51 protein-coding genes and 2 pseudogenes (1 of these 53 only partly in view) are annotated in these 56808 nt (G+C 66.7%); 34 read left to right on the plus strand and 19 right to left on the minus strand.

The genetic code is table 11. The features are described 5' to 3' along the window. Positions 1 to 1725: 1725 nt before the first annotated feature. From ACFVJ3_RS14060 to ACFVJ3_RS14075, 4 genes are all read right to left on the minus strand, one after another. The gene (locus ACFVJ3_RS14060; RefSeq protein ID WP_378452602.1) at positions 1726 to 2256 is read right to left on the minus strand and encodes an ABC transporter ATP-binding protein; all 531 of its coding nucleotides are present in this window, start codon (positions 2254 to 2256) and stop codon (positions 1726 to 1728) included. A gap of 452 nt (positions 2257 to 2708) precedes the next feature. Continuing rightward, positions 2709 to 3467 (minus strand): SDR family oxidoreductase, encoded by a 759-nt coding sequence (locus tag ACFVJ3_RS14065; RefSeq protein ID WP_378452603.1) that lies wholly within the window; start codon positions 3465 to 3467, stop codon positions 2709 to 2711. 172 nt (positions 3468 to 3639) lie between these two features. Further along, a complete protein-coding gene (locus tag ACFVJ3_RS14070) occupies positions 3640 to 4476 on the minus strand; it encodes a mycofactocin-coupled SDR family oxidoreductase (RefSeq protein WP_378452752.1) in 837 nt (278 codons plus the stop codon). Positions 4477 to 4483: 7 nt separating this feature from the next. Further along, positions 4484 to 5065, minus strand: a complete 582-nt coding sequence (locus ACFVJ3_RS14075; protein ID WP_378452604.1) for a hypothetical protein — start codon at positions 5063 to 5065, stop codon at positions 4484 to 4486. 505 nt (positions 5066 to 5570) lie between these two features. Between ACFVJ3_RS14075 and ACFVJ3_RS14080 the strand changes: the two genes are divergently transcribed. Beyond that, complete coding sequence (locus tag ACFVJ3_RS14080; protein WP_378452605.1) at positions 5571 to 6506, plus strand: LysR family transcriptional regulator; 936 nt, start codon at positions 5571 to 5573, stop codon at positions 6504 to 6506. Positions 6507 to 6681: 175 nt separating this feature from the next. Here the strand turns inward: ACFVJ3_RS14080 and ACFVJ3_RS14085 are convergent, their stop codons facing one another. Further along, a complete protein-coding gene (locus ACFVJ3_RS14085; RefSeq protein ID WP_378452606.1) occupies positions 6682 to 7053 on the minus strand; it encodes a YybH family protein in 372 nt (123 codons plus the stop codon). A gap of 18 nt (positions 7054 to 7071) precedes the next feature. Then, complete coding sequence (locus ACFVJ3_RS14090) at positions 7072 to 7785, minus strand: SDR family NAD(P)-dependent oxidoreductase (protein WP_378452607.1); 714 nt, start codon at positions 7783 to 7785, stop codon at positions 7072 to 7074. Between the two features lie 107 nt (positions 7786 to 7892). Between ACFVJ3_RS14090 and ACFVJ3_RS14095 the strand changes: the two genes are divergently transcribed. Both ACFVJ3_RS14095 and ACFVJ3_RS14100 read left to right on the plus strand, forming a co-directional pair. Continuing rightward, entirely contained in the window at positions 7893 to 8297 is a 405-nt protein-coding gene (locus tag ACFVJ3_RS14095; RefSeq protein ID WP_378452753.1) for a nitronate monooxygenase, read from the plus strand. 22 nt (positions 8298 to 8319) lie between these two features. Beyond that, on the plus strand, positions 8320 to 8637 hold the full coding sequence (locus ACFVJ3_RS14100) for a helix-turn-helix domain-containing protein (protein WP_378452608.1): 318 nt from the start codon (positions 8320 to 8322) through the stop codon (positions 8635 to 8637). Positions 8638 to 8666: 29 nt separating this feature from the next. Here ACFVJ3_RS14100 and ACFVJ3_RS14105 read toward each other — a convergent pair whose 3' ends face one another. Next, the gene (locus tag ACFVJ3_RS14105; RefSeq protein WP_378452609.1) at positions 8667 to 9323 is read right to left on the minus strand and encodes a TetR/AcrR family transcriptional regulator; all 657 of its coding nucleotides are present in this window, start codon (positions 9321 to 9323) and stop codon (positions 8667 to 8669) included. Between the two features lie 214 nt (positions 9324 to 9537). Here ACFVJ3_RS14105 and ACFVJ3_RS14110 point away from each other — a divergent pair, with 214 nt between their 5' ends. The 5 genes from ACFVJ3_RS14110 to ACFVJ3_RS14130 all read left to right on the plus strand — a co-directional run bounded on the left by ACFVJ3_RS14110 (position 9538) and on the right by ACFVJ3_RS14130 (position 14598). Next, on the plus strand, positions 9538 to 9831 hold the full coding sequence (locus ACFVJ3_RS14110; protein ID WP_378452610.1) for a hypothetical protein: 294 nt from the start codon (positions 9538 to 9540) through the stop codon (positions 9829 to 9831). Positions 9832 to 10138: 307 nt separating this feature from the next. After that, positions 10139 to 10882 (plus strand): SDR family NAD(P)-dependent oxidoreductase, encoded by a 744-nt coding sequence (locus ACFVJ3_RS14115; RefSeq protein WP_378452611.1) that lies wholly within the window; start codon positions 10139 to 10141, stop codon positions 10880 to 10882. A gap of 51 nt (positions 10883 to 10933) precedes the next feature. Beyond that, on the plus strand, positions 10934 to 11809 hold the full coding sequence (locus ACFVJ3_RS14120; RefSeq protein ID WP_378452612.1) for an ABC transporter substrate-binding protein: 876 nt from the start codon (positions 10934 to 10936) through the stop codon (positions 11807 to 11809). Positions 11810 to 12290: 481 nt separating this feature from the next. Next, complete coding sequence (locus ACFVJ3_RS14125; protein ID WP_378452613.1) at positions 12291 to 13178, plus strand: diiron oxygenase; 888 nt, start codon at positions 12291 to 12293, stop codon at positions 13176 to 13178. A gap of 16 nt (positions 13179 to 13194) precedes the next feature. Then, positions 13195 to 14598, plus strand: coding sequence for an FAD-dependent oxidoreductase (locus ACFVJ3_RS14130; RefSeq protein WP_378452614.1), 1404 nt, complete (start codon positions 13195 to 13197; stop codon positions 14596 to 14598). A gap of 867 nt (positions 14599 to 15465) precedes the next feature. Here ACFVJ3_RS14130 and ACFVJ3_RS14135 read toward each other — a convergent pair. Then, a complete protein-coding gene (locus tag ACFVJ3_RS14135; RefSeq protein WP_378452615.1) occupies positions 15466 to 15792 on the minus strand; it encodes a hypothetical protein in 327 nt (108 codons plus the stop codon). Between the two features lie 72 nt (positions 15793 to 15864). Next, positions 15865 to 16191: a hypothetical protein gene (locus tag ACFVJ3_RS14140; protein ID WP_378452616.1), complete on the minus strand. Its 327-nt coding sequence runs from the start codon at positions 16189 to 16191 to the stop codon at positions 15865 to 15867. Between the two features lie 685 nt (positions 16192 to 16876). Here ACFVJ3_RS14140 and ACFVJ3_RS14145 point away from each other — a divergent pair. From ACFVJ3_RS14145 to ACFVJ3_RS14155, 3 genes and pseudogenes are all read left to right on the plus strand, one after another. Further along, on the plus strand, positions 16877 to 17563 hold the full coding sequence (locus ACFVJ3_RS14145) for a pentapeptide repeat-containing protein (protein WP_378452754.1): 687 nt from the start codon (positions 16877 to 16879) through the stop codon (positions 17561 to 17563). A 343-nt stretch (positions 17564 to 17906) separates the two neighbouring features. Next, positions 17907 to 18885: pseudogene (locus tag ACFVJ3_RS14150) on the plus strand (ERCC4 domain-containing protein). Positions 18886 to 19108: 223 nt separating this feature from the next. Beyond that, a pseudogene (locus ACFVJ3_RS14155) lies at positions 19109 to 19408 on the plus strand (hypothetical protein); the annotation flags it as partial. Positions 19409 to 19447: 39 nt separating this feature from the next. Here the strand turns inward: ACFVJ3_RS14155 and ACFVJ3_RS14160 are convergent. Then, entirely contained in the window at positions 19448 to 20233 is a 786-nt protein-coding gene (locus ACFVJ3_RS14160) for a hypothetical protein (protein WP_378452617.1), read from the minus strand. A gap of 256 nt (positions 20234 to 20489) precedes the next feature. On the opposite strand from ACFVJ3_RS14160, the gene ACFVJ3_RS14165 reads away from it, so the two are divergent. From ACFVJ3_RS14165 to frdD, 5 genes are read left to right on the plus strand one after another with little or no spacing between them, the layout of a single operon-like run. Then, on the plus strand, positions 20490 to 20723 hold the full coding sequence (locus tag ACFVJ3_RS14165; RefSeq protein ID WP_378452618.1) for a hypothetical protein: 234 nt from the start codon (positions 20490 to 20492) through the stop codon (positions 20721 to 20723). A gap of 2 nt (positions 20724 to 20725) precedes the next feature. Beyond that, complete coding sequence (gene frdA, locus ACFVJ3_RS14170) at positions 20726 to 22483, plus strand: fumarate reductase (quinol) flavoprotein subunit (protein ID WP_378452619.1); 1758 nt, start codon at positions 20726 to 20728, stop codon at positions 22481 to 22483. Then, positions 22480 to 23247 (plus strand): succinate dehydrogenase/fumarate reductase iron-sulfur subunit, encoded by a 768-nt coding sequence (locus ACFVJ3_RS14175; RefSeq protein WP_378452620.1) that lies wholly within the window; start codon positions 22480 to 22482, stop codon positions 23245 to 23247. Before frdA ends, ACFVJ3_RS14175 begins: the two co-directional genes overlap by 4 nt. 26 nt (positions 23248 to 23273) lie before the next feature. Then, on the plus strand, positions 23274 to 23693 hold the full coding sequence (locus ACFVJ3_RS14180; protein ID WP_378452755.1) for a fumarate reductase subunit C: 420 nt from the start codon (positions 23274 to 23276) through the stop codon (positions 23691 to 23693). Next, positions 23690 to 24076: a fumarate reductase subunit FrdD gene (gene frdD, locus ACFVJ3_RS14185; protein ID WP_378452621.1), complete on the plus strand. Its 387-nt coding sequence runs from the start codon at positions 23690 to 23692 to the stop codon at positions 24074 to 24076. Before ACFVJ3_RS14180 ends, frdD begins: the two co-directional genes overlap by 4 nt. Positions 24077 to 24831: 755 nt before the next feature. Here the strand turns inward: frdD and ACFVJ3_RS14190 are convergent. Further along, positions 24832 to 26025, minus strand: coding sequence for a hypothetical protein (locus ACFVJ3_RS14190; RefSeq protein WP_378452622.1), 1194 nt, complete (start codon positions 26023 to 26025; stop codon positions 24832 to 24834). Between the two features lie 983 nt (positions 26026 to 27008). Between ACFVJ3_RS14190 and ACFVJ3_RS14195 the strand changes: the two genes are divergently transcribed. Continuing rightward, the gene (locus tag ACFVJ3_RS14195) at positions 27009 to 28406 is read left to right on the plus strand and encodes an NAD-dependent malic enzyme (protein ID WP_378452623.1); all 1398 of its coding nucleotides are present in this window, start codon (positions 27009 to 27011) and stop codon (positions 28404 to 28406) included. A 200-nt stretch (positions 28407 to 28606) separates the two neighbouring features. Here ACFVJ3_RS14195 and ACFVJ3_RS14200 read toward each other — a convergent pair whose 3' ends face one another. Beyond that, on the minus strand, positions 28607 to 30853 hold the full coding sequence (locus ACFVJ3_RS14200) for an EAL domain-containing protein (protein WP_378452624.1): 2247 nt from the start codon (positions 30851 to 30853) through the stop codon (positions 28607 to 28609). A 356-nt stretch (positions 30854 to 31209) separates the two neighbouring features. Between ACFVJ3_RS14200 and ACFVJ3_RS14205 the strand changes: the two genes are divergently transcribed. Then, positions 31210 to 31467 carry a hypothetical protein gene (locus ACFVJ3_RS14205; RefSeq protein WP_378452625.1) on the plus strand — a complete coding sequence of 86 codons (258 nt, stop codon included), beginning with the start codon at positions 31210 to 31212 and terminating at the stop codon, positions 31465 to 31467. A 284-nt stretch (positions 31468 to 31751) separates the two neighbouring features. On the opposite strand, the gene ACFVJ3_RS14210 is transcribed toward ACFVJ3_RS14205, so the two are convergent. Together ACFVJ3_RS14210 and ACFVJ3_RS14215 are read right to left on the minus strand one after the other, a co-directional pair. Continuing rightward, positions 31752 to 32246, minus strand: coding sequence for an SRPBCC family protein (locus ACFVJ3_RS14210; protein WP_378452626.1), 495 nt, complete (start codon positions 32244 to 32246; stop codon positions 31752 to 31754). Between the two features lie 982 nt (positions 32247 to 33228). Then, positions 33229 to 33627 carry a RidA family protein gene (locus tag ACFVJ3_RS14215; protein ID WP_378452627.1) on the minus strand — a complete coding sequence of 133 codons (399 nt, stop codon included), beginning with the start codon at positions 33625 to 33627 and terminating at the stop codon, positions 33229 to 33231. 108 nt (positions 33628 to 33735) lie between these two features. Here ACFVJ3_RS14215 and ACFVJ3_RS14220 point away from each other — a divergent pair, with 108 nt between their 5' ends. After that, positions 33736 to 34779, plus strand: coding sequence for an Rv2578c family radical SAM protein (locus ACFVJ3_RS14220; RefSeq protein ID WP_378452628.1), 1044 nt, complete (start codon positions 33736 to 33738; stop codon positions 34777 to 34779). On the opposite strand, the gene ACFVJ3_RS14225 is transcribed toward ACFVJ3_RS14220, so the two are convergent. After that, positions 34766 to 35188 (minus strand): PPOX class F420-dependent oxidoreductase, encoded by a 423-nt coding sequence (locus ACFVJ3_RS14225; RefSeq protein ID WP_378452629.1) that lies wholly within the window; start codon positions 35186 to 35188, stop codon positions 34766 to 34768. The genes ACFVJ3_RS14220 and ACFVJ3_RS14225 overlap by 14 nt on opposite strands. On the opposite strand from ACFVJ3_RS14225, the gene ACFVJ3_RS14230 reads away from it, so the two are divergent. Then, positions 35187 to 35357, plus strand: a complete 171-nt coding sequence (locus ACFVJ3_RS14230) for a hypothetical protein (protein WP_378452630.1) — start codon at positions 35187 to 35189, stop codon at positions 35355 to 35357. The two genes, ACFVJ3_RS14225 and ACFVJ3_RS14230, sit on opposite strands and share 2 nt — an antisense overlap. A 17-nt stretch (positions 35358 to 35374) precedes the next feature. Here the strand turns inward: ACFVJ3_RS14230 and ACFVJ3_RS14235 are convergent, their stop codons facing one another. The 3 genes from ACFVJ3_RS14235 to ACFVJ3_RS14245 form a co-directional block, all read right to left on the minus strand. After that, positions 35375 to 36091, minus strand: coding sequence for an SRPBCC domain-containing protein (locus ACFVJ3_RS14235; RefSeq protein WP_378452631.1), 717 nt, complete (start codon positions 36089 to 36091; stop codon positions 35375 to 35377). 2 nt (positions 36092 to 36093) lie between these two features. After that, on the minus strand, positions 36094 to 36720 hold the full coding sequence (locus ACFVJ3_RS14240) for an ArsR/SmtB family transcription factor (RefSeq protein WP_378452632.1): 627 nt from the start codon (positions 36718 to 36720) through the stop codon (positions 36094 to 36096). Positions 36721 to 36785: 65 nt separating this feature from the next. Next, positions 36786 to 37712, minus strand: a complete 927-nt coding sequence (locus ACFVJ3_RS14245) for a neutral zinc metallopeptidase (protein ID WP_378452633.1) — start codon at positions 37710 to 37712, stop codon at positions 36786 to 36788. Between the two features lie 143 nt (positions 37713 to 37855). On the opposite strand from ACFVJ3_RS14245, the gene aspS reads away from it, so the two are divergent. From aspS to aroB, 14 genes are all read left to right on the plus strand, one after another. After that, positions 37856 to 39664 (plus strand): aspartate--tRNA ligase, encoded by a 1809-nt coding sequence (gene aspS, locus ACFVJ3_RS14250; RefSeq protein ID WP_378452634.1) that lies wholly within the window; start codon positions 37856 to 37858, stop codon positions 39662 to 39664. Positions 39665 to 39733: 69 nt separating this feature from the next. Next, positions 39734 to 40705, plus strand: coding sequence for a DUF389 domain-containing protein (locus ACFVJ3_RS14255; RefSeq protein WP_378452635.1), 972 nt, complete (start codon positions 39734 to 39736; stop codon positions 40703 to 40705). Beyond that, positions 40705 to 43284 (plus strand): circularly permuted type 2 ATP-grasp protein, encoded by a 2580-nt coding sequence (locus ACFVJ3_RS14260; RefSeq protein ID WP_378452636.1) that lies wholly within the window; start codon positions 40705 to 40707, stop codon positions 43282 to 43284. The genes ACFVJ3_RS14255 and ACFVJ3_RS14260 overlap by 1 nt, the downstream gene beginning before the upstream one ends. Then, on the plus strand, positions 43281 to 44231 hold the full coding sequence (locus ACFVJ3_RS14265; protein ID WP_378452637.1) for a transglutaminase N-terminal domain-containing protein: 951 nt from the start codon (positions 43281 to 43283) through the stop codon (positions 44229 to 44231). The genes ACFVJ3_RS14260 and ACFVJ3_RS14265 overlap by 4 nt, the downstream gene beginning before the upstream one ends. Before the next feature lie 65 nt (positions 44232 to 44296). Then, a complete protein-coding gene (locus ACFVJ3_RS14270) occupies positions 44297 to 45472 on the plus strand; it encodes a phosphotransferase family protein (protein WP_378452638.1) in 1176 nt (391 codons plus the stop codon). A 54-nt stretch (positions 45473 to 45526) separates the two neighbouring features. Then, positions 45527 to 46960 (plus strand): replication-associated recombination protein A, encoded by a 1434-nt coding sequence (locus tag ACFVJ3_RS14275; RefSeq protein WP_378452639.1) that lies wholly within the window; start codon positions 45527 to 45529, stop codon positions 46958 to 46960. A gap of 123 nt (positions 46961 to 47083) precedes the next feature. Beyond that, positions 47084 to 49756, plus strand: coding sequence for an alanine--tRNA ligase (gene alaS, locus ACFVJ3_RS14280; RefSeq protein WP_378452640.1), 2673 nt, complete (start codon positions 47084 to 47086; stop codon positions 49754 to 49756). Between the two features lie 2 nt (positions 49757 to 49758). Beyond that, positions 49759 to 50295 carry a Holliday junction resolvase RuvX gene (gene ruvX, locus ACFVJ3_RS14285; RefSeq protein WP_378452641.1) on the plus strand — a complete coding sequence of 179 codons (537 nt, stop codon included), beginning with the start codon at positions 49759 to 49761 and terminating at the stop codon, positions 50293 to 50295. Next, entirely contained in the window at positions 50292 to 52016 is a 1725-nt protein-coding gene (locus ACFVJ3_RS14290) for an endolytic transglycosylase MltG (protein WP_378452642.1), read from the plus strand. The genes ruvX and ACFVJ3_RS14290 overlap by 4 nt, the downstream gene beginning before the upstream one ends. After that, positions 52006 to 52833 (plus strand): shikimate dehydrogenase, encoded by an 828-nt coding sequence (locus ACFVJ3_RS14295; RefSeq protein ID WP_378452643.1) that lies wholly within the window; start codon positions 52006 to 52008, stop codon positions 52831 to 52833. The genes ACFVJ3_RS14290 and ACFVJ3_RS14295 overlap by 11 nt, the downstream gene beginning before the upstream one ends. 34 nt (positions 52834 to 52867) lie before the next feature. After that, entirely contained in the window at positions 52868 to 53527 is a 660-nt protein-coding gene (locus ACFVJ3_RS14300) for a prepilin peptidase (RefSeq protein ID WP_378452644.1), read from the plus strand. Positions 53528 to 53603: 76 nt separating this feature from the next. Beyond that, the gene (gene aroC, locus ACFVJ3_RS14305) at positions 53604 to 54791 is read left to right on the plus strand and encodes a chorismate synthase (protein WP_378452645.1); all 1188 of its coding nucleotides are present in this window, start codon (positions 53604 to 53606) and stop codon (positions 54789 to 54791) included. Between the two features lie 38 nt (positions 54792 to 54829). Next, positions 54830 to 55336, plus strand: coding sequence for a shikimate kinase (locus tag ACFVJ3_RS14310; RefSeq protein ID WP_378452756.1), 507 nt, complete (start codon positions 54830 to 54832; stop codon positions 55334 to 55336). A gap of 65 nt (positions 55337 to 55401) precedes the next feature. After that, positions 55402 to 56514, plus strand: a complete 1113-nt coding sequence (gene aroB / locus ACFVJ3_RS14315; protein ID WP_378452757.1) for a 3-dehydroquinate synthase — start codon at positions 55402 to 55404, stop codon at positions 56512 to 56514. A 99-nt stretch (positions 56515 to 56613) separates the two neighbouring features. On the opposite strand, the gene ACFVJ3_RS14320 is transcribed toward aroB, so the two are convergent. After that, positions 56614 to 56808, minus strand: partial view of a B-4DMT family transporter gene (locus tag ACFVJ3_RS14320; protein ID WP_378452646.1) — the final stretch only. Its footprint extends 552 nt past the window's final position; only the last 195 of its 747 coding nucleotides appear in the window; its start codon lies beyond the right edge, outside the window — the gene reads right to left on this strand; it ends in the stop codon at positions 56614 to 56616.

The raw sequence follows: 56808 nt of genomic DNA on the forward strand, positions 1-56808 counted from the left end.
GCTGCCCATCGGAAATCTCCAAAGCGGGTACCGGGTTCCTCATGTACGGATTCTATCGAATCGATCAAGAATTATTTGCGAGACACACCACTAGCATGACCATCATCGACTGGGGCAGTTTCTCGAGTAGGTCACTCGTCGAGGTCAGCGTGAACGCGCAGTAGTCACGTTCTGCGGCGCAGTAAGGCGTGGACTGGCGAACGCGATCGGCAAGGTCGTGCGCCTCCTGCTTGAGTTGTTCGTCGGTATAGCGAAGTCGATCCTGGACTGGGCTCACACTGTTCTCGGACACGGTATCGTGCCGGGCGGACAGATACGCGAGTGCCGCGTCTTCGTCGAAGGTGATGCGGTGCTCCGCGAGGGCCGCGATAAGATTCGTACCTGCGACGTGTCGGGACCGGGGCGGTGCTGGCTGGTGAAGGCAACCGCGGTGACACCGATTTGAAAGATGTCACCCGATTGGAGCCGTCTCCGTCCGGCCAGTCGTTCGCCGCAGGCGGGTGACCGTACGGTCCGATGTCAGCGCTACGTCGGATCGGTGAGCGCCCTACGGTTAGCCGCCGGACGTCGGCAGGCAACGTCAGCTGATGGTTACGCCCCTGCCCGTCGGCGGGCGTCCTCAATGCCGCTCATCAGTGTCCCACTCGATGAGTCCGGCCGGTTCATTCGCCTACGCCTGTTCGCTCCGTGCAGTTGATTCCGTGGTCGACGTGTCGCTGCCTCATGCGCTGAAAGTGCTTGTAGCAGGCGAGTTCACGGGCACGAGCGGCACTCCCGTCACGGAGCGCGGGTGTGGTGAGGAGTCGTAGTGTCGCCTGGGTCGTCCCGTACACGTCCCCGCGCCGGTAGACCAGTCCCACACTTGTGGGTATGAGCAGTCCTACGGTGTTGGCCCTACTGGTTGCAGTCCTGTCGATTGGTCGTGATCCATGGAATGGACTCCGCCCATTCAGTTTCCGCGAACGGTCTCAGCTGGACCACTCGACCTCGATTCAACTCGGGTAACAGTCATACTCGAGTCAAGTGCAAAGAACCCGACGGTGCAAGTGGTGATCGCCAGGACATGTTCCGGACGGGTCGGGGGCAAAGTCGCGACGTGGTTCATCTCGTCTACGGTCGGTCGAGCACGGCGGGTTCACCGTGGAGATGGTCGACTTGGGCGAGCTGAACCCCCCGATGATGGACGAACCAAATCATCCACGGCTGCGTCCATGCCCCCACCTGCACACGATGCACTGGAGTGCGACTATCGACCGTGCCGATCCGTTCGTGTTCGTCACTCCCGCTCCTGTCGGATTCGCTAGCTCCCGCGACCCCTGATCAAAAGGTCCCCTAGGACAGCGACACCATCATTCCCTTGCCCTCGAGCCCATCTGGCCTATGACCTGTACCGCAAGCCCATGGCAGATCCACCCGGAGTTCTGCCGTGTCTGCCCGCCGGAAACGGCGATGGGCCTGCAGCACACCGGCATGTGGCTGGGCGGTCCGTTGGAGTTGCGCGACAATGCGGAAACCACGAGCCTCGACGGCCGCAGCAGCGGGGATCGCCGCCCACTGTATGGGCTACTTCGGATGGGAAGCACGGTCTGGCGACCAAGTGCGCGGGCCGGGTTCAATACGGATCATCGACCGCGCCTCAATAGTGTTCGTTTTGTCCGTTGTTCACCGCTGTGAACAACGGACAAAACGAATATTCTTACGTTCGAGCTGCCTACTGCCGCGGGGTTACGAGTTTCGGATCAGATGCATGACACGGTGACGTATTTCGATGAATTGCGGTAGCTCACGCGAGGTGATCTGGTCCCGGTTCTGTCCGAGGTCCACATCGATGATCTCGCGAACTCGGCAGGGGTTCTTGCTGAGGACCACGACTCGTTCGGCGAGGTAAACGGCTTCGTCGATGTCGTGGGTGACGAGGAGTACCGTCATCCCGTACTTGTGTTGCAGAGCCAGCGTCAGATCTTCTAGTTCGAATCGAGTCCGGGCATCAACCGACGCAAAAGGCTCGTCCATGACGAGGATTTCGGGTCGGGTGGCGATCGCCCGGGCAATGGCTACCCGTTGTTGCATTCCACCTGAGAGCTGCCATGGATACTTCCCTCCCGCGTCGGCGAGACCGACCGATTTGAGTGCCTCGACCGTACGAGATCGAATCTCGCTGCGGTCGAGTTTGCGCGCTCGCAGCGCAGGAGAAACCGGAACCGGCCGGCTGTGTCCTTGAGCAGCTCGAACTTTGCAGTAGTCGCCCCTCCTCATGGAGTCCACGGTGGCCGCGGACGACGCTCACGGTAAGCCGACCGATCACCCTCGGCGGCCGAACACACGATTCCCGCGCTCGGCTCGATCCGCCGCACTCGCTCGCTGCAGAGCGTGCACCCCACTCCTGAACCGGCATCGTCAGAAACTCTGTGCACGCGGTCGCACGCGCCAGTTAGCGGTGCAGTCGCCTTCTGAATCTGACATTCGCCGTGGAGCGCCGTTCTCCGGTGTGCCGGTTTAGCGGGCTAAACGAACCCGAGAACCGCAGAACGGAGCTCAGCCCGTTTCGCCTGCATCGCCCCCGGCAGCACCCGACTCGAACTCAACGCCTGCAGCCTCTCCGGACTCCATCACCTTGCGCCCATCGGAGCCAACCGCGCACCACACCCCACCATCAAGTGGCCGGCGCAGCGATAACCCGGAAGATCGGGCTCACCTCCGCCGTAACGTCAAGCGGACGGACTCAACTCGGGGTTGTACGACTCGGCGTTTGCCGTGGCGCCACCATCGATCGACAAGACTGTGCCCAAGACGAACGAGCTCTTGTCAGAGGAAAGCCAAACCACAGCGTCTGCCACTTCATCCGGAGTTCCGAGCCGATGCAACGGTTGCGGGGCCAGGATCATCTCCTTCGCGGCCGCAGGTAGCTGGGCAACCATGGGTGTGCCGATGGCGCCGGGAGCGACTGCGTTGATCCTGATTCCCATGTTGGCGTATTCGCCGGCAGCTGTCTTCGTCAGTCCGACGACTCCGTGTTTGGCGGCTACATATGCGCCGGCCCACAAAGTTCCGACGAGCCCGGCCTCGGAGGCTGTGTTGACGATGGTGCCGCCTCCGTTGCTCTTCATGTATTGGATCTCGTACTTCATCGCGAGCCATACGCCTTTCAGGTCGACTGCGATGATGCGGTCAAAGTCGTCCTCGTCGATCTCAGCCATGAACCCTGTTCCCGAGATCCCGGCATTGTTGTGCGCGAAGTCGAGTCGCCCGAAGTGCGCTACTGTCTCGTCGACCATGTCCCGGACTGATGTCGAATCGGCGACGTCGACCGGGATGAAGATCGCCTTTCCCCCGGCCTCTTCGACGAGGGCGACTGTTTCGAGTGCTTGGTCGCGAACGTGTTCCAGGTCGGCAACCACGACACCGGCGCCCTGGCGGCCGAACGCCACTGCCGTAGCGCGGCCTATGCCTCCGGCCGCACCGCTCACCAAGCCAGCTTTTCCTTCAAAATCGCGCATTTGCTATACCTCAATAGTCTCTCTGTTGTATGTCAGCGCCACCGCGCGTGAAGACCGTTTGCAAAGGTGGAGGCCATATTTCGCGCTCTGAATCTCTCCAGGTCGACCGCATCGAGCAGCCTTCGCCGGACCGTCACGACGGCTACCGGACAAGCCATCCGGCATCGACAGGGAGCGCAACCCCGGTGACGAAGCGACCCGTAGCGGACACCAGATACTCGACAGCGGCACTGATGTCCTCTGGATCCACCCATGGTTCTGGAAGAGCGTGGAGCGCGGGGAGCACGGCGGCGACATCATCACGGGTAGGGGCTTGGTGATCGGGAAGAAACAGCTGGTAGAGAGCGCTGTTGTGCACCATTGCCGTGTCCGTAGTTGTCGGAAGAACTGCGTTGACACGAATTCGGTCAGGACCCAACTCGATCGCCAGCGCCTTCATCAGACCGAGTACTCCATGCTTTGCAGCTGTGTAGTGCGCGAGATTGGCGTTGCCCTTGACGCTGGCCGTCGAGCCGGTCAGAACGATCGCACCGCCGCGGCCGCCGGCGCGAAAATGTGGGATCGACGCGCGGACCGTATTGAAGACCCCCGTCAGATTGACGTCGATCATGTCGTCCCAGATGTCGTCCGACATCGAATCGGCGGGACAGAAGCTGGCGAATCCGGCGTTGGCAACGACGATGTCGAGGCCTCCCAGCTCCCCGACAGCGGCATCAAGCTGGTCGCGCACTCCACCGCGATCACGAACATCGATCTGAGCGGTGACAATACGGCGGCCGAGAGCTGTGACTTGCGTAGCTGTCGTAGCGAGATCCATATCGGAGGCCATCGCATACGGAGCCGTGGTCACCGACCCACAGATGTCGAAGGCAATGACGTCTGCCCCGTTGCGGGCAAGACGCACCGCGTGGCTTCGTCCTTGTCCGCGTGTCGCCCCAGTGATGAAGGCGACCTTGCCGAGAAGCGGTAGTGATCCCATTGGTTTGTCAGATTTGGTACTCGTCGATGAGTGGTTGCAGCAACTGTGCTGCAATGTCAGGGGTGACAAAATCGGCGGGATCGACCTCTCGAATGGTTCGGCTAGCCGGGTTCTCGTAAACTCTCTCGCCGATGAGAAGGCAATCCTCACTGTACGGCCAGAAGGTGCTCAACCAATGCTCGAGTTGGTAATAACCTTTCGAATTCTCAACTGTGAGTCCCATAGCCTCGATCTGATAGCCCCGCAGGTGGTGCGCGAAGTGCGACTCGATCGCCAGCCCCCAGTCGGCAACGGCCATCTTTTCGCTCAGTGGTCCGAATACCGTTCCCCCGGAGCCATCGAGCGCGGAGTAGAACGTTGCTACTTCATCACGTCCATTCAGGGTCAGGGCCTGATCCATGTAGAACATGAAATAGTGAGGATTCTCTACAATCATGTTGTCCTGCAAGATTTCTTTCCAGCGCCCTGAAACCTCCAGCATTGCATGCAGCCTGTAGTTCTTGATCATCGCAATATGACGAGGATCGGACGTCTTCTCGAGCAGTTCATTGGGGCTGACGCATACATTGCGTGGATCGAAGTTGGGCATGGAAGTCTCCTGTTTACGGGCTGTGCGGGGCTGATGATGCGACGGTTAAAAGGACCGCCACTAATGTGATGCATGGCAAACCTACGTCGATGGTGCGATCTACGCCATCCCGATTCTTTCGATCGTCTTCGGGAAAACCGGATGAGAATCTCGGTAGCCCTTGAGCCCGGCTGGAACGTCCGGGGTCTGCCCGCGCCCGGCTCCCCCTCCGCGTGTATCCGCACCCCCAGGGCAGGCGCCGGCAAACCCTCTCGGGCCCGCCGGCGGTCACCGCAGGGCGCCTGCAGACCCGGCAATCCACCGCAACCCTCCTCTGGTTCGACGCTAGGTAGATCCCCAGTGTTGCCCAGGCCGCTCTGTGAGATCATGAAGTGATCCCCGCTGCATGGAGGAATCTGCGATCGCCCAATCTGGTGTCGCGGATCTGACCCTCCTAGTGCGCGCGACGACAGTCGGTCTTGCGCGACCGGAGGTGGCGACTGATGACAGAGGGTGAGTCGAGCGGATGAGTCGAGCGGAGAACGGCGATGGCGGAAGCCGGCTGAATCTGAGTCTGCGGCGGTTGATGCTCTTTCAAGCCGTTGCAAAGCACCGGCATTTTGGTCGTGCTGCACAAGAACTCTTCGTCTCACCGACATCCCTTAGTGAGCAGATCAGAAAACTGGAAGACGAAATTGGTATCCAGCTGTTCGATCGCACTCCTCGTGGCGCTCAACTGACACAGGAGGGGCAGGTTCTATTAGAATCCGCTGGCCGGATTATTAGAGAAGCCGATCGTTTTGATGCACTGGTTGGGTCGATTCTCCGGGGTAGTAGAGATAAGATAAGGTTAGGTTTCGTTCCCCTTGCGGCGGGGCCGCTAACGGCAGTTTTCGTTCGTCGGTTCGAGGATGATTTTAAGCAATTCGAACTTGAGCTCATCTCCGTCGACTTTTCTGAGCAGAATTCATCTGTACAGTCATCGGAGATAGACGCATGCATCGCGAGAGGGCCACTCGATCTTACTGGACTACGTTTTGTTAAGCTCGTTTCCGAGCCTCGAATGGTCATGATCTCGGTCAGTAATCGGATGGCAAAGGCAAGCTATCTCACTATCGAAGATTTGCAGTCCGAACCCAGGGTGACCCGAACCAACGTGCCAAACGATTGGCACAATTGGTGGTCACTCGATCCTTCTCCCAATGGCACGAGCCCGCCTTACGGGCCATCGGTTCTATCCTTCGAAGAGCAGATAGAATTGGCGGCAATCGATAGAGCAATTAGTATCGTTCCAGCGTCGGCAACGTTTTACTATCACAGGCCAGACATCGCATTCATACCTATCCGTGACGCACCACCGAGTGAAGTCTTTCTGTGTGCGCGCGCTGATCGCGACCACCCTGGCGTCGATGCGCTCTTCGACGTTGCGCGGAGTACCTATTCGGCCACCTCTGAGGGGTAGCCAAGCCATACGGATAGGCAACTTGTTCATCCTGGGCGGCCGCATCGGTGGCCGGCAACCCGAAGATTACCGCGAACAAGATCCGCCAGGCTCACAAGATGCGTCGGAATGCCGCTCGTCGACATCGCGGAGATCCTCGGAGTGGGTGAGTGCCGATCGGGCTACGCTGGCTGGTTCAGTTGAGCCTGGACACCTGATAGTGGCTGATCAGATAGCCGTCGGGCGTGGGCTTGACCAGCACGCTCAGGTACACGGTCAGCGTCGGCCTGTCTGTGAAGGAGAAATCGACGCTCAGGTAACCGAGCACCACGTCGTCTGCGAGTCGACGGGTTTCGAGGATCCGGTACGCGGCGGTCATACCCGGCGGCTGGGAGTCGTAGTAGTCGGCGACACCCTGCCGTCCGACTGTATACGGGTGCAGGCCTTGGAAAATTGCGTCCGCGGTGAACTCAGCGGCGACGTGCTGGGGTTCGTGCGCGTCGACGGCGGCGTTCCACCGGTCGAGCACCCTGCGCAAGATCTCTTCGTTTTCAGCCGTGCTGTTCATGAGATGTCCGCCTCGCTCTCAGTGCCCGGCGCTCTGGCCGCCGTCGACGTGCAGGATTTCGCCGGTGACGAACCCGGCGTGCTCGAGGTAGAGGATCGCGTCGACGACGTCGCCGATCTCGCCCAGCCGGCCGACCGGGTGCAGGGCGGCGAGCGCCTCATACGTGTCGACCGGGTGCATAGGGGTGCGGATGACGCCGAGCGCGACCGCGTTGACCCGGATTCCGCGGGTCGCATACTCGACCGCCAGCGACTTGGTGACCGCGTTCAGCCCGCCTTTGGTCAGCGATGCGAGTGCCGAGGGCACCTGCGAGTTGGCATGGTCGACCAGGGTGGTCGTGACGTTCACCAGATGGCCGCCGCGGCCCTGGGCGAGCATCGCGGCGACGGCGCCGCGGGAGATGTCGAAGAAGCCGCGCAGGTTCACGCCGGTCACGGCGTCGTAGTCCTCGTCGGTGTAGTCGGTGAACGACTTGGCCACGAAGATTCCCGCGTTGTTCACCAGTGTGTCGATCCGGCCGAACCGCGCCAGCGTCTGTTCGACGATGTCGGCGCCGGTTCCCGGCTGGGACAGGTCGCCGGGCACGGTCAGCACCTCGGGATCGTCGGATGCGCCGATGGAGCGGGAGGTCGCGGCGACGGCGTAGCCGAGCTTGCGGTAACCGGTGACCAGGGCCGCGCCGATGCCCTGGGATGCGCCGGTGACGATGGCAACTTTCTGGGTGGTGCTCATGAGTCGAATACTCGCTTTCGGGATCGTGGTGGGTGCGCAAAGGCAAAAATTCCCGAAATCCCGGTACTACGATTCGGACCACGGGGTGTTTCGCTCACGAATCGATGATGCGCGCGCGGCGGGTACACGCGCCAGTGTCAGACAACGCAACCCCCCGCTCCTGCACCGCATGGGAGGGGGCAGACTGTTTCCTCTCGCAGCAAGGGAGGCATTGGCATGAGCACGCCCGCAACCGATCTCGACTTGACCCTTCCCATCATCGCGGCCCGATAGCCGGCGGCGCATCCACACCGGCTCTCGTCATCGCCGCCGCTCGCGCCGGCGGTCTCGGGTTCCTCGCCGCCGGGTACAAGGCACCGCAAACGCTCGCCGATCAGGTCGCGACCGTGCGCGCAGCGGGCGGCCACTCCGGGACCCTCACTCCGCTCGAGGTCCCGCCGTGTCAAGGTCGACGCAGTGGTGATTACTGCCTTGCTGGCGCCCCCTGTCGCGGCGGTCGGGTCGGGTGGTGATGTCAGAGCGGTGAAAGGAGCCTTGCCCAAAGTTCCGGCAGTACCCCGCTATCTCGGAAGCCGACGCGGGCTGCGGCACAGCGTGAGCGACACGGATGCCCAACGCCCGGTCGCGGCCGCCAAGCGGCCGAACTCGGAGTTGCTGCGCAGCTTCCGCGGGAAGCTCTCGCTCGGTCAAGTTGGGCTGACACCCACGCCGACGGTCCGCCGGGTGCCGGGATTGCGGCGTGAGGAGTTGGCCCAGTTCGCTGGAGTCAGCGTCGACTACTACACACGGCTCGAGCGCGGCCGCAACGTCGACGTCTCCGTCCTCGACGCAATCGCCCTCGTATCACCGTGAATTCAGCGCCGACGACCAAGGGCCGGCGCTTAGCGGGCAGGGACCTCAGCGCCCGACGGCCCGTAATGGCGTGACGACTCTGCCTGAACCGCCTGCGTTCGGGCGAGTGCGGCGCGAGTCGCGGCCTCGACGGTCATCACGATGAAATCGCGTCGGCGAGAGTCCCGATCGCGACCGTCTGGAGACGGTGTCGAGAACAGCTGGTCTGCGGTCTGGAGAGCTACCCAACCGTCGACGAGGGTGATGATGGTGATGAGCAGTTCCTGGGCGTCGGTCTCGGACAGCTCGGGTACCGCTTTCCGTGCGTCGGCGACCTTTGCCCGAGCGTGCTTCCGCCTCGATTCCGCCGCGACGGGTGCCTCGCGCTCGAGTCCCTCCCAGAACTTCAGGCGCGTGAAAGTAGGGTGCGCACGTTGGTAATCGAAGCGGCGGCCGGCGTAGTCCGCGATGGCGGAGACCCCGTGACCTGACAGTTCGACAGCGGCCAGCGAGGTCGCCAACTCATGTTCGAGAACAGCGCTGAAGAACGCCTCTTTCTTGCCGAAGTACTGGTAGATGCGCTCTTTGTTCACGCCCGCTTTCTCGGCGATCCGATCGACACGGGCGCCGGCCAGCCCGAACGCGCTGAACTCCGTAACGCCCGCCTCGAGCAGAAGCCTTTTGGTTCGTTCGGTGTCCCATGCCATTGGGTCATCCTACGGCAACCCCCAACTATTTGGTTGCAAATGAGTGAGGCATGCCCTACTCTGCGGAGTGCAACTGAATAGTTGGAATTTCGGGAAGGGCTGCCTCAGGATGGAATCTCTTGTTCTTGTAGCTGCAGTGGTGGAGCATCTCGCTCCGGCGACCACCAAGCGCCGCCATCCACGGACGGACTGGCATGCTCGGGATCTTGTGCCGGTGCCGCACCCCTCAATCCACGTAAGGGCGGCGGTCACCTGGGTGTCCATCTTCCCGCTCGTCACGTTGGGCATGACGGTCATGGCCTTGTCGGGGCCGATCACGGCCAGCTGGCCGATGTGGCTGCGGGCAATGGTGTTGACCGGTGTCGTCGTTCCCACCTCGGTGTATCTCATCGTGCCGCGCATGCTCGCATCCGTTCGGTGGATGAGCCGGCGCTGTCGTCGCGTTGCCGCCGCGCAGTCCGACGATCGCCATCAGTCGGCAGGACAGCACCGGAATGGAGGTCAATGACGTCGTATCGCTCGAGCGGCTGCGCCAGAAGGTCGCCGACGCCCCGCGACTACCTCCGCAACCCATATTGACTCAGGTTCGCGGCTGCGAGAAGAGTGGGAATCGAGACGAGTGCGCGAATGCAGCGCATTCGACTCACAGAGGAGGACGGCAAAGACGCGAGTCGCACGTGTCAGAACCAATCTGCACACGCTTCGCAGCGGTAACGGTTTGCTCGGTCCTGTGATCTCGTGAGAGGGCTGATGTAGATGGCTGATTCGCGGAACGGGGATTTCGAAGTCGCATGGTCCGAGCGAAGGAATAGCTGATGCGTCGTGTCGCGCTGATCACCGGAGCCAGCCGGGGAATCGGTGCGGCGACCGCCCTCGTCCTCGCCGAGCGGGGGTTTCGGGTTGTCGTCAACTACCGGTCGAGTGCCGAGGAGGCAGACGAGGTCGTCCAGGCCGCGACCGCGGCCGGCGGTGAGGCCGTGGCGATTCAAGCCGACGTCACCGTACCCGACAATGTGACCGAAATGATCGACGAAGTTAACCACAAGTGGGGCGCAGTCGACGTGCTCGTGCAGAACGCATTGATCCCCTTCGATGTCACGTCGTTTGCCGATTTGAGCTGGGAACAGCTCGGCGGCAAGCTGGACCGCGAGCTTCGCGCCGCATTCCTTGTCACCAAATCTGTAGTGCCGGGAATGATTTCCCGCGACTACGGTCGGCTGGTGTACCTCAGCACGGGGTTGTCCCGCCAGCCCCGCGGGGGGATGATCACACTGGGCACCGCCAAGGCGGCGCTGGACCAATTCGTCCGGTACATCGCGCTCGAGTTGGCGCCGCACGGGATCACTGCGAACCTCGTCGCGCCCGCCACGGTCGACGAAACGAAGGTGACCGAGCAGTTGACGACCGAGCAGATAGGTCACCTCGGCGCAACCAACCCTATGGGGCGCCTCGTCCGTCTCGACGAAGTGGCCAAGACGGTGGCCTTCTTGGCAAGTGAGGAATCCGGCTTCACCACTGGGCACTACCTCCCTGTCAACGGCGGCCTTTCCATGGAGTGAAACCAGTCCCGCCGCTGCGGACGTCATCAGATTCGGGGAAGGGTTTCGGCCATGCACACGATCGACCTGGCCTATGCCGGGCATGGTATCCACGAGGAACTGGTCGCCTATGTAGCCGACCAGGAAGGGTATTACGAGGCCGAAGGCGTCCACGTCGCCATCCGCGACGGGGTCCACTGGCAAACGGAGCGTTTGCGCCGCGGCGCAACGATCGGTCTAGGCCGCGTCATGTTGTCGCGGCTGACCGACGGCATCGGCTGGAAAGTGCTCAGCGTCAACACCCATCGTCCGCTGTTCTGGTTTCTCGGCAGCGCCGATGTGACATCCATGGAGGAGCTCCGCGGCCGCCGCTTGGCGGTCCACGCTGCTCACACGGCCCCCGGTTGTTTTGCCCGGATCGTCCTGCGCAGGAACGGTCTGGACCCCAACCACGACCTTGAGTGCGTGGTGCGCGATCCGGGTGACTACCAGATGGACCTGCGACGCCTTCGGGATGGCTCCATCGACGCTGCCTACGTCGGCAGCACGCTCTCACCCGAACAGGTTGCCGAGGAGGAAGGGTTCCACCTGCTTGCCTGGGTGGGCGATCACTTCCAGATCCCCACCGTGGGCGTCGCCGTGGACCCTGTTCATATTCCGCTGGACAGCCCCGCGCTGCAGGCCCTGGTGCGGGCCAACCGACGGGCCCTCCGGACGATCGCCGAACAGCCCCACCTGGCCGTCGACTACATCGCCTCGTTCCTCAACCGACTCACTCGTGATGAAGCGCATCGGCACTACGACCGCTACATCGGCCCGTACTTCACCCCCGACGGCCAGGTGGACCTTGACGTAGCCCGGCAAGCGATGAACTCCGTCGCGGCCGAACTGGGCGTCGCGCAGGTAGCCGTCGACGAGATCTATTCGCCCGCCCAAGATTTCTTGTGAACAGCCTGTTTGATGCGTTCTCGGGAACCCGGAGGTCGACATGAGCGTAAATCTGTTCAGGGGCTTGCCGAGCAGGCCGGCGAATACGACGCCGACATTCGTTGGGGTTACGCCCTGACCGGTTTCGCCCAGCACGAGGACAGTGTGACGGTGCGCCCTGACCGGCGACGTCTCTGGGCGTCGGGGCGCATAGAGACCGCCCCTGCTCGATCCGCGGTTTCCCAGAACAACTGCGTGTTACTTGAATTCTCATGAAAACGCCGAGGCGATCAAGATCAATTCAGTGGATGCCGCAACCTGATCGTCGACTCGGTGGCGAGGTACGCTGCAAGTTCTGCGATTGCTGCCGTAACCGACTCGAATGCCGGGCGGAACACAGTTGAGACAGAGCGCAAGGGTGAGTTTTTGCACCTGAGATAATCAAATTAGCTCTCTAATCGATTCGAGATTCGATTGGAACAGGACATAGGAGTAAGGAAGGATGACGACTTCCGGAAGGGATGCGATATTCGAGACTCTCTTGGAATCGGCCAAGCGCCTCTCATTCGATCCGCGGGACCCCCTGGTTTGCCAATTCGATCCAGATGACGCCGAATTTCACGGGATGACACCCGAGTGGTCGCCTCTCTTCGGCACCGCTACGTGGGAGGCCATGGAGGAGTCGGAACGCGTCCGCCTCACCAGAAGCGAGGTCGCGCAGTTCCTGGGCGTCGGAATCTGGTTAGAGGTGGGATTGCAGGTGGCGTTGCTCCGGGCCAGCCACAGTGCGGACCCAGCCCGCCCGGACATCAAGTTTCTGTTCAACGAATGCGCCGACGAGAACCTGCACTCGTTGATGTTCGTCAACGTCATCGACAGCATCGGATCGCACTTCTATAGACGCGACCGCTCACTGGACTTTTTCGGATGGCTGTTCAGGACCATCGCATGGGACGAGGTGGCGTACGGAATCGTACTGGCCGGAGAAGAGATCTTCGACGTCATGCAACGTGATTGGATGGCGAGCGAAGACGTCGCCGCGCCCATCCGCAGGGCTTGCTATATCCATGTTATCGAGGAATCCCGGCACATGGCGTACGCGCGTCAGAAGATCCGCACTCGGTTGATCAAGATTTCGCGCGTCCGACGGTTTGTCAGCACTCTGGTCATCGCGATGGGAACGCATCTCGTCGCGAAGAGCCTGGTCAATCGTCGAATGTACGAGGACCTCGGCCTGGACTGGAAGGTCGTGGGGCCGGAAATCGCCGCAAACGAACACCACCGGATAATGTTCCGCAGGGCCGCAGAACCGTTTATCGAATTCCTGAGCAGAGAAGGGCTGCTGAATTTCGGCGCGCGATGGATCTACCGAAAATCGAATCTTCTCTGAGCAAGCAGGAGTCGTTGTGACCCATGTTGTCCTAGGACATTGCTGTAAGGACGCCTCGTGCGTGCGGGTGTGCCCGCAGAACTGCATTCATCCCGCCCCCGGCGAAGCGGGTTTCGAGGCGGCCGAGACGTTATTCATCGACCCGCGCTCGTGTATCGATTGCACCGCCTGCGTCGAGGCCTGCCCGGCGTCTGCCATCAAACCCGAGTGGATGTTGACCGTCACCGAACGGCCCTACGCGGCCCGCAACGCAGAGTTCTTCGAGCAGGCTCCCGCCAAGTCCCGCCCCCGGTCGCGACGGATCCGCTTCGAGCAACCGCTGGGCAGGCCGAGCGACAGGCCGAGGATCGCCGTCGTTGGATCCGGGCCGGCGGCGATGTATACCATTCGCGAACTCCTTCGGCGATCGACCTCGGTACGCATCACCGTCTTCGAACAACACGGCGAAATCGGAGGCCTACTGCGCCGGGGCGTCTCCAGGGACCACGTCGGCGTTCGCGACGTGATCCGACTCTTCGACGTGCCCTTCAACGACGATCGCGTCACGATCATCCACAACACGGAAGTCGGCGTGGATGTCTCGGTCGAAGACCTTCGGACCAGATTCGACGCCATAGTGCTCGCGTGTGGCGCTTCACAGCCGCGGAGACTCGGACCCATGACTGCGGATCGGGGCGAGGGTGTCTATGAGGCCATCGACATTCTGGTGGCCGAGAACTGTGGGGCCTCCGGCTTTCGCCCGCGCGGGCCGCTGGGACCGAGATCCCTCGTGATCGGGGCGGGAAACGTCGCCTTCGATGTCATCCGATGGATGGCCAATACACGCGACCGAGGTGCCGCGGCCGAAGCGGTGACGGAGGTGGTGGTGTTGTCGCGCTCGGCCCCGGAACGCGCCTCCTTCACGCCGTCGGCGTTCTACGAGCTTCTAGACCTCGAGAACGTCGAGGTGCTGATCGACCGCTCCGGCCGTCCGCCGGGTGCGGGTGCAGACGCCCCGCTGCTACGTGACATTTACGCCCTGCCCGCTGCCGATATCTGCGCGGCAGACGGCCCGACCGCCACCGACGCGGGCAGGCTGCGCGTTGTTTTGTCCTTCGGACAGGAGGTGACCGATCTCGGGAAGACAGTGGCCGGCGGCGTCGCCGTCACCACGACGAGCGGTCGGACCTTCCTCGCGGACTCCGCGATATGCGCCACCGGATTCACGACGAAGCAGATCGACGGCATCCCCGTGGACGAGCGGGGGGTCGTGCCCAACCGCCGAGGACGAGTGATCTCGCTCGAGACGGGCGAGCGGCTCGACGGACTGTATGTAGTCGGCTGGGCGAAACGAGGCGCCTCCGGCGGCGTCGGCGACAACCGTAGCTGCGCCACGGGAACTGTGGCGCAACTCGCCGCAGACCTGCACTCGCGGGTGTGACGCCCGGTCTTCTCTACACCCCATTTCTGCGCATCCCGCCGTTCGGGGTGTTCGGACAGCGTCTACATCGGGGTCATACTTCCTGCCACTGACGTGGCTGGCGTGGGAGATGTATGTACTTCACGGCTACCCGTAACACCTTGCGGTGTTGCGGGTTGTACGGTGTCCCACACCGACGCTTGTGGCGCAGGAGCAATCTTTGTCTGGTTCACCCCCACCGGTGGTGTCGCGGCGGGAGCACTACGACGGACACGGCGATGCCGCGGCCGGCGCGGAGTGGGACTCTTCTTGTCGCGGCATCGGCGCACCGGCGCATGCTCGGTCACCCGGTCTGCGGATTCTCCCCGCGCTTGCGGACGGCGTGTCCGCGTCCCAGCAATGCTCGTTTGTCAGGTTGACGCCCGCCACGTGGTCACGATTTCCGCCGACTTTGTACTGCCCCGCCGATGCCGCACCCCAGGATCCCACCCACGCCGTCGGCGCCGATGCTGCCGGAGGCGCCGTTGACGAGGCCCTTCTGCCCGGTTCGGACCGCATCGAAGCCTCCATCGGAGAGCAGGACGCTTTTTCCTCCGGGAATTCGTTCGATGGCGCCGAGATTGAGTCACTGGGAGTACCCGGGGGCAACGTCCCAGGGCTGTTCGACAAACATCGGCCCATGGCATTCCACTTTGCTCGGGCATGACGCCTATGTCGGTGCGCATTCCCGACTGCTGGTCGAGAATCGGGGACCGGGCAGATGATGTGGATCGGTTCACCGCGGATGGTCTGGTGGGAGAGGTCGGCGCGGGTGTGGCCGACTCCCGCAGGATTGAATCGGCCGCCGGGCTGACGTTTCCTGCCAGCCGCAAAGGGCGTGGGTGGGGCTTATTCGGAGAGGATGAAGAGTTTGCAGCCGCGTTGGTTGGCGCGGTTCGCGGTTTCGACGCTGGTGGCGTCTCTGCCGTCTGCGCTTTCGGCGTTGGCTGAATCCGCCATCGATTCGCACCATCCGTCGAGCGCTTCGTTGCCGGTATCGAAGGTGCCGTAGACCCGGGCGGTTTGGGTGGGGCTGCGGTCGGCCGGTGTTGTTTGGCCGGTGCCTGGTTGGGGTGAGACGGGCTTGGCGGCGGCGTTGCCGGCGGTACCGGTGAGCGAAATCGCTAGGGCAGCAAGCCCGATGAGGGCTGCGTGGGTGGCGGTGTTGCGGAGCATGCAGTGTCCTGTGCTGTGGATTGAAGTTACGGGTGTCGTACGTCAGGGAGTGGGTGTTCCGTTGGGTGGGGCTTATTCGGAGAGGATGAAGAGTTTGCATCCGCGTTGGTTGGCGCGGTTTGCGGTCTCGACGCTGCTGCCGTCTCTGCCGTCAGCGCTCTGGCTGTTGGCGATGTCCGCCTGTCCCTCGCACCACTGATCTTGTAACTCGTTGCCGGTATCGAAAGTGCCGTAGACCCGGGCGGTTTGGCCGGGGCTGCGGTCGGCCGGTGCTGTTTGACCGGTGCCTGGTTGGGGTGAGACGGGCTTGGCGGCGGCGGTGCCGGCGGTGCCGGTGAGCGAGATCGCGAGGGCAGCAAGCCCGATGAGGGCTGCGTGGGTGGCGGTGTTGCGGGGCATGCAGTGTCCTTCTTGCGTGTGGATCGTTGGCTGTCTCCAGCCTGCGTCACCAGGAGACCGGCGGGTAGGCACCTGAGGGGTGGGGTCCGCACCCCCAGGATCGAGAGCGTCCCCCCGGGCGCGTAGTCACCGCCACGGTTCGGCATCCGGCATCCGGCGCCGAGTGGTGAGTGGGGTGTGCGTATGAAGTCTCGGCAGCCGACGACTCGCGATGGGTTCGGATGCTGCCGCGGTTGTGGGGCGCTGACCTGTACGAGAAGGTGACCGTCACCAGATCATCTGCGGTATCCGATCCTCCTCGCCCGCCCGGGTGCTCGTGGGGACCAGGAAATCGAAATGCGCTCCGACGCAGCAGTTTCAGGGCAGGTTCGGGCCGTCGTAGGTGCAGATTTCGCCGTTGGTGGGCGTGCGGACCGCGAGTCGGAGGCACTGAGCGCGACCGCCGGCGGACCTGGAACCGCACTCTGGGCATTGCGAGGGATGGGCCGGACGACGGCGAGAAGCGGATTGTCCCCAGGGGTCGTGGTTGTAACGTTCTGCGAAGACATCGTGAATTGCTCAACTGTCTGCGTGGAGTCCACTTTGCTGGCCCGCTCTTGGGGTGGATGGGCTACCGGGGTGGCCGTGGGCGGATCGGTGACGGCGGTCCCGGTCGCGGCGGCGGGCATCGTCATCGGTTCGTGCAATCGTTGACAGTCCCACCCCCGCCACTCACGCGGCCTGCCCCGGTGCGAACCTGAGCGGCGCGAACCTGACCGAGGCGGACCTGACCGGCGCAATGCTCGGCCAGGACTTGGGGATCACCGACCTGAGCGGCGCGAACCTGACTGGCGCAGACTTCATCGGGACGCTGCTGAGCCCCGGAGATCAGACCGCACAGGCGGACCAGGGCGGCACCGCGACGGTCTGTTGGGTCGATCCCGCGATGGCATTCGGCTATCCAGTCACGTTCGGACCCTGTACCCCTGCGTCGGGAAGCGTGTTCTCGGTGGGAACGACGCCGGTCACCTGCAGCGTGAGCACGAACGTGGGTGATCCGGGCACCCTCACCTTCGACGTCGACGTGTCTCCGTTCGGCGTTGCTCCCACCATCTCGGGTACGCCCCCGGCGGGCACCGTCGGCACTTCGTACAGCTTCGCGTTCACGGTGGCCGGCACCCCGGTCCCGACGGTGACGACGGCGGACCCACTGCCTGCCGGACTCACTCTGTCCGCTGCGGGCGTGTTGTCGGGGACGCCCACCGCGGCGGGGTTGTCCCCGATCACCGTCACCGCGAGCAACGGCGTGTCGCCGGATGCCACCACCGGCGTGAGCATCGAAATCTCACCCGCTTCGACGGACGGTTCGCTTCAGGACTTGTTCGGCAGTTAGCGGCTGGTCGCCGACCGACGCGAGATACCCCCGCCAGCTTCGGTCCCGATGCAGCGCCGGACGAATCGGCGTGGCGTGACTCGCTGAAGAGGTGGAGCCGGTGAAGGGTTGGGCCAGTGCTGGCACGGGTCAGAGCCTCGGTATCGCAACACCGTCGGGCGGGCTGAATCGCAGTGCTGTCCCGTCGAGCGTCGTACGTGTACTGGTAGTGATCGGCGCGAACGCCTCGCTCGTCATCAGTGGTGCTGATCGATGACTAGGTGCCACCCAGATGCTGGATCAGTTCGCGCGAGGTCCAGGCGAGTCGGTCGAAGTTCTGCGGCTGGGCCTTTACCCTGGCATCATGCCCGACGACCTGCTGATCGCGCGGAATCCGGAAGCGGATTCGACGCTTCCCTATCTGGTCCGGGTCCCGCTGGGACCGGGCGGCATCGTGGTCAAGGCCAAGCGGCCCTGGCCCCGCGAATCCAAGGTGTACTGCTACCGGGCCAAGGGGTGGCCGGCCGACGCCGAGATCCTCGAGCGGCTCGAGGTGCGTTCGTGCACCCGGCGAGGCCCCGCGATCGACCTGGTGCTCACTCGCGCCCGAGAGAGCCGCTCCCACTGGTGGTGACCCGAGCGCGGGGGCGGGAGGTGATCTTCCGGCAGTCGCCGCGCACCGCTCAACAGGCGAGGCCCGCGGTGACGGTGCCGACGGCGCGGGCCCACGGCCGCGTGCTCGACATCGTCGTCGACACCGCCGAAAAGTATCCGTACAACTTCGCGAAGCAGCAAGCGAGCACGGTGCGGCGACGGCTGCCGGTGGGGGACTACGCGGTTGAGGTCGGTGACGAGATCGTTGCAGCGGTGGAACGCAAGACGCTCGAGGATCTTGCGGCGAGCCTGCTTTCCGGGCGGATGACATACGCGGCGGCGGAGTTGACTGCGTTGCCTCGGGCCGCCGTGGTGGTCGAGGACCGGTACAGCCGGCTGTTCAAGCTCGAACACGTCAGCGGCGCCAAGGTCGCGGAGGGTTGGCCGAATTGCAGGCTCGGTTCCCGGCGCTGCCGGTGACCTTCTGCGAGAGCCGGCAATTGGCACAGGAGTGGACCTACCGCTGGCTGGGCGCATGTCTGCACGAGTGGGAATCGGCTCGGGCGACTGCTGATCTCGAAACCACGTTCGCGACCGCCGGTCCTGTCCTGACTGCGGAATTGGCCCTGCCGCGTCCCGGGGTCGTCCGCGCCTGGGCCCGGGCTCAGGGCATCGCGGTGTCGGAGAAGGGGCGGATCCCGGCGGTGGTGATGCGAGCGTTCGCGGCAGCTCACGCGGGATCCCCGTAATCGTCCACCGACGTACACGGGGGTGCAGCGGATAGCTCCCGTGCCCCTCGTTCTGGGGCAGTGCTCCGACACGGCCGAAGGATGCGGTCGCCGGCTTCAGCCCCCGTTGCGGCTCGAGCGCATCCCATCTGCTGATGTCGCAGTGGCTTCCCGCGGATGTTCGCCGCGGACAGCTCATCGAGTTGGCGCCGGCGATCGCTGCGCAGGTCTTCGTGAACTCCTTGGTGCCGGCAACGATTCTGCCGGGGCGATCGCGGCCCAGCAGTACCGCACCATGGGCACCGAAGCCATCGCATTCCTCGACCTGTGCACACACCGGGCCGGGATCATCTGGGGTACGCCCGTCGACAAAATCGCACGCTTCGCTCTGGCTGCGCTCGACGGACTGGTGTTGCGCTGGCTGGCCAGCCTCGGCGCCGCGGTCACCGTGACGTCCCCGGGCTTAGGGCGTGGATCACCGAACGGCCCAGTGCAGTGTTGGTGCGGGTGTAACCGCGGGAGGGCAGAGCACGCCTTCAATTGAGGCGCTCAGGTCGACAGTCGATCCGCGGCTGCGTCCATATCAGGTCGTTGTGCTCGAGGTCGACGGCGGGAGCCCCGTGCCGAGGTGGCGGGTCAGATCGAAGGCGAGCACCCGGTCGAGGTGGACAAAGGTTTCGAATTTGGCGCCCGGGGCGATCGCGGCGTCGGACTCGACGTGGTGCATCAGGTCGAGAACCGCCGGCATGTCGAGGTTTCGGTCGAATGCACGATACGCGGCTTCGACGATGTCTGCGGGCATCGGAACGGAGGTGTGCGTGCTCCAGTCGGCGACGAGCTGCCGCCATCGATGCAACAGCCGCGCGGCGCCGGCGATCCGCTCTATTGTCAAGGGCGCTTGCTGCCGGTACGGCGTCGAGAGCAGCACACAACGCAGCGTCAACTGATCATGACCGGCGTGGATCAGATCGTCGAGCGGCTCGGACCCGGCCGCGGCACCGACTGTCAGAGCAGACTCTGCAGTTGCGTCTTCGGCCGCGGTGACCATGAGCCCGACCGAGGTGCCGACTCCGGCCGCCGCGGCATCGACGGAATCGAAGACTCCCGCCGGTGGGCGGATCATCCACACGTCGAGATCGCCTGGCGCCAAGGGCGAACCGGGTCGGGAGGCGAGAAAGGTGAGTGCGACCTGCGAGCGGTGCACATCCTCGAGTACCCGTCGGGTCAGGTCGGCCACCAGGAGTGTGCGGATCGCCCCGGCCGTCAAGGAACGGTCCGAGACGGGAACGCGTACACACAGGTGGACGACGCTGCCCGGTATACCGAGTGTGGCAGTGGGTGTGGCGTTGGCGCCCGAGAGGATCAGCATCTTCTCAGTCTGGTCTAGGCCGGCTCACCCGCGACAGCCCCGCTCGCATTTGGGACGGGCCGCTGTTTGTGACCGTGGATCACAGGCTGCCCTGAGGTTCAGCGCTGGCCACCGGCATCCGCTCTGAACCGTGAGCGAAGAGGCGTATCGTCCAGTGTGAACTAGATCACACTGCGTCGTCTGGCGTCCGGCCCACAATCCGGCCGAGGAGACCGATCAGCGGTTTGGCCGTCCGCCAGGGGTAGGGAGGTGGCCGATGATCCGCACGAGTTCACCCTTCGCCGCGGAGCGAGCACCCTGCGGGCGTGTGGTGGACGGTCGACGGCACCAGGAGAACGACGACGAAGGCCTGCGCATCGACGACCGGACCTACGCCTGCGGTTGCCGCATAATTCGCCACGAATTCCACGACGGCTCCGTCCGTATCAAGACCATCCGCCACGACGGCAAGGTCCTGAAGGACGAGCACAGCGGCAATCACGAGGCCTGAAAATGACCGCATTCCACGACGTCGTCATCGTCGGCGGCGGTGGCGCGGGCCTGCGTGCGGCCATCGCCATCGCGGAAGCCGACCCGAAGCTGAGCGTCGCGATCGTGTCGAAGGTCTATCCGATGCGCAGCCACACAGTCTCAGCAGAGGGTGGAGCCGCTGCCGTCATCGCCGATGACGACACCCTCGACGAACACGCCTACGACACCGTGTCCGGCAGCGACTGGTTGTCCGACCAGGATGCCGTCGAGGCATTCATCGAGGAAGCCCCGACCGAGCTGCTTCGCCTCGAACACTGGGGCTGTCCCTGGAGCAGACAGTCGAACGGGCACATTGCCGTGCGCGCTTTCGGCGGAATGCGAAAGAAGCGCACGTGGTTCGCCGCCGACAAGACCGGCTTTCATTTACTGCACACACTGTTCCAGACGGCACTGTCCTATTCGGACATCGTGCGTTACGACGAGTGGTTCGTCACGACAATTCTGGTCGACGAAGGCCGGGTGCGCGGCGTGGTGGCGATCGAGTTGGCCACCGGCCGGATCGAGACGATCTTGGCCGGCGCCGTCATCATGTGCACCGGAGGCTGCGGTCGGGTCTTCCCCTTCACTACCAACGCCAACATCAAGACCGGCGATGGCATGGCTCTGGCCTACCGGGCGGGCGCCGGCCTGAAAGACATGGAGTTCGTCCAGTACCACCCGACCGGCCTACCCTTCACCGGCATCCTGATCACCGAGGCCGCCCGTGCGGAAGGCGGATGGTTGCTGAACAAGGACGGCTACCGCTACCTGCAGGACTACGACCTCGGCACACCCACTCCCGAACCTCAGCTGCGGAGCATGGAGCTGGGGCCGCGCGACCGGCTCTCTCAGGCATTCGTGCACGAGCAGGAGAAAGGCCGGACCATCGATACCCCCAGCGGGCCGATCGTCCATCTAGACCTTCGCCACCTCGGCGCGAACGTCATCGACGCCAAACTGCCATTCGTGCGCGAACTGTGCGCCAGCTACCAGAACATCGACCCGGTCCACGAACTCATCCCGGTGCGCCCGGTCGTGCACTACATGATGGGTGGGATCCACACCGACATCCACGGCGCAACCGACTTGGCCGGCCTGTATGCCGCGGGCGAAGTCGCGTGCGTGAGCATCAACGGCGCCAACCGGCTGGGCTCGAACTCCCTACCGGAACTGCTGGTCTTCGGAGCCCGCGCAGGACAGGCCGCGGCGGACTACGTGGGGCAACTACGCACCAGGTCATCCAGCGCGGCGGTCGAAGCGCAGGGACGCGACGAGCAGCACCGGCTCGAAACCGAGCTTGCCCGGCACCAGGGCGAGGGCGGCTCGGGTCGTGAACGCATCGCCGACATTCGTACCGAGATGCAGGATGCGATGGAGGCCGGGGCCGGCATCTTTCGGGACGAGGAAACACTGAGCAAGGCGGTCGACACACTCAGGGCGCTGCGGGAGCGTTACGCCGGCGCGGCCATCGATGACCACAGCCGTACCTTCAATACCGAACTGGTCGCCACCCTCGAGCTGTCGTGCATGTTGGACGTCGCCGAGTGCATCGTGGGCAGCGCCCTGCGACGGGAGGAGTCTCGCGGCGCCCACCAGCGCACCGACTTCCCCGCGCGTGACGACGAGCGGTATCTGGCCCATTCACTGATTCATCGGGAGCCCGACGGGGAGTCCCGCTTCTCGTACCTCCCGGTCACGATCACCCGCTGGCCGCCGGGCGAGCGGGTATACGGGAGATGAGAGCCGTGGCGGACACAACCACTGCCGACACCATCACGATGGAGGTCTCGCGCTACCGCCCCGAGCAGGAGTCCGAGCCGGCATTGCAGAGCTACAAGGTTCCGCTGCGCAAGCAGTGGGCGATCCTCGACGGCCTCAACTACATCAAGGACCACCTCGACGGCACGCTGTCCTACCGCTGGTCGTGCCGGATGGGCATCTGCGGCAGCTGCGGCATGACCGTCAACGGCGAGCCCAAGCTGACCTGCTCGACATTCCTGACCGACTACGCGCCGGGGCCCGTCCGGGTCGAGCCGATGCGAAACTTCCCGGTGATCCGCGACCTGGTCGTCGATATCAGTGATTTCATGGAGAAGCTGCCCACGGTCAAGCCATGGCTGATCCGCTCGGACGACACCGAGCCCGCGGACGGCGAGTATTTGCAGACACCGGAGCAGATGGACGAATACAAGAAGTACAGCATGTGCATCAACTGCATGCTCTGCTACGCCGCCTGCCCGGTGTACGCCCTCGACCCCCTGTTCGTCGGCCCGGCGGCGATTGCGTTGGGGCAACGGTACAACCTGGACTCGCGGGACGAGGGCGCCGAGGACCGGCGTGATGTACTCGCCTCCGCGGAGGGCGCGTGGGCCTGCACCTACGTGGGCGAGTGCAGCGTCGCATGCCCCAAGGGCGTCGACCCCGCCGGCGCGATCCAACGCTACAAGCTGACCGCGGCGACGAAGTCGCTCAAGGAGTTCCTGTTGCCCCGAGGTGCGCGGTGACCGCCGGACCCGTCGGCGCTGGAGGCATGGACACCGCTCCCACCGGCGCCGGAGGCGCATACCCGGCTCGCCCGTACCGGCCACCGGTGTCGCGGTTGTGGTGGCTTCGGCGACGCTCGTACTTCCTGTTCATGATGCGCGAGCTGTCGAGTGTGTTCGTCGCGTGGTTTGTGGTGTTCCTGCTGATGCTGGTCGACGCGGTCAGCTCCGGTCCCGTGGCCTACCAGGAGTTCCTCGACTGGAGCGCCCGCCCGGGGGTGGTCGCGCTCGACGTGATCGCCTCGGCTTTCGTGCTGCTGCACGCCGTGACGTGGTTCAACCTGGCGCCCAAGGCGATGGTGGTCCGGCTGCGCGGGCGGCCAGTTCCGCCACGTGTGGTGCTCACAGCGCATTACGGCCTGTGGGCGACGTGTTCGGCGGTTGTGGCGTGGGTGATCTTGCGATGACGACAAAGAGGACACCGGCACGGAATCGGAGCACACCGAGATCGCTGGAACCTGCAGCGTGGCTGCTGTTCAGCGCTGGTGGCATGACCGCGGCCTTGCTGATTCCCGTACTGCTGGTTTTGTTCGGCGTCGCGATCCCGCTCGGCTGGTTGGCCGCGCCCGACCACTCCCACCTGCTGTCGGTGCTGCACCATCCGGTCACACTGCTGGTGCTCTTCGGGCTCTGTGTTCTGGCATTGTTCCACTGGGCGCATAGATTTCGCTTCGTCCTGTATCACGGCTTGCGTCTCGAGCGGGCCGGTGGGGTGATCGTGGTGCTGTGTTACGGCGGCGCGGTGGTGGGGTCCGTTGTGGCCGCGTATCTGCTCATCAGCGCATGGTGACGCCCGATGCAGTCATCGCGGGACCCGCACACGCCGCGCGGATACCGTTCGGGCAGTGAATGCGTGTGCCGCGACCTGAAAGGGCGTTGAATTGTCCTGCCGGCGTGGACATTGTGCCGGCGATGACCTGCGCGCAACGGTGGCCTCCGTGAGCTCCGGTACAGGGCGGTGTGGGCCCAACACGCCGGAAAATCAGTTCGTAGCAGCGACTTCCGTCACGAGTCTTGCGCCTACGAGATCAACCGCACCAGTTGGTAGGTGGACTCGGTACACGAGCGCTAGATCGACCCGGCAGTCCTCACAAACGTCCCGGAAGCCTCAACCGCGGTGCGGGAGGCGGCCTTCGGCCCCACCGCAGTAGTCAACACTATTGAAATTGTTCGCGATCGAACGATCCGCGCGTGACATGAAGATCGCCGCCTGGGTGTTTCGGCGACGGCACGCGCGACGACAGCATGTCGACGCCATTCCCAATTCCGACGCCGGTCCAGCATCCGCCAGGCTTCTCGCGAGCGGAACCCTGAAGACCTACAAGGACTTGTCGCACGACCTGCCCACCAAACGAACGCGACGCAAGACCGTAGGGCGTGGAGTGCGAATGCACCGGTCCGCGCGCTGTCGCCATAGATCGATCCGCTTCCGGAACCGGCTTCTGTAAAGCTTGTCGCCTCAAAGATCTGCCGTGTTGCGGTAGCTCCCGGGCCTGGGCACTTCGGTGGCCGATGGACCCGCAGCTCCGATGATCAAGACTGGCCTCACGCCGCCGTCCCGTGCTCCAGGCTTCCGTGGACGAATGTCGGGTGGGTGCCCGGCGCGAAGGGGCTGGCGGTCAGTTCGCTGGTGGGGAAGAACTGCACGAAGCGGCTGTCCTGCTGTGATCGGTCGACGAGGGTCTTTTCGACGACGCAGAAGGTGTATTGCTGTGCGGTGGACTCGATGGTGTTGGCGTTGATGATGAGTTCTTGGCCCCACCGCGAAGCCCACCCGGAAATGCCTGGCAACTTGCTGTGCTCGGGGGTCAGCAGCTCGGCGGCGAGCACGTTCTCCGACATTCCCCACACGCCGGTGTCGGTGTTGAGTAACAAGGTTTGGTTACCGGTGGCGTGGCCGGGAGTGCGGATGATGGCGACGCCGGGCCCGAGCAGTCGGTCACCATCGATGGGCAAGATGCGGTGGGGGTCGAGATCGGTGAAGGTCTCGGGCTGGTACCAAGGCCGCTGCAACGGATGCAGGTCCTTCATCGCTTCCAGCTCGTCGCGCTGGACCACCAGCGTGGCGTTGGGGAACCAACCCTGTACCGGGGTGTCGGGGGATATGTCGGACTGGGGCTTGGTGGTGCCGAGCAATCTGCGCACGTCTTGGGTGTGCAGGTGGTCGAAGGCCAGGTAGTCCACCTCGGCCGGATCGATGCCCAGTCTGGCGAGGTTCGCGGGAACGGTGCCGTGCTCGGTCAGCATTCTGGCGAGCACCGGCGCCGGTGTCTGGTCGCGGAGTGCGGCAAAATACGGTGTGTTGGCGTCCAACTCGAAATCGCTGGGCTCCCACACGAGTGTCTTCTGGGTCCCGTCGCTGTCGTTCCAGCGAACGATCATCATCCGGTTGGTTATGAACAGGAACGGTGCCGGTGAAGACGGCGCGCGCCACAACCCGAACTTCGTCGGATATGGCAACGTAATCAGGTCGTGTGTGGAGACGTGTGAGGGCGTACCGGTCGCGGCGAACTCACGCTTGAAATCGGCGGCGGCTTGCCGCGCGATTCGCAATGCCGCTCCCGGTCCGCCCTGGGTGGCGTGGATGCGCTCGAGGGTGGCGATCGGTGCGCCGAGATCCACAGGGTCGGGTACCGGAATCGTCAGGGGGGCGCCGCTGGTCGCCGCCATGTGTCGCGGCTCTGCGGTGGGGATCATGCGTTTGAGCGCTTCGAGCGGGGCGGTGATCACGGTGGACATGTGCACGACGTTAACCCTGATCAGGGCATGAGTGCTGAGCATTCGAGGACCAAGTTGGTTCGCTCTTTTTGGGCGTCGAGGGAGTGGGCGTGATGCACCTCCGCAACGAACAACGCCGCAGTCAAATGCGCATCTGCCCCTCGGCCATGGACTCGACCGGAAAAGAGCCCGTTGGGTCGCGCAGTCCGGGTCGTCCAGTCCGCCGATCCGCTAGCGGCGCTACGACGCCGTAGCCCCTGGTCGGAAAGCCCTCGATATCCGGTGTTGCGAGGTTTTCCCGTAAGGACACCTGTTCGCCCGACCGGGGTCGGGCAGCTTTGGCGCGTGTGCGAACGTGAGGATGCTCGGTGTGATCGGTTAGCCGTCGGAGTCGAATACCCATCCGTGGATGGTCATGTGGGAGCAGCGCTTGTGGTCAGCCTTAGCCCGTACGGACACCTGCGCCGTTATCGCCGCCATCGCGAGGGTGCGTCATGAGCGGGGGAGCCGTTGATCCTCGACGAGGCGGAGAGCGTATCTGCGATTTCACCGGGATCTGCCCCGTGATGATGTCGGTACGCGCAGGTGCGCCGTTGTACGTGCGCACCCGCTCACATACTCGGCGGGCAGTGTCGAGGACGTTGCCGCGGCGTCGGTGTTCGCGGTGTGTTCGCCCCTGCCTCCTGGTCGGCGTGTGTATGTCTTGCATCGTGCTCCGCGTCCCGGAGACGCGGCGCATCGCGTCCTCCCGGATCCATGAGCCGAACTCGCGAGGTTGGTGGATGCAGATCGGTGCTTGTGCGGTGGTCATATGCCGGTGCGTGCGCGCCGAGGAACGATCGCCGCCGAGCGGGGCCGGATGGTTGTCCTCTTGTCCGGATCGGCGCCGGCCGCGCAGACTGAAGGTGTTGCAGGCGGAGGCACCCGGTGCGTGCGTACCGATCGGGCACCCGATGACCCGCCCGGAACCCCGCCGGTCATCATCCAGTATCCAGGAGCTTCAAATGTCCAGTCCCAGCCCCGGCTATTCGATCACCGTCCGCGTCCATGCACCGGTCGGCGCCGGCACCACATCGACGTTGGCGGCCGCGATCGCATCGGTGAAGGGTGCCATGACGGCGCTCGATGTGGTCGAGAGCCATCCCGACCATATGGTCATCGACCTGACCTGCGACGCCTCGGACGTCGCGCACGCCGACCAGATCTCTACCGCGATCGCTGAGGTTCCGGGGGTGATCGTTGGCAAGGTCAGCGATCGCACCTTCCTGCTGCATCTGGGCGGCAAGCTCGAGGTGGTTCCCACGGTTCCGCTCAAACACCGCGACGACCTCTCCCGCGCCTACACCCCCGGCGTCGCCCGGGTGTGTACCGCGATCGCCGAACACCCCGAGGACGTGCGCCGCCTCACGATCAAACGCAACACCGTCGCCGTGGTCACCGACGGGTCCGCGGTGCTGGGCTTGGGCAACATCGGTGCGGCGGCGTCGATCCCGGTGATGGAGGGCAAGGCGGCACTGTTCAAACGGTTCGCCGGCGTCGACGCATGGCCCGTCTGCCTTGACACCCAGGACCCGGATGCCATCGTCGAGATCGTTCGTGCCCTGGCGCCGGTGTACGGCGGCATCAATCTCGAAGACATTTCCGCCCCAAGGTGTTTCGAGATCGAGGCCCGGCTGCGCGGTATCCTCGACATTCCGGTGTTCCACGACGACCAGCACGGCACCGCGATCGTGGTCTTGGCCGCTCTGACCAACGCGCTGCGTGTGGTCGGCAAGTCACTCGACCGGGCTCGGATCGTGGTCTCGGGTGTCGGCGCGGCGGGGCACGCCATCATCCGGTTGCTCGTCGCCCAGGGCGGCACGAACATCATCGGCTGCGGGCGGCGGGGGATCTTGTCCCCCGACGACACGGCCGACGAGTTTCGTACCTGGATCGCCGAGAATACCAATCCGGAGGCTCGGACGGGCTCGCTGCGGGACGCGCTGGTGGGGGCGGACGTGTTCATCGGTGTCTCGGCGCCGAACATTCTCACGGGCGATGACATCGCGGCGATGGCCGACGAGTCGATCGTGTTCGCGCTCGCCAATCCGGTCCCGGAGGTCGACCCGGTCGCCGCCGGAGAACATGCCACCGTGGTGGCCACCGGCCGGTCGGACTTTCCCAACCAGATCAACAACGTCCTCGCTTTCCCCGGGGTGTTTCGAGGTCTGCTCGACGCGCACGCGGTCGACATCACCGACGAGATGCTGATCGCCGCGGCCCGCGCGATCGCCGACAGGGTGTCGCCGTCCGAGCTCAATGCCACCTACATCGTGCCGAGCGTGTTCGACGCCGCCGTTGCACCGGCGGTTGCGGCGGCGGTCCGTGAGGTGGCCGAGCGGGGGCCACAGCCCGAGAAGTGAGCCACTCAATCTTCGTCGTGCGTGCGGCCGGGCGATCACCGCAGCGGGCGAGGTGTCCCGAGGCCCCTCCTCTGGCCTTGCACCAGCCGTCGCTGGCCGTCGCCGTCGGGGTCGCCTGCTTGCGCTGCACGCCCGGGCGCCGGACTCCGACTGGCTGTCACTGAGGTTGCGTCGACGCGGGCAGCGTTGACCGCATCGGCTCAATCGACTTGTGGGCGAGCCGACCCCGGTCCCAGGGTGCCCGGAGGGTGCTGCCGCAGCAGCCCGGCGACGGTGCCGGCGGGGGCGGGTGGGGCGAGGTAGGAGCCCTGCGCCTGGTCGCAGCCGCGGGCACGGAGGGTGTCGAGTTGGGACTGGTTGTCCACGCCGTCGCCGATGACGGTGGCGCCGTAGGCGCGGGCGATGGTGAGGAGGGCGGTGACCACGGCCTCGGGCCGCGGGCCGGGGAGGGCGGCGATGTGCGCGCGGGCGATCTTGAAGCCGTCGAACATCGGGTACCGGGTCAGGTACCCGAGTGGGCCGTGTCCGGTGCCGAGGTGATCGAGCAGCAGCACCACCCCCATCTCGTGCAGCGCGGTCAGGGTGCGGACGGCGCGGACGGTGACCGCCGCGGACGCGGTTTCGCTGATCTCGAGGCCGAGTCGGCGCGCGGGCAGCCCGGTGTCGGCGAGGATGTCGGCGATCTGCTCGGCGAACCGGGGATCGCGCAGTTGCACGGTGCTGACATTGACGTGGACGTGGACGTCGATCCCAGTGGGCGCCTGCCAGGCGGCAGCCCGCCGGCAGGCGGTGCGCAGCGCCCAGGAGCCGAGGGCGCCGATCAGGCCGGTGCGTTCGGCGACGGCGACGAACTCGGTGGCGCTGATGTCCCCGAGGGCCGGGTGCGCCCACCGGGGCAGGGCCTCGGCGGCGACGGCGGCGCCGCTCCTCAGGTCGAAGATCGGCTGGTAGAGCAGGGTGAGCTGGTCGCGGTCGAGTGCGGTGCGCAGGTCGGTGGACAACCGCAGCACCCGGTCGGCGTCGTAGCTGTCGCCGTCGCCCGGGTGGTAGAGCGCGTGGCTGCCGGACCCGGCGCTCTTGGCTCGGTACATCGCCAGGTCGGCCCGCCGGATCAGCTCGTCGGCGGTGGGGGTGGCGGTGTGGTCGGAGACGGCGATGCCGATGCTGGCGCGCAGCGGCATCGGGGGGCCCGCGGTCGGGTCCGGGGTGCGCAGCAAAGCGGTGATCCGGGCGGCCAGCGAGGTCGCCGCGTCCTCGGTTCCGATGTCCTCGCAGACGATGACGAATTCGTCGCCGCCGAGGCGGGCGACGGTGTCGGCCGGGCGGACCGCCCCGGCCAGCCGCCCCGCCAGCCGGATCAGGGCCGCGTCGCCGTGGGCGTGCCCGAGGCTGTCGTTGACGATCTTGAAGTCGTCGAGATCGACCAGCAGCAGCGCGAGGAGGGTGTGGTCCTGGTGGGCGGTGTCGAGGGCGGCGGTGATCCGCCGGTATGCAGCGGTGCGGTTCGGCAATCCGGTGAGCGGGTCGTGCAGGCTCTGCTGCCGCACCCGGGTTTCGGCGTCGATCCGGCCGATCGCGGCGGACAGCACGGCGGCGACCGCCCGCAGAAACGCGACATCGCGGTCGGTGTAGTCGCGGGGGCGGGCGCTGTGTACGGTGAGCACCCCCCAGAGGGTTCCGTCGCCGATCGGCACACTGATGCCGCTGCGCAGCCCGCGCCCGGCCATCGTGGTGGTGGCGAACCGGGTTTCCTGCTCCCGGTTCGGGCAGACGACCACCTCGCCGGTGGCCAGGGCGTACCCCGGCTGCGATGCCGCCCCGGCGGCGAAGGACCGCGGTTGGGGGGGTTGCCCGCGGTAGGCGAGGACTTCGAGCGCGTCGGTGTCGGTGATCCGGGAGATCGAGGCGCACTGCACCCCGATCAGGGTGGCGGCCGCCCCTACGGCGGCGGGCAGCAGGGTGTCGAGGTCGGCGTCGACGGCGAGCTGGCCGAGCTCGGCCAGGGCGTGTTGTTCGCGGGCCCGGTGCGCGGTCGACTCGAGTGCCTTCCGGAATCGGCGATCCTGTGTGCGGCGGCTGCGGCGGTCGCGCATAATCGCGGCGATCACAGCCGGGCGGGCCTCCCCGTGACGCACCGCGAATGCAGAGACGGATACCGGGATCGGCTCACCGGTGCCGAAGTGCCGCAGCTCGCTGATCCCCTGCCAGTGCCCCTGGTGGGTCAGGGCCGCCTCCACTGCGGGTGTCTGGGCCAGTCCGGCGTCGGTGAGGAATTCGGCGGTGGTCCGGGCCTGGGCGTCCGCGTCGTCGCGCAAGCCCACCAGCCGGATTCCCGCCGGGTTGAGATACAGGATGCGGCCGGTGACGAAATCGGATAGGAACACCAGGTCGGGGGCCTGGTTGAGCACCGACCGCCACAGGTCGGGGTCCGCCGCCTCGTACGTCACCGTGCACCCTCCCGCGCTCTGGTGCCTACCGGATCGTACTCCCGGCCCGATGGATACTCCCTCGACGACACCCCGGCATCGAGCGGGTCAGCGGGGCCTACAACCGATAATCACCGGGTACCGACAGCGCCGACGCGCGACCACGCCGAGCACCTCACCCCGTCCGGAGAGCGCCCGTTCCCCGGACGCTCGACGCCACCCGGGGACGAGGTCCGGGATCGGGGCCATACCGCTACCGTTGCGGACCTCGGTTTCACGCCGGTGGCGGCCGATACCGTCGTTCCCGGAACCGGGCCCGGTGCCGTTCCAGCACCACCTCGGCGTCGGTTCGGGTGTGGCGGCGAGGGTCGGCGATCGTGTCCCGGACCGCCGGGGTTGCGGTAGTCGTCGACGCCCGCGTGGACGGCGATGTAATCATCGAGCGGGGATGCGGCAGCGTGGTCGCAGCCGGCCAGGAGCGTCTGGTACCCGCGGCGCACCGGTGCTGCGTCGTCGAACACGACCGGCAGTCCCGGGATTGCCGGAGTGCGCGGTGTCAGCCCGTGGTGGCCCGGGACGGTGGCGGGTCGTCGGCGAACATGGCCGCGATCCGGGTCTTGATTCCTCGGTGCTGATCGACCCGGCGGGCGAGGTGGTGGCGTGTGTCGGTGTGGTGCGGGGTGCGTGGGTGACCACTGTGGCCGGTGTGCTCATGGGTGGATGTTCTTTCTTCGACGGATTGCCGGTGGAGCTGGGGCTAGATCATCACGCTCGCCGCGGCGACGGCGGCGAGGGTGGCCAGCGCGGTCAGGGCTGCGCCGGCGCGTCGTGTGGCAATGTCTGGGCGGGTTGTCCACGATGGGGCCGCAGTTGATCAAGGTCGCGGGGTTGGTGCGCTCTGAATTGGGTCGGCGGTGGTTCATCCGGCCGCGGCGTTTCCCGGGTCCCAGGGGTGGGTCGTGCGGATGTCGGCATTGAAGTCCTCGATCCGGCGCCGCAGGTTCGATTCGGTGTGGCCGATGGCTTGGGCGGCGAAGGGTTCGAGGAGTCGGCCGAGAGCTTTTCCGGTCAGTCCGCTGGGGAGTTCGTAGCTGAAGTCCACGCTCAGTTGGGTCTCGCGGATGCCGGTCGCGGTGAAGCACCAGATCGATGTGTTCTTGAAGCCGTCGATCGAGTCGAGGGCGATCAGTCGGTTTCTTTCCCAGGCGGTGATCGTGAGGATTGAGTGGAGGGTTTTGAAGCCGACCTGCATGGCGGCGTCGAAGGTGGCGCCGAGGCCGTGGTCGAGGGTGCCCGTGGGATCGAATCGCGAGATGCCGAACACCCAGGTGGGGACGTTGCGGTAGTCGCCGATGAAGTCGAACGCGACGTCGATCGGCACGGTGGCGACCGCGCTGTGGTGAGTGTGCATCATTTGTTCGCCTTTCGGTGTTGTTGCACCGAAACCGGGATCGCGACACGACCCGCGGATCGACTGTTCGATCATTCGGCCATCTCCTGAAACGCCTCGTCCCGGCGCAGCACCATAGGGAGTGTGGCCAACCGGATCGGCACATCCAACGTCAGCGACAGTTCGCCACATAGTGTGGGCCCGCCCGCTTCCCCGTCGTTGGGGGCGCTCCGGGCGGCACCGTTCCCGTGTTCGCGCATCATCGGCCGACCCATGGTCCGAGCCGGCCCGACCCCGCTCCGCACCGTGAGGCAAACTTGTCAACATCAAACATACCCAAGGTATGTTATAGGCGCAATAAAGGACTCGCAGTTTTCTAATTCGTCAGAGTCGCCCCGGTCGACGGGTGCAGCTCGCGGCGACCAAAATGGGAACCGGACCTGATGCTGCCGGCCGCCAACGTCCGCACAACCGGGTGTCGGGTGCGCTAATACCGACGCGTACTTCCGTCCTTCAGCAGCGCACTGTCGGCCCGGGCAGCGAGGATGGATCCGATCCACTTGCTGGGGAAGCGAATGCAGCGCTTTGTTCACCTCGGCATGAAAGTCGCGGTGCAGTGTGACCTGCCCCAAAGGTCGGCACGTCTTAGACCGGCGGGGCGGGAAGCAGCACCGGCGCCTCGCACTCGTCGAAGACCTCGAGCGGGCGGGCGGGGGTGCTGCCGTGGATCCGTCTCCCCGCCACCTGGCGGCACCATGATTCGCACGGCGTTGTGCTTCGGCCAGACCCACGCCTCATCGACGTCGGCACCACCCTGATCGGGCACCACTATCGCTCGGCGGCCCCACAGCTCCCGACCTTGGCGCGGCGTTCCGCGGCCGGCCGCTCTGATGACGCTTGCATGCGTCGTGAATCCGGCAGGAGAGACGCACTTTTCGGCGTGGCGCCGGTATGCGGGGAGGCGGACTGTGCTCTCGAGAGTGAGGTGCCCGCCTCCCCGATTCGATCAGTCGGCGATGACGGCGTCGGCCTCGATCTCGATGAGCAGGCCGGGGGCGATCAACGCGCTGACCTCGAGGATCGTGGTGGCGGGACGGATTTCACCGAAGACCTCGCCGTGCGCGATGCCGGCCTCTTCCCACCGGCTCATGTCGGTGAGGTACATGCGGGTGCGGATGACGTCGGTCGTGCTCGCGCCGGCCTCCGTGAGTGCCGCCTCGATTCGCCGCAGTGCCTCCCGGGTCTGTTCTCCGAGATTGTTTCCACCGACGGGGCCGTCGGGACCCGCCGCTGTGGTGCCCGACACGGACACGAGCTGACCGATGCGCACGGCCCGGGAATAGCCGATCTTGGCTTCCCACTCGGAACCGGACGAGACGTTGTTTCTGTTCGACATGAGCGACATTGTCGCAAGCCTCGATCGGGCGTTCACCAGCGCGGTAGTCCTCGACGGTCGCGTGTCCTCGCGGGTCGAAGTCTTGACACCGGTTAGAACAAATGTTCGCATGTACTCATGAGGTGGGATGGGCAAGCGGTCGACGCCGACGACGGTGCACTGCCGGGGCTGGAACGCGCCGGGCTCGTGCGCAGCGTGCAGACACCCGAGTTCGACGGCATCACCTTCCACGAGGTGCTCTGCAAGAGCGCGCTGAACAAGATGCCCGAGGAATCTCAACTGCCTTTCCGGTTCACCGTCAATGCTTTTCGCGGATGCTCGCACTCGTGTCGCTACTGTTTCGCACGGCCCACCCACGAATACCTCGACCTCGACGCGGGCCGCGATTTCGACAGTCAGATCGTCGTGAAGACCAATGTCGCGGCGGTGCTGCGCAGGGAGTTGGGGCGGAAGTCGTGGAAGCGTGAGCACGTGGCGCTCGGTACCAACACCGACCCGTATCAGCGGGCGGAGGGCCGGTACCGTCTCATGCCCGGAATCATCCGCGCGCTGGCCGAATCCGTCACCCCGTTCTCGATTCTGACCAAGGGGACGTTGCTGCGGCGCGACCTCCCACTGCTGACGCTCGCCGCCCAACAGGTGCCGGTGAGCATCGGAGTGTCGCTGGCGATCCACGATCCCGACCTGCAGAAGTCGATCGAGCCGGGCACACCCACGCCGAAGGCGCGCCTCGATCTGATCCGGGCGATCACCGACGCCGGCCTGCCCTGCAATGTGATGGTGGCCCCCGTCATCCCGTTCCTGACCGATTCGGTGCGGCATCTCGACGGCCTGCTCGAGGCGATCGCCGACGCCGGCGCCTCGGGTGTGACCGTCTTCCCGATGCACCTGCGCGGCAGCACCAAGGGCTGGTTCATGAACTGGCTGTCGACGGAGCATCCGGCGCTCGTCCGTCAGTACCGGCAGTTGTACGGGCGGGCGGCCTACGTTCCGCCCGAATACAAGTCGTGGCTGAAGCAGCGAGTCGACCCTCTCGTCGACCGGTACGGTCTGGGCGGCGGGGCGAACCATCGGGAGGCCGGGCACGCCGAGACCGTCGAGTCCGATCGCGGTGAACTGGTCGGAGTCGGTCGTCCCGGACCGGCGCTCACCCTGTTCTGACGTGAACGGTCCGCCTCGGCTCGTACCATTCGGCGCCGGCGGGTTCTCCCGCCATGTTCCAGCTCCATGAAATGGTCGGTGCGATGCGCACATAGAGGCCGGGGCCGACCATTCCGTCCCGTTCCACCGGCTGATCGGCCGTGCCGTAGATCCGGATGGATCGCGCGACGAACGGTTCGAACGACACCAGGTCGTCGACGACCAGCGATACCTTGTCGTTGCCGGCCCGGATGTTCCGGAACTTGCGGGTACCGGCGACGGACGGTCCGGAACCTCCCACCCAGAAGTCCGTTCCGTCGAACTCGAACGCGAGCGGAACCACGTCGGGTTGCCCATCTGCGCCCACGGTGGCGACGCGAGCGATCGGCTGTGACCGCAGGTAGGCGATCTCTTCGTCCGTGAACGACATGGAAATCTCCTCTTCGATGTCGAGCGAGAGCACTGCGTCGACTGTCCGTTCGCGTGCCGCTGCGGCACTCTTCGGTGCCCCGGCCGCGGCCGGGGCGGATACGGCGACGCTGACCCCCACCGACACGATCGGGCACGGTCTGAACCCCGGCGAGTCCGCGGCGTCCTGAGCGGCGGTTCGGCGGGTTCAGGCGAAGACGTTGTCCAGCCAGGACTTCCACGCGTCCTGCGACTTCTCCTGGTCGGCGCCGGCGGCGAACAGGTGGTGCGCCGCGTCGACCGTTCCGCCGAACGCGTTGCGGCCGTAAAACCGGTACAGCGCGTCGGCGGTCCGGATGCCGATGAAGTGCGGCGTCAGGTAGTCGACGACACCGTCGACGGTGCCGAAACCGGGGATGTCGACGGACACGGTGTCGCCGGCGGCGGAGGCGTCGGTCAGGCCGAGCGCGCCGCGGAGCGTGGCCATCGCGTCGGGACCGGCGGAGGCCTCCGGGCCGCCCGTCGTGATGTAGGTGGCCACGCCGCCGGGGAAGTACTGGACGTACTGGCCGAGGCTGTGGAGGTAGAACGTGGTGTGCTTGTCGGCGCCGTCGTACTGCGCGTCCCAGTCGTCGGTGAAGATGCCGCTGTGGACGTAGCGCAGCGCCGCGGTGCCGCCGTCGCGGGCCTCGATGAGGTATTCGAGGGCGTTGAACCAGCCGTCGGGACCTTCCTGGCGCACGGCGAACTTCTGCGGCGGCTCCCACGCGACGACGGCGGGGTCGTCCGGTCCCTCGCTGCCGACGCCGGGATCGAGTTCGGAGGGGAACATCCACCCGCCGGTGCCGCTGGTGACGGCGGCGAACACGTCTTCCGGGGTGGCGTTCAGGACGACCTCGCGGCGAATCTCGAAGTTCTTGGACATGGCTAGCTCTCCTCGTGACGGTTGTCGGGTGACTTCGCTTGCTCGGACGGTGTTTTCAGGCTGGGGTGCAGTGCGACGACGAGGCGGTGCCTGCGCCCGTTCGGGGTGTTCTCGTCGTGGTATCGGGCCACCAGGTTCTTCACGGACTCGCCGAGTTCGTCGGCGAACGCGGACCGGTCGGCCGCGGACGCGAACCGGATCTCGCTGTCGATCGCGTAGGTGGCCAGCGGCTGACGCGCTGTGGTGGCGCCGGCGATCAGTTCGCCGACCTCACGCACCAGTCGCGCGGCGAGTGCCACCAGCCAGCGGGCCGACAGTTGGTCCGGTGACCGGTCGGGATCGGGTGCGAGGGCGGCGAACGCGGCGGGGGAGATGACGTACGACGCCGCGGTGGCCTGGAAGACCCGCTCGGTGACGTTGCCCTTCCTGCGTTCCTCGACGAGCTCGACGAGGCCATGCTCCTCGAGTGCCCGCAGGTGGTAGTTGGCCTTCTGTCGCGTCAATCCGACCGTCGCGGCGATCGAACTCGCCGAGCCGGGTTCGGCCAGCGCCGCCAGCAACCGCGCCCGGATGGGGTCCAGGGAGATCTCGGCGGCGGCCGCTTGATCGATCACTGCTACGTCCAACATGCGTCAACCCTCGCACCGACAGAAACTTCTGTCAAGACAAAAAATATTGTCGGTGGGTCGAGTGGTCAGCGCAGCGCGGGCGGGTTGTTCAGATCGCGCGCCGAATAGGTGTCGCAGGCCCGGACCTGACCCGTCCGGTAACCGGTGGCGAACCACTTCTGGCGCTGCTCCGAAGAGCCGTGCGTCCAGCCCTCCGGATTCACCCGAGCGCCCGCGGACTGCTGGATCCGGTCGTCGCCGACCGACGAGGCAGCGGAGAGGGCGTCGTCGATATCGGTGTCGGTGAGGGTGTTCAGGAACGGCGGCCCGCCGTCGGGGCCTGGAAGGGTGTCGGCGTAGTGGGCCCACACGCCCGCGTAGCAGTCGGCCTGCAACTCGGTTCGCACGGCAGCCGAGTCGGCGCCCCGCGGGTCGGCCTGCGCCCGCCCGATGTCGCCGAGCTGGTTCTGGATGTGGTGGCCGAACTCGTGCGCCACGACGTACTCCTGTGCCAGCGGTCCGCCGCTGGACCCGAAGCGGTCGACGAGGAGCTGGAAGAAGCTGGTGTCGAAGTACGCCGTCGAATCCGCCGGACAGTAGAACGGTCCGACCTCGCTGGTGGCGTTTCCGCAACCGGTGTTGACGGAACCGGAGAACAGCACCACCTCCGGCGGCACGTACGCGGTGCCGGTCTGTTTCGCGAGCTCCTGTTCCCACACGGAGTCGAGACTGCCTGCGGTGAACACCACCCGGCAGTTCACGTCGCGGTTGGCATCCGCGCCGGTTTCGCATCCCGCGAGGCCGGCGCCGGAATTCTGGCCGGCGGAATCGGTGGTGCCGCTGAGGCCGCCGAGCAGCGAGCCGGGATCGCCGCCGAGGAGCAGTGCGAGAACCAGCACGATCAGACCGCCGGCGCCGCCGCCCATCGCGAACTTGCCGCCGAGACCACCGCCGCCCCCGCCCCCGACCGACACCCGGCCGGAGTCCATTCGGGCGCCCTCGTTGAAGGTCATGTGTCATCGCTTTCTCTTCACTTTTCCGGTGCGTGCCGATCGAGCCTCGCACGGGAAGCGGGTATGCGTTTCCGCTCACGCACGGTGTCTCCGTAGGATCTCAGCCAACGAAGTAGCTTGCCCCATGTTTCGAAAGGAATCCCGTGCTGCGCACACATCTCGCCGGTTCATTGCGAGCCGAGCAGGCCCAGCAGACCGTAACCCTCACCGGTTGGGTTGCCAGGCGTCGTGATCACGGCGGGGTGATCTTCATCGATCTACGTGACGCGTCGGGTGTGTCCCAGGTGGTGTTCCGGGAGGGCGCCGCCGCCGAGCAGGCTCACCGTCTGCGCGCGGAGTACTGCGTCAAGGTGACCGGTGTGGTCGAGGTGCGTCCCGAGGGCAACCAGAACTTCGAGATCCCCACCGGGGCCATCGAGGTCAACGTCACCGGCCTCGAGGTCCTCAACGAGAGCGCGCCGCTGCCGTTCCAGCTGGACGACCAGGCCGGTGAGGAAGCGCGCCTGAAGTACCGCTACCTGGACCTGCGCCGTGAGGGCCCCGGTCATGCCATCCGGCTGCGGTCCAAGGTCAACGCCGCGGCCCGCGCCGTGCTCGCGCACCACGAGTTCGTCGAGGTCGAGACGCCCACGTTGACGCGATCGACGCCGGAGGGCGCCCGCGACTTCCTGGTTCCCGCGCGACTACAGCCGGGCAGCTTCTACGCGTTGCCGCAGAGCCCGCAGCTGTTCAAGCAGCTGCTCATGGTCGGTGGTATCGAACGCTATTACCAGATCGCGCGCTGCTACCGCGACGAGGACTTCCGCGCGGACCGTCAGCCCGAGTTCACTCAGCTCGACATCGAGATGAGCTTCGTCAACCAGGACGACGTCATCCTCCTCGCCGAGGAGGTGCTGTCGTCGCTGTGGAAGCTGGTCGGGCACGAGATCAAGACGCCGATCGCGCGGATGACGTATGCGGAGGCGATGCGTCGCTACGGTTCCGACAAGCCGGACCTGCGTTTCGGTGTCGAACTGGTCGAGTGCGCCGAGTTCTTCAAGGACACCACGTTCCGGGTCTTCCAGCAGGAATACGTCGGCGCGGTGGTCATGCCCGGCGGTGCGAGCCAGCCGCGTAAGCAGCTCGACGCCTGGCAGGAATGGGCCAAGCAGCGCGGGGCGAAGGGCCTGGCCTACGTGCTCGTCGGCGAGGACGGCACGCTCGGCGGACCGGTGGCGAAGAATCTCACCGACGCCGAGCGTCAGGGCCTCGCCGCGCACGTTGGTGCGAAGCCTGGCGACTGCATCTTCTTCGCGGCAGGCACCACCAAGTCGTCCCGTGCGCTGCTCGGTGCCGCGCGTGGCGAGATTGCCCGCAAGCAGAACCTCATCGACCCGGACGCGTGGGCGTTCGTGTGGGTCGTCGACGCACCGCTGTTCGAGCCGACGGCGGACGCCACCGCGAGCGGCGACGTCGCGCTCGGCTACAGCGCCTGGACGGCGGTGCACCACGCGTTCACCTCGCCCAAGCCGGAGTCGATCGACACGTTCGACACCGATCCGGGTTCCGCGCTCGCGTACGCCTACGACATCGTCTGCAACGGCAACGAGATCGGTGGCGGCAGTATCCGCATCCACCGCAAGGACATTCAGGAGCGAGTGTTCAAGGTGATGGGCATCTCCCACGAGGAGGCCGAGGAGAAGTTCGGCTTTCTGCTCGACGCGTTCGCGTTCGGCGCCCCGCCGCACGGCGGCATCGCGTTCGGCTGGGACCGCATCACCGCCCTGCTGGCCGGTGTCGATTCGATCCGTGAGGTCATCGCGTTCCCGAAGTCGGGCGGCGGCGTCGATCCGCTGACGAGTGCTCCGGCTCCGATCACCGCGCAGCAGCGCAAGGAGTCCGGGGTGGACGCCAAGCCGGAGCCGAAGGGCGACGCCGCGGCGGCCGAGCCCGACGCACCCACAGGCAAGTAGGCGGGTCTCCCGGCGCGATCTGCCGGCGGGACTCGATGACCGGACGACGCGGAACAGCCGGGGGACACGATGTTGCACCTGCGAGTGATCTGTCCGGCCGAGCGCACCGAGGACGTCCTCGGTGTGCTCGCCGCGGAACCCGGCGCCACCCACGTGGTGGTGTTGCGCGACGCCGCGATCGACCCCGCCGGTGACGCGATCCAGACCGACGTGGCCCGTGAGTCCGCGAACGACGTGATCGACGCGCTCGAGGCCCTGGGAATCGATCGCACCGGCGCGATCACGGTGGAGCCCGTCGAAACGGTGCTGTCGAAGTCCGCGCACGAGGCGGAGAAGGCGGCTCCGGGTGATCCCGCCGACAGCGTCGTGTGGGAGGAACTGGTCAGCCGGACGCGTGAGGAGTCGACACTCAACGGCACCTTCCTCGCGTTCCTCACCATCGCCTGCCTGCTGGCCGCGGTGGGTGTGGTGACCGACTCGCCGATCACCGTCGTCGGGGCGATGGTGGTGGGGCCCGAGTTCGGTCCGCTCGCCGCGCTGGCCGTCGCGCTGATGCGGCGCAAGCTGGGTCTGGCCCGGCGGTCGCTGATCGCCCTGCTCTTCGGTTTCCCGTTCGCGATGGCGGCGACGCTCGTCGCGACGCTGCTGATGGAGCGGGTCGGCTGGATGGAGTTCGAGAGCATCGAGTCCCTCGACCAGGTCGATTTCATCTACCGGGTCGGACCGCTCTCACTGATCGTCGCGCTCCTCGCCGGTGCGGCCGGCATGCTCGCGCTCGTGTCCGCGAAGTCGGCGGCACTCGTCGGCGTCTTCATCTCGGTCACCACCGTTCCCGCGGCGGGATTCGCCGTCGTCGCGGTGACCGTGGGCGAATGGCGCGTCGCGGCGCTGGCGGCGCTGCAACTCGGTGTCAACATGGTGGGCATCGTCGTCGCAGGCGTTCTGGTTCTGGCACTGCGTTTGCGCAGCGGCGGTGATCCCCGCCGGCTGCTCGAACAGGCGCGGAAAGAGCGCTCCGTGGCACAGAGGCGGAGGGCCTGATGAGTGTCTCGCCGCGCGAAGGCGCTGGCTACGACGAACTCTTCGACGACGGCGGCGACATCCGGGAACCGTGGGCGGAGTTGGCCCAGGACTTCACCGGCAGCGGGCCGGACTCCGTCCGCCGCCTGCAGTCCCGCATCCGGCTTCTCGTCGACAATCACGGGATCACCTACAACCCCCTCGACGGATCGGACGCCCCGACCGCGCCGCCGCGGTGGGAGATCGACGCCGTCCCGCTGATCGTCGCGGCCGAGGAGTGGGAGCAACTTGCGGCGGGCTTCGTGCAGCGCTCCCGCCTCCTCGACGCAGTACTCGCCGATCTGTACGGACCGATGGCGCTCGTCCGGAGCGGCGCCGTGCCGGCCCGCACGGTGTTCGGGCACCCGGGTTACGTCCGTGCGGCGCACGGCATCACGGTGCCGGGCCGCCATCAACTGTTTCTGCACGGACTCGACGTCGGCCGCGGGGCGGACGGCACGTTCCACGCGCTGCGCGACCACACGCAGTCCCCGGCAGGCGCCGGCTACGCGATGGCGGACCGCCGCGTCGTCGCCCGGGCGATGCCCGGCATCTACGAGGCCGTGGGCCCGCGCCCGCTGTCCTCGTTCGCCCAGTCGATGCGGCTCGCGGCGATCGACGCTGCGCCCGCGGGCACCGAGGACCCCCTGGTCGTCGTCCTCAGCCCCCGTACGCGGTCCGAGGCGGCATTCGATCAGGCGTATCTCGCGACAGTCCTCGGCTTCCCACTCGTGGAAAGCGCCGACCTGGTGGTCCGCGACGGCCACGTGTGGATGCGCTCCCTCGGCAATCTGGAACGCGTCGACGTCATCGTCCGGCGGGTGGACGCCGGCCTCGCCGACCCCCTCGACCTGCGCCCCGACTCGCGGTCCGGCGTGGTCGGGCTCGTCGAGGTGCTGCGCCGGGGAGCGGTGACCGTCGTCAACCCCCTCGGCAGCGGAATCCTCGAGAACCCCGCCCTCACCAGGCTGCTCCCGGACCTGTGCCGTCGTCTCCTCGACGAGGAGCTTCTGCTGCCGTCGGTTCCGAGTTTCTGGGGTGGGGACCGGTCGGAGCTGTCACACATCCTCGCGAACGCCTCGTCGATGGTGCTGCGCGCGGTGCACGGGGGTTCGCCGATCGTGCCCGCCGAGCTCCGTGCCGCCGACCTGGACGCCCTGCTGGACCGAGTGCGGGCCGAACCCGAGCGGTGGGTCGGGCAGATCGTCCCGGACCCCTCGTATGCGCCCGCGGCCGACGGATCCGGGGAGGTCTTCCTCGCACCGGTCGGGGTGCGGCTGTTCGGTGTCGCGCAGCAGGTGGGATTCACGCCCATGGCCGGAGGTCTCGGCACGTCCCTCGTTCCCGGGGCCGAGCGCGGGGACCGGCGCCACGCCGGCGCGAAGGACGTCTGGATCCGGCTCGCCCAGCGAACCGCGTCCACCGATCCGGGGGACGTCGCCGACCGGGACGCCGAAGCCCTGCCCACATATGCGGCGACGACGTCCGACCTGATGACGTCGCCGCGCGCACTGACCGAACTGTTCTGGATGGGCCGGTTCGCCGAGCGCGCCGAGGGAGCGGCACGACTGATGATCGCCGTCGGCGAGAAATACCGCGACTACCGCCTGCGACCGTGGCTCGCGGGCGGCGGAAGCCTCCCGATCCTGCTCGACACGGTCCTGCGGGTCGCCGATGCCGGGAACCGTCCGGAGGGGCCCGATCGCGGTGCCGAGTCCGGCTCGGATCCGGTCGCCGACCAGCTGCGAGTGCGCTCGGAGTTCCGTTCGCTGACGGTGGACCCCGACCGGGACGGGTCCCTCGCGCACGCGGTCCGTGGCGTCGAGCAGGCCGCGCGGGCCGTGCGCGGACAACTGTCGAACGACATCTGGGCCGTCCTCAGTTCCGTCGAACGGGCGCTCGGACAGGTCGCCGCCGACACGGTCGACGACGGGTCCGTGCTGTTCGAGGCGCAGTCCGCGGTGCTCGGCGGGATGCTCGCCCTGTCGGGAGTCGCCGCGGAATCGCTGGTCCGGGACACCGGCTGGCACGTCATGGACATCGGGAAGCGAATCGAACGGGCATCCACCCTGATCGCGCTGGTGGAGTCCACGCTGAGACGGAAGACGGATCCGGCGACCGAGCGGGCTGTGATCGAATCGCTTCTCGTCGCCACCGAGAGTTCCGTCGTCTACCGCCGCCGCAATCGGAGCATCCGCCCGGCCGCCGTGGCCGAGTTGCTGTTGTTCGACGTAAAGAACCCGCGGTCGCTGGCGTTCCAGCTCGAGGCGCTCCGTGCGAATCTGGCCGCACTGCCGGACGCGTCGGGTGCGTCGCGTTCGGAGCGGCTCGTCGAGGACATGGTCAACACCGTGCGGCGCGTCGACCCCGCTCGACTCGAATCGGTCGATGCGAACGGGTCCCGGAATGAGTTGGGTGAGCTGACGACCACGATGCGAGCACTGCTGAGCGAACTGTCCGACGTGATGCTGAAAGGTCAGCTGTCGCTGCCGGGCGGCACCCAGCCGCTGTGGGGCAGCGGGACCACGTGGAGCGCCTCGCAGGGCGGGGTTCCCGCATGACCGACGTGTCGCCCCGCGCGGACGAGGCAGCGGAACGGCCGGTGCTGCGCAGATACAAGATCACCCACCGCACGACGTACACGTACTCGGGGCCGGTGTCCTCGTCGTACGGCCGGGGCTACCTCCTGCCACGCGACACCGAGGAACAGCGGTGCGTGAGTTCCGTCGTCGACATCTCGCCGGTGCCCGCGGACCGCTCCACCGGGTCAGACGTGTACGGCAACCGGGACTTGTACTTCCAGGTGAGCACGCCGCACGAGGAACTGGTCGTGGCGGCCGAATCCGAGATCGAGGTCTACGGACCGGACAAGACCAGGCTCGCCGCCGCACCGGCGAACGCGCCGTGGGAGTTGTCGCGCCCCGTGGGAACCGAGGGTGCGATGGCGCAGGAGTTCGTCCTGGACCTCGAACCCCCCGAGATCAGCGACGCGGTCCGCGAGTACGCGGCGCCGAGTTTCCCGCCGGAACGGCCCCTCGTCGACGCGGTGGTCGATCTCACCACGCGCATCCACCGCGACTTCCAGTACAAGTCGGGGTCGACGTCGGTCTCCACGCGTGTCGCGGAGGTGCTGGAGAAGCGGTCGGGCGTGTGCCAGGACTTCGCTCGGCTCGCCATCGCCTGCCTGCGGTCGCGCGGACTCGCGGCCCGGTACGTGTCCGGCTATCTGGCGACGCAGCCACCGCCCGGCAAGGAACGGATGGTCGGCGTCGACGCGACGCACGCCTGGGCGGCCGTGTGGATGCCGGGGGACCGGTGGCTCGCCTTCGACCCCACCAACGACCAGCTCGTCGACGAGCGGTACACCGTGGTCGCGTGGGGCCGGGACTACGCGGACGTGCCGCCGCTGCGGGGTGTCATATACACAGAGGCACGAAACAGCACCATTGCGGTGTCGGTTGACGTGGCGCCGACCGAAGTGCTCGCGCCGGATCAGCCGAAATGCTGAAATTCATCGGGGCTTCCCGTGGAGGACTCGATGATCCGTGTCACTAGCAGGTAAGTTGGTCCGCGATGACTGCAATACTGGCAGACCCCGTTTCAGAGGTAGTTGCCGCAGCCGAGAAGCTGCTCACCCGTCGCACAGGGGCACCCGTGACACTGGTGGATCCCGTGGATCTCGGCGGCAGTGGCCGCACCATCGTGCTCCGTGTGCGCGTGGCGGAGAATCCGTTCTCCCTTCCGCGGACGTTGGTGATCAAGCAGGTCCGTGAGGAGTCCGGTGTGTCCGGCGCGCGGGCCGTCGATCCCGACGATCTCGCCGGCGACAGCCGCAGCGCCTTCCTCCGGGAGGCCGTCTCGTACCAGTTCGCCACGGCGCTGGCGACGGACAGCCGCCCCGGAGCCGAACTGCTCGCATCCGACCTCGACGCCCGGCTCCTCGTGCTCAGCGACCTCGGGGACGCCACCCCGATCAGCGCCCTGCTCGAGCACTCCGACTCCGACACCGTCACCAACACCCTGATGGCCATGGCCCAGGCGCTCGGCCGCATGCACGCGGCCACCGTGGGCCGCGAGGAGGACTTCGCCGCGCTGCTGCGCCGCGCCGAGGTGGCGCACTGCGACGACACCGTGGCCGAGCAGGTGGAGCGTGCGGTGCCCGCCGTGCCCGGCCTGCTGTCCGAGATCCTCCGCGTCGACGTCTCGCCGGACCTGACCGATCAGGTGGCTCGTGCCGCGAAGCTGTTCGAGAGCGGCCGGTTCCGGGCGTTCAGCCCCTCCGACCTGTGCCCGGACAACATCATCGTCAACGACGAGGGGGTGCGGTTCCTCGACTACGAGTGGGGCGGCTTCCGCGACGCCATGCTCGACATCGCGTACGCGCTGGTGTCGTTCCCCGGCTGCCTGTGCAGCATCGAACTGTCCGAGGACCGGACGCAGGCGATGATCGAGGCCTGGCGCGCGGAGGTCGTGGGGATGTGGCCCGCGCTCGCCGACGACAACGTGCTCGCCGCCCGCATGGTCGAGGCGCAACTGATCTGGGTGTGGCTCAGCACCTACCTGTTCCTGCCGGAGAACCACACGCGCATCGCAGCCGTCCGCGAGCATCACCTGTCCGTGCCGCGGTCCGAGGCGCTGACCCAGCGCTGGGACAAGCTGGCCCGTTCGGCGGATCACGCCGGGAACACGGTGGTCGCCCACCACGCCCGCGTCATCGCCGACAAGATCCGGGGACTGTCCGTCGGCTGACCCGCGGTCCGGCCGAACTGGGTCGGACGCTGCGGTTCCAGTAGCGTCGAACTTGTGAGCGATCTTTTCGGTTCGGATGTCGGCGAGGACGAGTCGGCGGGCCTGTTCGAGACGGCGCCGCCCGACGAGGCGGCGGCCCCGCGATCGGTTCCCGGTCCGGTGTCGGTCGACCACCACGCGCCGCTGGCCGTACGCATGCGTCCCCGCACGCTCGGCGAGGTGGTCGGGCAGCAGCATCTCCTGGGCCCCGGCGCGCCGCTGCGGCGCCTCGTGGAGGGGTCGGGGGCCGCGTCCGTCCTCCTGTACGGGCCGCCCGGTACCGGCAAGACAACGCTGGCGTCGCTGATCTCGGGGGCCACCGGCCGCCGCTTCGAGGCACTGTCCGCGTTGTCCGCCGGGGTGAAGGAAGTCCGCGGCGTCATCGAACTGGCACGCCGCCGCCTCCTCGCGGGCGAGCAGACGGTGCTGTTCATCGACGAGGTGCACCGCTTCTCCAAGACCCAGCAGGACGCCCTGCTGGCGGCGGTGGAGAACCGGATAGTGCTGCTCGTGGCCGCCACCACCGAGAACCCCTCGTTCTCCGTGGTGTCCCCGCTGCTGTCCCGCTCGCTCGTCCTGCAACTGCAGTCGCTGACGGCGGACGACATCGAGAACCTCCTGGAGCGGGCGCGCACCGACGAGCGGGGTCTCGGCGGGGAGATCGAGATCGCGGGTGACGCGATGGATCATCTGGTGCGCCTAGCGGCCGGCGACGCCCGGCGGGCGCTCACCGCGCTCGAGGCGGCGGCGGGCGCTGCACTCGATCAGGCCGGTGACGCAGATCGTCCGGTGCTGCTGGACCTCGCGACGGTGGAGGCGAGCGTCGACAAGGCGGCCGTCCGCTACGACCGCGACGGCGATCAGCACTACGACGTGATCAGCGCCTTCATCAAGTCGATCCGTGGTTCGGACGTCGACGCCGCCCTGCACTATCTGGCGCGGATGCTGACGGCGGGCGAGGACCCCCGCTTCATCGCGAGGCGACTGGTGGTCCATGCCAGCGAGGACATCGGGATGGCCGACCCCACCGCATTGCAGACCGCGACCGCCGCCGCGCAGGCGGTGCAGCTGATCGGGATGCCCGAGGCCCGCCTGGCCCTCGCGCAGGCCACGATCCACCTCGCGACCGCTCCGAAGTCGGGCGCGGTCATCGCCGCGCTCGGAGCCGCGATGGCGGATGTCGCGGCCGGAAACGCCGGACTCGTCCCGCCGCATCTGCGCGACGGCCACTACGCGGGGGCGGCGAAGCTCGGCAACGCCGTCGGCTACCGCTATCCCCACGATCATCCCGACGGGGTACTGGCGCAGCAGTATCCGCCGGACGAGCTGGTCGGTGTCGACTACTACCAGCCCACCACTCACGGCGGTGAGCGGGACATCGCGGGGCGCGTGGACAAATTGCGCGCCATCGTCCGCGGCACGAACCGTCAGGGTGGCCGGTTAAGCTGAATGTTGCCGAACCGCCGGGGTGTGCCCGGCTGCCCGGCGACCGCACCCCAGCGGCTGGACCCCCGTTCGACCCCGTAGTTCGACCCATCGTTGCCCTCGAGACAGACAATAAGGATCACTGACGTGCAGACCCACGAGATTCGCCGGCGCTTCCTCGACCATTTCGTCAAGGCAGGCCACACCGAGGTACCCAGCGCCTCGCTGATTCTCGACGATCCGAACCTGCTGTTCGTCAATGCCGGGATGGTGCAGTTCGTGCCGTTCTTCCTCGGCCAGCAGACGCCGCCGTATCCGAGGGCGACCAGTGTCCAGAAGTGTGTGCGCACCCTCGACATCGAGAATGTGGGCATCACCACACGGCACAACACGTTCTTCCAGATGGCCGGCAACTTCTCGTTCGGCGACTACTTCAAGCGCGATGCGATCAAGCATGCGTGGTCGCTGCTGACCTCGAGCGTCGACGACGGGGGTTACGGCTTCGATCCCGAGCGCATCTGGGTGACGGTCTACCTCGACGACGACGAGGCCCGCGACATCTGGGGCGACGAGGTCGGCGTTCCGGAGACGCGGATCCAGCGCCGAGGCATGGCCGACAACTACTGGTCCATGGGCATCCCCGGCCCCTGCGGCCCGTGCTCGGAGATCTACTACGACCGCGGCCCCGAATACGGCAAGGAAGGCGGCCCGGAGGCCGACGAGGACCGCTACATCGAGATCTGGAATCTCGTGTTCATGCAGAACGAGCGTGGTCTCGGCATCAGCAAGGACAACTTCGAGATCCTCGGCCCGCTGCCGAAGCAGAACATCGACACCGGCATGGGCGTCGAACGCGTCGCGTTCCTGCTCCAGGGCGTCGACAACGTGTACGAGACCGACCTCGTGCGCCCGGTCATCGCGAAGGCCGAGGAACTGTCGGGCCGCAAGTACGGCGCCGTCCACGACGACGACGTGCGCTTCCGGGTGATCGCCGATCACGCGCGCACCGCCGCGATGCTCATCGCCGACGGCGTGAACCCCGGCAACGACGGGCGCGGCTACGTCCTGCGCCGTCTGCTGCGGCGCATCGTCCGGTCCGCGAAGCTGCTCGGCGCCGACAAGCCCAGCATGCGTGAGTTCATTACCGTCGTCCGCGACACGATGGCGCCTTCGTACCCCGTCCTCGACACCGACTTCGGCCGCATCGAGACGGTCGCGGTGGGGGAGGAGACCGCGTTCCTCAAGACCCTCACGTCCGGCTCGAAGCTGTTCGAAGGCGCCGCCGAGTCGGTGAAGGCGTCCGGCAAGTCGACGATCGGCGGCGACCAGGCGTTCGCGCTCCACGACACGTACGGCTTCCCGATCGACCTCACCCTGGAGATGGCGGCCGAGGCGGGCCTGACCGTCGACGAGGAGGGCTTCCGCACGCTGATGGCCGAACAGCGGCAGCGCGCGAAGGACGACGCCCAGGCCCGTAAGCACGCGCACGCCGACCTCACCGTCTACAAGGAACTCCTCGACCGCGGACCCACCGAGTTCACCGGATTCCACGAATTGGTCTCCGAGGCACACGTTCTCGCGCTGATCTCGCAGGGGCAGCGGGTCCCCGTCGCGACGGCGGGCCAGGACGTCGAGGTCATCCTCGACCGGAGCCCCCTGTACGCGGAGGCGGGTGGACAGATCGCCGACCTCGGTACCCTCACCGGCCCGGGTCTGCGGGTGAAGGTCAACGACGTCCAGAAGATCGCCAAGAAGCTGTGGGTTCACAAGGTGACCGTGCAGGAGGGCCAGATCACCGAGGGTGACGTCGTGCTCGCGCAGGTCGACGCCGCGTGGCGCAAGGGTGCCACCCAGGGGCACTCCGGCACGCACATGGTGCACGCCGCGCTGCGACAGGTGCTCGGCCCCAACGCGGTTCAGGCCGGCTCGCTGAACAAGCCGGGCTACCTGCGTTTCGACTTCTCCTGGCAGGGCGCGCTGACGGAAGCGCAGAAGCAGGACATCGAGGTCGTCGCGAACGAGGCGGTGGCCGCCGACTACTCGGTGAACACGTTCGTCACCGACCTCGACAAGGCGAAGTCGATGGGCGCGATGGCGCTGTTCGGCGAGAACTACGGCGACGAGGTGCGGGTCGTCGAGATCGGCGGACCGTTCTCGATGGAGCTGTGTGGTGGAACTCACGTGGGCAGCTCCTCGCAGATCGGCAACGTCACGCTGCTCGGTGAGCAGTCCGTCGGTTCCGGCGTGCGCCGTGTCGAGGCCTACGTCGGTCTCGATTCGTACCGCTACCTGGCCAAGGAACGCGCGCTCCTCGCGGGTCTGTCGTCGTCGCTGAAGGTGCCCTCGGAAGAAGTGCCTGCCCGCGTCGAGGCGCTGGTGGAGCGACTTCGGGTGGCGGAGAAGGAACTCGAGCAGACCCGCGCGCAGGCGGTTCTTGCTGCGGCGGGCACGTTCGTCGACAAGGCTCAGCGGGTCGGGCCGGTGCTGCTGGTCGCGGACTCCGCCCCGGCCGGTGTCGGCGGCAACGACCTGCGTGGGCTCGTCACGGACATCCGCGGCCGGTTCGGCACCCAGCCCGCCGTGGTCGTGCTGCTCGGCGACGTCGACGGCAAGGTTCCGTTCGTGGTGGCCGTGAACAAGGCGGCTCAGGAACTCGGCCTGGCGGCCGGCGACCTCGTGAAGGGATTCGGTCCGAAGATCGGCGGCCGCGGGGGTGGAAAGGCTGACATGGCACAGGGTTCCGGTTCGGACACCAGCGGAGTCGCGGCAGCCCTCGACGCTGTCCGGGGACAAGTGGCGGACAAGGTGGGGAGCCAGTAGCGGTGGATCACGCGGAACAGGGTCCGGATCGACCGGGAGCCGACGACCCTGGGCGTGGTCGGCGCATCGGCATCGATGTGGGCAGTGTCCGGATCGGCGTCGCGTCGAGCGACCCCGACGGGATCCTCGCCACCCCGGTGGAGACGGTGCCCCGGTCCAAGGAACGGGGACCCGACGCGCCGGATATCCGGCGCATTGCCGACATTGTCGAGGAATACGAGGCCGTGGAGGTTATCGTCGGTCTGCCGCAGACCTTGCGGGGTGAACGGGGGAAGGCCGCCTCGATCGCTACTGTGTTCGCGAAGCGATTGCGAAGGAAGGTCGACCCGATACCGGTGCGGATGGCGGACGAACGTCTGACGACCGTCACTGCCGCGCGGGCGCTTCGCGAGAGCGGTGTCAGTGCGAGGGGCCAGCGTCCTGTGATCGACCAGGCTGCGGCGGTGGCGATCTTGCAGGGATGGTTGGACGAGCGGAGCAGGTCGGTGAACGCAGGGGATTCAGGTGGGGACGTGCAGCTACCGGAGGGGGGCCAGTGAGCAATCATCGGCGACCCGCAGGTGAGCGACCCGAATTCCAGTACGTCCCCCGCCAACCCCGACGGCACCGCTACCTCGACGAGGACGACGACCAGGTCGACCACGCGCCGCCCCCCGAGGACGACGACGTCGTCACCACGGGCAGGCACGCGGTCGTGTACGACGACCGCGGCGTCGACGAACCCCACGCCGACTACGCAGAGCCGGTGTACGACGAGCCGGTGTACGAGCAGCCGGTGTACGACGAGCCGGTGTACGACGAGCCGGTGTACGAGCAGCCGTTCGACCCCGAGCCTGTCTACGAGGACGGGTACGGTCCCCGCTCGTACGGCGACGCTCGCGCCTACCGCGAACCGGAAGTCGACGACCACGCGTACGTCGACGAGCCCGTATATGTCGACGAGCCGTACGAGTCCCACTCCTATCCCGACGACCGCCACGACGCACCGCGCCACGAGCCCGACGTCGCGTTCGCGGAGGCCGAGACGCAGATAATCTCGCCGATCCCCGAGGAGATCCCGCCGACGCGCGCCCACGCCCGCGCGCAGGCCCGCCGACGCAAACAGGCCACGGGACGGGCACGCCGAGGGAAGCTGTTCGGCGCCCTCGCGGCCGCGACGGTCCTGGTAGTGCTGGTCGGCATCGTGTTCGTCGGCGGCAAGATGTTCTTCGGCGGGTCCGACGCCCCTGCGGACTATGCGGGCCCGGGCGGTCCCGAAGTGGTCGTGCAGGTCCATCCGGGCGACACCGCGGAGGAGATCGCCTCCACCCTGGCGGGCCGGGACGTCGTCGCCAGCGGATCCGCCTTCTTCAACGCCGCAGTCCAGAGCAATGCGATGAACTCGGTGCAACCCGGTTTCTACAGCCTCTCGACCCAGATCCCGGCGGATGACGCCGTGCAGGAATTGGTCGACCCCACCTCCCGCGTCGGGCAGATGATCATCTCCGAGGGCAGGCAACTCCACGACACAACCGATGTGCAGACCGGGGCCAAGAAGAAGGGGATCTACACACTGATCTCCGAGGCCAGCTGCCTGGGTGACGCCGGCCAGGAGCAGTGCATCGGTTACGACGATCTCAACGCCGCCGGTGCGGGCGACCTGTCCACGCTCGGGGTGCCCGACTGGGCGAAGGACGCTGTCGCCGGCGTTCCGGACCGGGATCGTCAGCTCGAGGGGCTGATCGCCGCGGGCAGCTGGGATTTCGATCCGACCGCCGGTCCCGCCGCGATACTCCAGAAGCTGGTGACCGAGAGTTCCGCGAGCTACGAGAAGACCGGAATCCTCACCGCGGGCAACCAGGTCGGCCTCACGCCGTACAAGATGCTGATCGCGGCGTCCCTGGTGGAACGGGAGGCGATGCCGGACGACTTCTCGAAGGTCGCTCGCGTCATCCTGAACCGGCTCGCAGTCAACCAGGCGCTGCAGTTCGACTCGACGGTCAACTATGCGCTCGACACCACCGAACTCGCCACCACCGACGCCGACCGCGCACAGGTGACACCCTGGAACACGTACGCCAGCCCCGGTCTGCCTGCAACGCCGATCTCCTCGCCGAGTATCGGGGCGCTGCAGGCCGTCGAACAACCGGCGCCGGGCGACTGGATCTACTTCGTGACGGTTGATTCGAAGGGCACGACCCTGTTCACGAAGAGCTACGACGAACACCTGGCCAACATCGACCAGGCTCTGAACAACGGGATTCTCAACAGTGGACGATGAAGTGGTGACCGCACGCAAAGCTGCGGTGCTGGGCAGCCCGATCGCGCATTCGCGCTCGCCGCAACTGCACCTCGCGGCGTACCGGGCGCTCGGTCTCACCGAGTGGACGTACGACCGGATCGAGTGCGACGGGGACCGACTGCCCGGCCTGGTGTCCGGGCTCGGCCCGGAATGGGTCGGTCTGTCCGTCACGATGCCGGGCAAGATGGCCGCACTCGCGTTTGCGTCCGAGCGCACCGAACGGGCCGTCGCGATCGGCTCGGCGAACACCCTCGTCCGAATCGAGCGCGGCTGGCGTGCCGACTGCACCGATGTCGACGGGGTCAGCGGTGCGCTCACCGCAGGTGGTGTCGGAACCATCGCCGGCGCCGAGGCGGTCGTCGTCGGCGCAGGGGGAACGGCCAGACCCGCACTCGTGGCGCTCGCCGACATGGGCGTGAAATCCGTGACCGTGGTGGCACGCGACGCGGGTCGCGCGACAGGTGCACTGCGGTGCGCGGAATCGGTGGGGCTCGACGTCCGGTTGCTCGGCTTCGACAGCCCGGAACTCGGTGCCCGGTGCGCGGCGGCGTCCGCGCTCGTCAGCACCGTTCCGTCCGCCGCGATCACCGAGTACGCGAACATTCTCGGGCGGGCGCCGTTCGTGCTCGACGCGATCTACGACCCGTGGCCGACCCCGCTGGCCGCGGCCGTCGAGGCGGCCGGGGGCACCGTCGTCGGCGGTCTCTCGATGCTCCTGCACCAGGCGTTCGGGCAGGTCGAGCAGTTTACCGGTCGCCCGGCGCCGCGCGAGGCGATGGCGGCCGCGCTGGGCTAGTTGTCCACAGGCCGGACCGCCGTCCACAGGTCGATTGTCGTGCCAGGTCACGCTGATCGACGCAGTGATCCGGTCACGCATGCTGCTCGGTATGTGGTGGCTGATCGCGGCGAGTGTGGTGACAGGTGCGGGTGCGGGATGGACGGCCCGCCGGACGGCCGGCCTGTATGTGGGCACGGTGCGTCCGGGTTGGTGCGAGGCGGTGTGCGTCGTCGGCGTCGCCGCCACCGTCTGGGCGGGTTCCGCCGAATCCGCACCGTGGGTGCTGCCGTGTGCGCTCGCGTTCTGGTGGTGGTGTGTGAGTCTCGCCGCCACCGATCTTTGTGCGCGGAGGCTGCCGAACCTGCTGACACTGCCCGGATTCCTCGCGATCGTCGGGGTCGGTGCCGTGACCGGATCCGCGGCCGCAGCCGTGATCGGCGGGTTCCTGTTGGCGTCGGCGTATCTCGCCCTGTACCTCGGCGCACCCGGGGCGGTCGGTGCGGGTGATGTGAAACTCGCACTCGGAGTCGGCGCGGCCGCCGGCCTGGCCGGGGGAGAGGCCTGGGTGCTCGCGGCCGGGCTCGCGCCGGCGCTGACGGCGCTCGCGGGCTGCATCGTCCTCGCCGTCCGGCGCTCGCCGCCGCCGCTCCCGCACGGCCCCGCCATGTGTGCCGCGACACTGGTTGCGCTGTTCGCCGCGCACGTCACCTGAACGAGTCCGCGCCCGGCACACGGGTTGGGAGGACCACCGTCACTGCCGGGCGCGGCGACATGGAAGGATATTGGGCGTGCTGCGCTGGATAACTGCCGGAGAATCCCATGGTCCCGCCCTCGTCGCGATGCTCGAGGGGATGGTCGCGGGCGTCGAAGTGACGTCCGAGGACATCTCGACCCAACTCGCGCGACGCCGCCTCGGCTACGGCCGCGGTGCGCGGATGAAGTTCGAGGCCGACAAGGTCACCATCGTCGGTGGTGTGCGCCACGGGCGGACGCTCGGCGGACCGATCGCCGTCGAGGTGGGCAACACGGAGTGGCCCAAGTGGGAAACCATCATGTCCGCGGACCCGGTGGACGCCGAACTGCTCGCCGATCAGGCGCGGAATGCGCCGCTGACCCGCCCGCGCCCCGGTCACGCCGACTACTCGGGCATGCTCAAGTACGGATTCGACGACGCCCGCCCGGTTCTCGAACGCGCGAGTGCACGCGAGACCGCTGCCCGGGTCGCGGCCGCGACGTTCGCCCGGAGTTTCCTCCGCCAGGTGTTCGGCGTGGAGGTGCTGTCCCACGTGATCTCCATCGGCGCGTCAGACCCGTACGCCGGCCCCGAACCGACCGCGTCGGATCTGGCGTCGATCGACGCCAGCCCGGTACGCGCCTTCGACAAGGCCGCCGAGGAGTCGATGATCGCCGAGATCGAGGCAGCCAAGCGTGACGGCGACACCCTCGGCGGCGTCGTCGAGGTCGTCATCCACGGTCTCCCCGTGGGTCTCGGATCGTTCGTCAGCGGCGCGGACCGCCTCGACGCCCGTCTCGCGTCCGCCCTGATGGGCATCCAGGCCATCAAGGGTGTCGAGGTCGGCGACGGCTTCGAGACCGCGCGCCGTCGCGGCAGCCAGGCACACGACGAGATGCGTCCGGGCCCGGACGGAATCCTGCGTTCGACCAACCGCGCGGGCGGCCTCGAGGGCGGCATGACCAACGGGGAAGCGCTCCGCGTGCGGGCGGCGATGAAGCCGATCTCGACGGTCCCGCGCGCGCTGGCCACCGTCGACATGTCGACCGGTGAGGAAGCTGTGGCCATTCACCAGCGGTCCGACGTGTGCGCGGTGCCCGCCGCCGGTGTCGTGGCCGAGGCGATGGTGGCGTTGGTCGTCGCCCAGGCGGCGCTCGAGAAGTTCGGGGGCGACTCGGTTGCCGAGACGACCGCCAACTACGAGCGCTACGCGTCGGGCGTCGCAGCCCGGCTCGCGCGATGACCAGCCGGTCTGCCGTCGCATCGGGGCGGTGACGGATGATGGCACCGAAAGCCGTGCTCGTCGGCCCCCCGGGAGCGGGTAAGTCCACGATCGGGCGGCGCCTCGCGCAGGCCCTGGACCTTCCGTTGTTCGACACCGACGTGGCGGTCGAGGAAGAGGCGGGACGCACGATCGCCGAGATCTTCGTCCAGGAAGGCGAACCCGCCTTCCGCGCCCTCGAGGAAGAGATCGTCCGGAAGGCCATCGAGAGCCACGAGGGGATCGTGTCGCTCGGCGGTGGATCCATCCTCTCCGAGCGCACCCGGGAATTGTTGAAGGGCCACACCGTGATCTATCTCGAGATCAGCGTGGCCGAGGGGCTCAAGCGCACAGGGACCAACACCGCGCGCCCCCTTCTCGCCGGTGGCGACCCCCGCCAGAAGTACACCGAGTTGATGCGCAAGCGCCGACCGCTGTACCGGCAGGTGGCGTCCATCCGGATACGCACGGACGGACGGAGTCCCGCCCGTGTGGTGCAGCAGCTGGTGGCGAAACTCGGCGAGTGATCGGCGACCCCGGCGGAACAGAGACGTCCGAGAATCTCGGACAAGACGGAGCGGAGCAGCAGACAGTGACCGAACCGGTACGCGTACAGGTGCAGACGGCGAACCCCTACCCGGTCATCATCGGGCGCGGATTGCTCGGCGAGCTGGTGGACGAACTCACCGGCACGAGGACGGTGGCGATCTTCCACCAGCCGCCGCTGGCCGAGACGGCGGAGGCGGTGCGCGCGGCGCTCGCCGAGAAGGGAATCGATGCGCACCGCATCGAGATTCCGGATGCGGAGGACGGCAAGGATCTGGCTGTGGCCGGCTTCTGCTGGGAGGTCCTCGGGCGGATCGGGCTGACCCGCAGCGACGCCGTGGTCAGTCTGGGCGGCGGCGCGGCCACCGACCTCGCCGGGTTCGTCGCAGCGACGTGGATGCGCGGTGTGCGCGTGATCCACGTGCCCACGACGTTGCTCGCGATGGTGGACGCGGCGGTCGGCGGCAAGACCGGCATCAACACCGAGGCCGGCAAGAACCTGGTGGGTTCGTTCCACGAGCCGTCGGCCGTGCTGATCGACCTGGTGACGCTCGAGACGGTGCCCCGCAACGAGATCGTCGCCGGGATGGCGGAGGTCGTGAAGACCGGCTTCATCGCCGACCCCGTGATCCTGGAGCTCATCGAGAAGGACCCGGAAGCCGCTCTGGACCCGACGGGAACCGTTCTGCCCGAACTGATCCGGCGATCCGTGGAGGTCAAGGCCAAGGTCGTGGCCGCCGATCTGCGCGAATCCGACCTGCGCGAGATCCTCAACTACGGGCACACGCTCGGGCACGCGATCGAGCGGCGTGAGCGCTACCGCTGGCGCCACGGTGCCGCGGTCGCCGTCGGGCTCGTGTTCGCGGCGGAGCTGGGGCGTCTCGCGGGACGCCTGGACGATGCGACGGCGGATCGGCACCGCACCATCCTGGAACTGGTGGGTCTGCCCACCACGTACGACGCGGACGCGTTCGGCCAGTTGGTCGAGGGGATGCAGTCCGACAAGAAGAACCGGGCGGGTGTCCTGCGGTTCGTCGTGCTCGACGGGCTCGCGAAGCCCGGACGGCTCGAGGGCCCGGACCCGTCTCTGCTCGTGGCCGCGTACTCCGCGGTGGCGCGCGAGGAGAAGCCGGGCACCGGCGGTGCCGTCCTGCTGTGACGTAGCGACGATGTAGCGACACGGAGCAAGGACGCGGCGGTGTGAGCGAGTGCGCTCACACCGCCGCGTCGTCTGTCGGTGTGGTGAAGCCGAGGGCTGTTATTCGCCGCGGCGCTGGTCGTCGGTGGTGCGCTTCCCGAGGTCGACAGGATCCTGCCACGCGGTCTCCCCGCCCTGCGGCTGATCGAGGTCGGACGTGTCCTCGCGGTAGTTGTGCACCGGTTCGAACACCGCCGTGTCGGCGTCGGATCCGGCGTAGCCGGTGTCCGCGGTCTGCTCGTAGGCCTGGCCGGG

Source organism: Rhodococcus sp. NPDC127593 (genome assembly GCF_042671975.1).
In the GTDB taxonomy this organism is placed as follows: domain Bacteria; phylum Actinomycetota; class Actinomycetes; order Mycobacteriales; family Mycobacteriaceae; genus Rhodococcus_F.

Bases quoted from the DNA above. Each gene is read 5' to 3' on its own strand.
- frdD (WP_378452621.1), top strand. From the start codon at position 23,690: ATGACGACAAAGAGGACACCGGCACGGAATCGGAGCACACCGAGATCG.
- frdA (WP_378452619.1), top strand. From the start codon at position 20,726: ATGACCGCATTCCACGACGTCGTCATCGTCGGCGGCGGTGGCGCGGGC.
- ACFVJ3_RS14245 (WP_378452633.1), bottom strand. From the start codon at position 37,712: ATGACCTTCAACGAGGGCGCCCGAATGGACTCCGGCCGGGTGTCGGTC.
- ACFVJ3_RS14080 (WP_378452605.1), top strand. From the start codon at position 5,571: ATGAGTCGAGCGGAGAACGGCGATGGCGGAAGCCGGCTGAATCTGAGT.
- ACFVJ3_RS14230 (WP_378452630.1), top strand. From the start codon at position 35,187: ATGGAAATCTCCTCTTCGATGTCGAGCGAGAGCACTGCGTCGACTGTC.
- ACFVJ3_RS14260 (WP_378452636.1), top strand. From the start codon at position 40,705: ATGAGTGTCTCGCCGCGCGAAGGCGCTGGCTACGACGAACTCTTCGAC.
- ACFVJ3_RS14265 (WP_378452637.1), top strand. From the start codon at position 43,281: ATGACCGACGTGTCGCCCCGCGCGGACGAGGCAGCGGAACGGCCGGTG.
- ACFVJ3_RS14140 (WP_378452616.1), bottom strand. From the start codon at position 16,191: ATGCCCCGCAACACCGCCACCCACGCAGCCCTCATCGGGCTTGCTGCC.
- ACFVJ3_RS14105 (WP_378452609.1), bottom strand. From the start codon at position 9,323: ATGGCATGGGACACCGAACGAACCAAAAGGCTTCTGCTCGAGGCGGGC.
- ACFVJ3_RS14310 (WP_378452756.1), top strand. From the start codon at position 54,830: ATGGCACCGAAAGCCGTGCTCGTCGGCCCCCCGGGAGCGGGTAAGTCC.
- ACFVJ3_RS14240 (WP_378452632.1), bottom strand. From the start codon at position 36,720: ATGTTGGACGTAGCAGTGATCGATCAAGCGGCCGCCGCCGAGATCTCC.
- ACFVJ3_RS14120 (WP_378452612.1), top strand. From the start codon at position 10,934: ATGCACACGATCGACCTGGCCTATGCCGGGCATGGTATCCACGAGGAA.
- ACFVJ3_RS14270 (WP_378452638.1), top strand. From the start codon at position 44,297: ATGACTGCAATACTGGCAGACCCCGTTTCAGAGGTAGTTGCCGCAGCC.
- ACFVJ3_RS14195 (WP_378452623.1), top strand. From the start codon at position 27,009: ATGTCCAGTCCCAGCCCCGGCTATTCGATCACCGTCCGCGTCCATGCA.
- ACFVJ3_RS14125 (WP_378452613.1), top strand. From the start codon at position 12,291: ATGACGACTTCCGGAAGGGATGCGATATTCGAGACTCTCTTGGAATCG.
- ACFVJ3_RS14090 (WP_378452607.1), bottom strand. From the start codon at position 7,785: ATGAGCACCACCCAGAAAGTTGCCATCGTCACCGGCGCATCCCAGGGC.
- ACFVJ3_RS14215 (WP_378452627.1), bottom strand. From the start codon at position 33,627: ATGTCGCTCATGTCGAACAGAAACAACGTCTCGTCCGGTTCCGAGTGG.
- ACFVJ3_RS14070 (WP_378452752.1), bottom strand. From the start codon at position 4,476: ATGGGATCACTACCGCTTCTCGGCAAGGTCGCCTTCATCACTGGGGCG.
- ACFVJ3_RS14255 (WP_378452635.1), top strand. From the start codon at position 39,734: ATGTTGCACCTGCGAGTGATCTGTCCGGCCGAGCGCACCGAGGACGTC.
- ACFVJ3_RS14235 (WP_378452631.1), bottom strand. From the start codon at position 36,091: ATGTCCAAGAACTTCGAGATTCGCCGCGAGGTCGTCCTGAACGCCACC.
- ACFVJ3_RS14175 (WP_378452620.1), top strand. From the start codon at position 22,480: ATGAGAGCCGTGGCGGACACAACCACTGCCGACACCATCACGATGGAG.
- ACFVJ3_RS14060 (WP_378452602.1), bottom strand. From the start codon at position 2,256: ATGAGGAGGGGCGACTACTGCAAAGTTCGAGCTGCTCAAGGACACAGC.
- ACFVJ3_RS14225 (WP_378452629.1), bottom strand. From the start codon at position 35,188: ATGTCGTTCACGGACGAAGAGATCGCCTACCTGCGGTCACAGCCGATC.
- ACFVJ3_RS14085 (WP_378452606.1), bottom strand. From the start codon at position 7,053: ATGAACAGCACGGCTGAAAACGAAGAGATCTTGCGCAGGGTGCTCGAC.
- ACFVJ3_RS14160 (WP_378452617.1), bottom strand. From the start codon at position 20,233: ATGCTGATCCTCTCGGGCGCCAACGCCACACCCACTGCCACACTCGGT.
- ACFVJ3_RS14210 (WP_378452626.1), bottom strand. From the start codon at position 32,246: ATGATGCACACTCACCACAGCGCGGTCGCCACCGTGCCGATCGACGTC.
- ACFVJ3_RS14075 (WP_378452604.1), bottom strand. From the start codon at position 5,065: ATGCCCAACTTCGATCCACGCAATGTATGCGTCAGCCCCAATGAACTG.
- ACFVJ3_RS14135 (WP_378452615.1), bottom strand. From the start codon at position 15,792: ATGCTCCGCAACACCGCCACCCACGCAGCCCTCATCGGGCTTGCTGCC.
- ACFVJ3_RS14115 (WP_378452611.1), top strand. From the start codon at position 10,139: ATGCGTCGTGTCGCGCTGATCACCGGAGCCAGCCGGGGAATCGGTGCG.
- ACFVJ3_RS14190 (WP_378452622.1), bottom strand. From the start codon at position 26,025: ATGTCCACCGTGATCACCGCCCCGCTCGAAGCGCTCAAACGCATGATC.
- ACFVJ3_RS14095 (WP_378452753.1), top strand. From the start codon at position 7,893: ATGCGCGCGCGGCGGGTACACGCGCCAGTGTCAGACAACGCAACCCCC.
- ACFVJ3_RS14180 (WP_378452755.1), top strand. From the start codon at position 23,274: ATGGACACCGCTCCCACCGGCGCCGGAGGCGCATACCCGGCTCGCCCG.
- ACFVJ3_RS14165 (WP_378452618.1), top strand. From the start codon at position 20,490: ATGATCCGCACGAGTTCACCCTTCGCCGCGGAGCGAGCACCCTGCGGG.
- ACFVJ3_RS14220 (WP_378452628.1), top strand. From the start codon at position 33,736: ATGAGGTGGGATGGGCAAGCGGTCGACGCCGACGACGGTGCACTGCCG.